The 55799-nt window shown below is 63.0% G+C and carries 54 protein-coding genes (1 of these 54 only partly in view); 34 read left to right on the forward strand and 20 right to left on the reverse strand.

All coding sequences use genetic code 11. The features are described 5' to 3' along the window. A protein-coding gene (gene groL / locus J2J99_RS04370) for a chaperonin GroEL (protein ID WP_016734675.1) crosses the window boundary here: on the reverse strand, positions 1-1547 show its 5' portion. The gene continues 91 nt to the left of window position 1, outside the view; only the first 1547 of its 1638 coding nucleotides appear in the window; its start codon is at positions 1545-1547; its stop codon lies off the left edge, out of view. A 70-nt stretch (positions 1548-1617) separates the two neighbouring features. Continuing rightward, on the reverse strand, positions 1618-1914 hold the full coding sequence (gene groES, locus J2J99_RS04375) for a co-chaperone GroES (protein ID WP_004675403.1): 297 nt from the start codon (positions 1912-1914) through the stop codon (positions 1618-1620). Positions 1915-2248: 334 nt separating this feature from the next. Between groES and J2J99_RS04380 the strand changes: the two genes are divergently transcribed. The 4 genes from J2J99_RS04380 to J2J99_RS04395 all read left to right on the forward strand — a co-directional run bounded on the left by J2J99_RS04380 (position 2249) and on the right by J2J99_RS04395 (position 8073). Continuing rightward, complete coding sequence (locus J2J99_RS04380; protein ID WP_168297663.1) at positions 2249-3097, forward strand: TIGR01459 family HAD-type hydrolase; 849 nt, start codon at positions 2249-2251, stop codon at positions 3095-3097. A gap of 14 nt (positions 3098-3111) precedes the next feature. After that, positions 3112-4095, forward strand: coding sequence for a bifunctional riboflavin kinase/FAD synthetase (locus J2J99_RS04385; protein ID WP_168297719.1), 984 nt, complete (start codon positions 3112-3114; stop codon positions 4093-4095). A 289-nt stretch (positions 4096-4384) separates the two neighbouring features. Next, on the forward strand, positions 4385-7312 hold the full coding sequence (gene ileS, locus J2J99_RS04390) for an isoleucine--tRNA ligase (RefSeq protein WP_168297718.1): 2928 nt from the start codon (positions 4385-4387) through the stop codon (positions 7310-7312). Between the two features lie 131 nt (positions 7313-7443). Further along, a complete protein-coding gene (locus J2J99_RS04395) occupies positions 7444-8073 on the forward strand; it encodes a hypothetical protein (RefSeq protein ID WP_004675395.1) in 630 nt (209 codons plus the stop codon). Positions 8074-8333: 260 nt separating this feature from the next. On the opposite strand, the gene J2J99_RS04400 is transcribed toward J2J99_RS04395, so the two are convergent. Beyond that, positions 8334-8771, reverse strand: a complete 438-nt coding sequence (locus J2J99_RS04400; RefSeq protein ID WP_168297717.1) for a nucleoside deaminase — start codon at positions 8769-8771, stop codon at positions 8334-8336. Between the two features lie 90 nt (positions 8772-8861). On the opposite strand from J2J99_RS04400, the gene J2J99_RS04405 reads away from it, so the two are divergent. The 3 genes from J2J99_RS04405 to J2J99_RS04415 are packed head-to-tail and all read left to right on the forward strand — an operon-like array spanning position 8862 to position 12232. After that, complete coding sequence (locus J2J99_RS04405; RefSeq protein ID WP_168297662.1) at positions 8862-10796, forward strand: pseudouridine synthase; 1935 nt, start codon at positions 8862-8864, stop codon at positions 10794-10796. After that, positions 10777-11337: a 16S rRNA (guanine(966)-N(2))-methyltransferase RsmD gene (gene rsmD, locus J2J99_RS04410; protein ID WP_168297661.1), complete on the forward strand. Its 561-nt coding sequence runs from the start codon at positions 10777-10779 to the stop codon at positions 11335-11337. Before J2J99_RS04405 ends, rsmD begins: the two co-directional genes overlap by 20 nt. Before the next feature lie 13 nt (positions 11338-11350). After that, on the forward strand, positions 11351-12232 hold the full coding sequence (locus J2J99_RS04415) for a patatin-like phospholipase family protein (RefSeq protein WP_168297660.1): 882 nt from the start codon (positions 11351-11353) through the stop codon (positions 12230-12232). A 171-nt stretch (positions 12233-12403) separates the two neighbouring features. Here J2J99_RS04415 and J2J99_RS04420 read toward each other — a convergent pair whose 3' ends face one another. The 3 genes from J2J99_RS04420 to J2J99_RS04430 form a co-directional block, all read right to left on the reverse strand. Beyond that, the gene (locus tag J2J99_RS04420) at positions 12404-12910 is read right to left on the reverse strand and encodes an EVE domain-containing protein (protein WP_168297659.1); all 507 of its coding nucleotides are present in this window, start codon (positions 12908-12910) and stop codon (positions 12404-12406) included. 3 nt (positions 12911-12913) lie between these two features. Next, positions 12914-13285 carry a VOC family protein gene (locus J2J99_RS04425; protein WP_168297658.1) on the reverse strand — a complete coding sequence of 124 codons (372 nt, stop codon included), beginning with the start codon at positions 13283-13285 and terminating at the stop codon, positions 12914-12916. 87 nt (positions 13286-13372) lie between these two features. Continuing rightward, positions 13373-15187 (reverse strand): monovalent cation:proton antiporter-2 (CPA2) family protein, encoded by a 1815-nt coding sequence (locus J2J99_RS04430; protein WP_168297657.1) that lies wholly within the window; start codon positions 15185-15187, stop codon positions 13373-13375. A 119-nt stretch (positions 15188-15306) separates the two neighbouring features. On the opposite strand from J2J99_RS04430, the gene J2J99_RS04435 reads away from it, so the two are divergent. The 6 genes from J2J99_RS04435 to lpxK all read left to right on the forward strand — a co-directional run bounded on the left by J2J99_RS04435 (position 15307) and on the right by lpxK (position 21224). Further along, positions 15307-16653: a TldD/PmbA family protein gene (locus J2J99_RS04435; protein ID WP_168297656.1), complete on the forward strand. Its 1347-nt coding sequence runs from the start codon at positions 15307-15309 to the stop codon at positions 16651-16653. A 29-nt stretch (positions 16654-16682) separates the two neighbouring features. Continuing rightward, positions 16683-17492 carry a 3'(2'),5'-bisphosphate nucleotidase CysQ gene (locus J2J99_RS04440; RefSeq protein ID WP_168297655.1) on the forward strand — a complete coding sequence of 270 codons (810 nt, stop codon included), beginning with the start codon at positions 16683-16685 and terminating at the stop codon, positions 17490-17492. A 63-nt stretch (positions 17493-17555) separates the two neighbouring features. Continuing rightward, positions 17556-17804: a DUF4170 domain-containing protein gene (locus J2J99_RS04445; RefSeq protein ID WP_168297654.1), complete on the forward strand. Its 249-nt coding sequence runs from the start codon at positions 17556-17558 to the stop codon at positions 17802-17804. 181 nt (positions 17805-17985) lie between these two features. Beyond that, positions 17986-19305, forward strand: coding sequence for a lipid IV(A) 3-deoxy-D-manno-octulosonic acid transferase (waaA, locus tag J2J99_RS04450; RefSeq protein ID WP_168297653.1), 1320 nt, complete (start codon positions 17986-17988; stop codon positions 19303-19305). A gap of 9 nt (positions 19306-19314) precedes the next feature. Then, positions 19315-20037 carry an HAD family hydrolase gene (locus J2J99_RS04455; protein ID WP_168297652.1) on the forward strand — a complete coding sequence of 241 codons (723 nt, stop codon included), beginning with the start codon at positions 19315-19317 and terminating at the stop codon, positions 20035-20037. 113 nt (positions 20038-20150) lie between these two features. Beyond that, positions 20151-21224, forward strand: a complete 1074-nt coding sequence (lpxK, locus tag J2J99_RS04460; protein ID WP_168297651.1) for a tetraacyldisaccharide 4'-kinase — start codon at positions 20151-20153, stop codon at positions 21222-21224. 49 nt (positions 21225-21273) lie between these two features. Here lpxK and J2J99_RS04465 read toward each other — a convergent pair whose 3' ends face one another. Beyond that, positions 21274-22158, reverse strand: a complete 885-nt coding sequence (locus tag J2J99_RS04465; RefSeq protein WP_168297650.1) for a GntR family transcriptional regulator — start codon at positions 22156-22158, stop codon at positions 21274-21276. Positions 22159-22257: 99 nt separating this feature from the next. On the opposite strand from J2J99_RS04465, the gene J2J99_RS04470 reads away from it, so the two are divergent. The 3 genes from J2J99_RS04470 (at position 22258) to J2J99_RS04480 (ending at position 25073) form a co-directional block, all read left to right on the forward strand. Further along, on the forward strand, positions 22258-23316 hold the full coding sequence (locus J2J99_RS04470) for an ABC transporter permease (protein ID WP_205918931.1): 1059 nt from the start codon (positions 22258-22260) through the stop codon (positions 23314-23316). Continuing rightward, positions 23313-24077: an ATP-binding cassette domain-containing protein gene (locus J2J99_RS04475; protein WP_168297648.1), complete on the forward strand. Its 765-nt coding sequence runs from the start codon at positions 23313-23315 to the stop codon at positions 24075-24077. The genes J2J99_RS04470 and J2J99_RS04475 overlap by 4 nt, the downstream gene beginning before the upstream one ends. Positions 24078-24155: 78 nt before the next feature. After that, positions 24156-25073, forward strand: coding sequence for a sugar ABC transporter substrate-binding protein (locus tag J2J99_RS04480; RefSeq protein ID WP_168297647.1), 918 nt, complete (start codon positions 24156-24158; stop codon positions 25071-25073). Between the two features lie 336 nt (positions 25074-25409). Here the strand turns inward: J2J99_RS04480 and J2J99_RS04485 are convergent, their stop codons facing one another. Both J2J99_RS04485 and mutL read right to left on the reverse strand, forming a co-directional pair. Then, complete coding sequence (locus tag J2J99_RS04485; protein ID WP_168297646.1) at positions 25410-25640, reverse strand: DUF2093 domain-containing protein; 231 nt, start codon at positions 25638-25640, stop codon at positions 25410-25412. Between the two features lie 67 nt (positions 25641-25707). Further along, positions 25708-27525 (reverse strand): DNA mismatch repair endonuclease MutL, encoded by a 1818-nt coding sequence (gene mutL / locus J2J99_RS04490; protein WP_168297645.1) that lies wholly within the window; start codon positions 27523-27525, stop codon positions 25708-25710. A 185-nt stretch (positions 27526-27710) separates the two neighbouring features. On the opposite strand from mutL, the gene J2J99_RS04495 reads away from it, so the two are divergent. Both J2J99_RS04495 and J2J99_RS04500 read left to right on the forward strand, forming a co-directional pair. Next, entirely contained in the window at positions 27711-29441 is a 1731-nt protein-coding gene (locus J2J99_RS04495; RefSeq protein WP_168297644.1) for a response regulator, read from the forward strand. A 164-nt stretch (positions 29442-29605) separates the two neighbouring features. Further along, a complete protein-coding gene (locus J2J99_RS04500) occupies positions 29606-30970 on the forward strand; it encodes a putative bifunctional diguanylate cyclase/phosphodiesterase (RefSeq protein WP_168297643.1) in 1365 nt (454 codons plus the stop codon). A 227-nt stretch (positions 30971-31197) separates the two neighbouring features. Here the strand turns inward: J2J99_RS04500 and J2J99_RS04505 are convergent, their stop codons facing one another. The 5 genes from J2J99_RS04505 to J2J99_RS04525 all read right to left on the reverse strand — a co-directional run bounded on the left by J2J99_RS04505 (position 31198) and on the right by J2J99_RS04525 (position 35242). Continuing rightward, a complete protein-coding gene (locus J2J99_RS04505) occupies positions 31198-31803 on the reverse strand; it encodes a PRC-barrel domain-containing protein (protein ID WP_168297642.1) in 606 nt (201 codons plus the stop codon). Positions 31804-32019: 216 nt separating this feature from the next. Continuing rightward, entirely contained in the window at positions 32020-32907 is an 888-nt protein-coding gene (locus J2J99_RS04510; RefSeq protein ID WP_168297641.1) for an SMP-30/gluconolactonase/LRE family protein, read from the reverse strand. A gap of 4 nt (positions 32908-32911) precedes the next feature. After that, on the reverse strand, positions 32912-33544 hold the full coding sequence (locus tag J2J99_RS04515; protein WP_168297640.1) for a 2-dehydro-3-deoxy-6-phosphogalactonate aldolase: 633 nt from the start codon (positions 33542-33544) through the stop codon (positions 32912-32914). A gap of 13 nt (positions 33545-33557) precedes the next feature. Next, a complete protein-coding gene (locus J2J99_RS04520) occupies positions 33558-34472 on the reverse strand; it encodes a 2-dehydro-3-deoxygalactonokinase (protein ID WP_168297639.1) in 915 nt (304 codons plus the stop codon). After that, positions 34472-35242, reverse strand: coding sequence for an SDR family NAD(P)-dependent oxidoreductase (locus tag J2J99_RS04525; RefSeq protein WP_168297638.1), 771 nt, complete (start codon positions 35240-35242; stop codon positions 34472-34474). Before J2J99_RS04525 ends, J2J99_RS04520 begins: the two co-directional genes overlap by 1 nt. A 93-nt stretch (positions 35243-35335) precedes the next feature. Between J2J99_RS04525 and J2J99_RS04530 the strand changes: the two genes are divergently transcribed. The 12 genes from J2J99_RS04530 (at position 35336) to J2J99_RS04585 (ending at position 46563) form a co-directional block, all read left to right on the forward strand. After that, a complete protein-coding gene (locus J2J99_RS04530) occupies positions 35336-36133 on the forward strand; it encodes an IclR family transcriptional regulator (protein ID WP_168297637.1) in 798 nt (265 codons plus the stop codon). A gap of 234 nt (positions 36134-36367) precedes the next feature. Next, on the forward strand, positions 36368-37105 hold the full coding sequence (locus J2J99_RS04535) for a helix-turn-helix transcriptional regulator (protein WP_168297636.1): 738 nt from the start codon (positions 36368-36370) through the stop codon (positions 37103-37105). A 237-nt stretch (positions 37106-37342) separates the two neighbouring features. Then, on the forward strand, positions 37343-37609 hold the full coding sequence (locus tag J2J99_RS04540; protein ID WP_168297635.1) for a hypothetical protein: 267 nt from the start codon (positions 37343-37345) through the stop codon (positions 37607-37609). A gap of 25 nt (positions 37610-37634) precedes the next feature. Then, positions 37635-38819 (forward strand): Mrp/NBP35 family ATP-binding protein, encoded by a 1185-nt coding sequence (locus tag J2J99_RS04545; RefSeq protein WP_168297634.1) that lies wholly within the window; start codon positions 37635-37637, stop codon positions 38817-38819. Positions 38820-39254: 435 nt separating this feature from the next. Further along, positions 39255-40232 carry a magnesium transporter CorA family protein gene (locus J2J99_RS04550; RefSeq protein WP_168297633.1) on the forward strand — a complete coding sequence of 326 codons (978 nt, stop codon included), beginning with the start codon at positions 39255-39257 and terminating at the stop codon, positions 40230-40232. 18 nt (positions 40233-40250) lie between these two features. Continuing rightward, entirely contained in the window at positions 40251-42149 is a 1899-nt protein-coding gene (locus tag J2J99_RS04555) for a potassium transporter Kup (RefSeq protein ID WP_168297632.1), read from the forward strand. A gap of 285 nt (positions 42150-42434) precedes the next feature. Next, entirely contained in the window at positions 42435-43646 is a 1212-nt protein-coding gene (locus J2J99_RS04560) for a cell wall hydrolase (RefSeq protein ID WP_168297631.1), read from the forward strand. A 272-nt stretch (positions 43647-43918) separates the two neighbouring features. Further along, the gene (locus J2J99_RS04565; protein ID WP_168297630.1) at positions 43919-44257 is read left to right on the forward strand and encodes an AtpZ/AtpI family protein; all 339 of its coding nucleotides are present in this window, start codon (positions 43919-43921) and stop codon (positions 44255-44257) included. A gap of 62 nt (positions 44258-44319) precedes the next feature. Next, entirely contained in the window at positions 44320-45072 is a 753-nt protein-coding gene (locus tag J2J99_RS04570) for a F0F1 ATP synthase subunit A (protein ID WP_168297629.1), read from the forward strand. Positions 45073-45139: 67 nt separating this feature from the next. Next, positions 45140-45367 carry a F0F1 ATP synthase subunit C gene (locus J2J99_RS04575; RefSeq protein WP_003588243.1) on the forward strand — a complete coding sequence of 76 codons (228 nt, stop codon included), beginning with the start codon at positions 45140-45142 and terminating at the stop codon, positions 45365-45367. A 77-nt stretch (positions 45368-45444) separates the two neighbouring features. Next, positions 45445-46068 carry a F0F1 ATP synthase subunit B gene (locus J2J99_RS04580; RefSeq protein ID WP_168297628.1) on the forward strand — a complete coding sequence of 208 codons (624 nt, stop codon included), beginning with the start codon at positions 45445-45447 and terminating at the stop codon, positions 46066-46068. A 3-nt stretch (positions 46069-46071) separates the two neighbouring features. Further along, on the forward strand, positions 46072-46563 hold the full coding sequence (locus tag J2J99_RS04585) for a F0F1 ATP synthase subunit B (RefSeq protein ID WP_168297627.1): 492 nt from the start codon (positions 46072-46074) through the stop codon (positions 46561-46563). A gap of 178 nt (positions 46564-46741) precedes the next feature. Here the strand turns inward: J2J99_RS04585 and J2J99_RS04590 are convergent, their stop codons facing one another. Then, complete coding sequence (locus tag J2J99_RS04590) at positions 46742-47431, reverse strand: ribonuclease HII (protein WP_168297626.1); 690 nt, start codon at positions 47429-47431, stop codon at positions 46742-46744. 166 nt (positions 47432-47597) lie between these two features. Further along, positions 47598-48755: a PA0069 family radical SAM protein gene (locus tag J2J99_RS04595; protein WP_168297625.1), complete on the reverse strand. Its 1158-nt coding sequence runs from the start codon at positions 48753-48755 to the stop codon at positions 47598-47600. Between the two features lie 139 nt (positions 48756-48894). Here J2J99_RS04595 and J2J99_RS04600 point away from each other — a divergent pair, with 139 nt between their 5' ends. Together J2J99_RS04600 and J2J99_RS04605 are read left to right on the forward strand one after the other, a co-directional pair. After that, positions 48895-49413 carry a glycosyltransferase family protein gene (locus tag J2J99_RS04600; protein WP_168297624.1) on the forward strand — a complete coding sequence of 173 codons (519 nt, stop codon included), beginning with the start codon at positions 48895-48897 and terminating at the stop codon, positions 49411-49413. Positions 49414-49734: 321 nt separating this feature from the next. Beyond that, a complete protein-coding gene (locus tag J2J99_RS04605; RefSeq protein WP_168297623.1) occupies positions 49735-50049 on the forward strand; it encodes a hypothetical protein in 315 nt (104 codons plus the stop codon). 111 nt (positions 50050-50160) lie between these two features. Here J2J99_RS04605 and moaB read toward each other — a convergent pair whose 3' ends face one another. The 4 genes from moaB to J2J99_RS04625 all read right to left on the reverse strand — a co-directional run bounded on the left by moaB (position 50161) and on the right by J2J99_RS04625 (position 54601). After that, positions 50161-50712 (reverse strand): molybdenum cofactor biosynthesis protein B, encoded by a 552-nt coding sequence (gene moaB, locus J2J99_RS04610; RefSeq protein WP_168297622.1) that lies wholly within the window; start codon positions 50710-50712, stop codon positions 50161-50163. Beyond that, a complete protein-coding gene (locus J2J99_RS04615) occupies positions 50712-51605 on the reverse strand; it encodes a 4-(cytidine 5'-diphospho)-2-C-methyl-D-erythritol kinase (protein ID WP_168297621.1) in 894 nt (297 codons plus the stop codon). Before J2J99_RS04615 ends, moaB begins: the two co-directional genes overlap by 1 nt. 12 nt (positions 51606-51617) lie before the next feature. After that, positions 51618-53453 carry a tetratricopeptide repeat protein gene (locus tag J2J99_RS04620; RefSeq protein ID WP_168297620.1) on the reverse strand — a complete coding sequence of 612 codons (1836 nt, stop codon included), beginning with the start codon at positions 53451-53453 and terminating at the stop codon, positions 51618-51620. Between the two features lie 131 nt (positions 53454-53584). After that, the gene (locus J2J99_RS04625; RefSeq protein ID WP_168297619.1) at positions 53585-54601 is read right to left on the reverse strand and encodes a polyprenyl synthetase family protein; all 1017 of its coding nucleotides are present in this window, start codon (positions 54599-54601) and stop codon (positions 53585-53587) included. A gap of 108 nt (positions 54602-54709) precedes the next feature. Here J2J99_RS04625 and J2J99_RS04630 point away from each other — a divergent pair, with 108 nt between their 5' ends. Next, positions 54710-54937, forward strand: coding sequence for a putative signal transducing protein (locus J2J99_RS04630; protein ID WP_096477252.1), 228 nt, complete (start codon positions 54710-54712; stop codon positions 54935-54937). 6 nt (positions 54938-54943) lie between these two features. After that, positions 54944-55723 (forward strand): tRNA1(Val) (adenine(37)-N6)-methyltransferase, encoded by a 780-nt coding sequence (locus J2J99_RS04635; protein WP_168297618.1) that lies wholly within the window; start codon positions 54944-54946, stop codon positions 55721-55723. Positions 55724-55799: the final 76 nt, after the last annotated feature.

The raw sequence follows: 55799 nt of genomic DNA on the forward strand, positions 1-55799 counted from the left end.
GTGATCAGCAGCGATGCGACGGAAGCGGCATCCTGCAGGGCGGTGCGAACGACCTTGACCGGGTCGATGATGCCCATGCCGATCATGTCGCCATATTCGCCGGTCTGGGCGTTGTAGCCGTAGTTGTCCTGATCCTTGTCGAGGATCTTGCCGACAACGATCGAGGCTTCGTCACCAGCGTTCTCAGCGATCTGGCGGGCCGGAGCCTGCAGAGCGCGGCGAACGATGTTGATGCCGGCTTCCTGGTCGTCGTTGACACCCTTGGAGGTGATCTTGACGGAAGAACGCAGCAGGGCAACGCCGCCGCCCGGTACGATGCCTTCCTGAACGGCAGCGCGCGTCGCGTTGAGGGCGTCGTCGATGCGGTCCTTCTTTTCCTTCACTTCGACTTCCGTCGAGCCGCCGACACGGATGACGGCAACGCCGCCAGCGAGCTTGGCAAGGCGCTCCTGCAGCTTCTCGCGGTCGTAGTCGGAGGTGGTTTCTTCGATCTGAGCCTTGATCTGGGCAACACGGCCTTCGATGTCGGACTTGGCGCCCGAACCATCGACGATCGTGGTGTTTTCCTTGGAGATCGAAACCTTCTTGGCACGGCCGAGCATGTCGAGCGTGACGCTCTCGAGCTTGATGCCAAGATCTTCGGAGATGACGGTGCCGCCGGTCAGGATGGCGATGTCTTCGAGCATGGCCTTGCGGCGGTCGCCGAAGCCAGGCGCCTTGACGGCAGCGATCTTCAGGCCGCCGCGCAGCTTGTTGACGACGAGCGTTGCAAGCGCTTCGCCTTCGACGTCTTCAGCGATGATGAGGAGCGGCTTGCCGGTCTGGACGACGGCTTCGAGAACCGGGAGCATCGACTGCAGGTTCGACAGCTTCTTCTCGTGAAGGAGAATGAAGACGTCTTCGAGGTCGGCGACCATCTTTTCCGGATTGGTGACGAAGTAGGGGCTGAGGTAGCCGCGGTCGAACTGCATGCCTTCGACGACTTCGAGCTCGGTTTCGGCGGTCTTGGCTTCTTCAACCGTGATGACGCCTTCGTTGCCGACCTTCTGCATGGCTTCAGCAATGTCGAGGCCAACCTGGCGCTCGCCGTTTGCCGAGATCGTGCCGACCTGGGCGACTTCTTCCGAGGTGTTGATCTTCTTGGCCTTGGCCTGGAGATCCTTGACGACTTCGGCGACGGCGAGATCGATGCCGCGCTTCAGGTCCATCGGGTTCATGCCGGCAGCAACGGCCTTGGCGCCTTCGCGAACGATCGCCTGGGCAAGAACGGTTGCGGTCGTGGTGCCGTCACCGGCGATGTCGTTGGTCTTCGAAGCAACTTCGCGGACCATCTGGGCGCCCATGTTTTCGAACTTGTCTTCGAGTTCGATTTCCTTGGCGACCGAAACCCCGTCCTTGGTGATGCGCGGGGCGCCGAAGGACTTGTCGATGATGACGTTACGACCCTTCGGGCCGAGCGTTACCTTGACTGCATCGGCGAGAATGTCGACGCCGCGCAGCATCTTTTCGCGCGCGGTGCGGCCAAACTTGATTTCTTTAGCTGCCATGTTTGTGACTCCTGAATTCGATTTGTTCGGGCAAAAGCCCGTCAGTCATTTCGGGAAAGCGGATCGGCAATCAGCCGATGATGCCCATGATGTCGGCTTCCTTCATGATCAGAAGGTCTTCGCCGTTGATCTTGACTTCGGTGCCGGACCACTTGCCGAACAGCACGCGATCGCCAGCCTTGACGTCGAGTGCGACGACCTTGCCGGACTCGTCACGAGCGCCGGAACCGACGGCGACGATTTCGCCTTCCTGCGGCTTTTCCTTTGCGGTGTCGGGAATGATGATCCCGCCCTTGGTCTTCTCTTCGGACTCGACGCGACGAACGACGACGCGGTCGTGAAGCGGACGGAAATTGGTGCTTGCCATTGTCTAATCCCTCGATCGAATGACATTCGCAGGCCGGAGCGGCCCACATGGATAGGTGTTAGCACTCCCTTTCGGTGAGTGCTAGCGACGTGCATTTAGGGATGGCTCCGAAAGGAGTCAATGAGAGCAATCACGAATTTTTGTGCCGGAATTGTGAAGAGACCGGAGAAATGCCGGAGATTCGGCCGAACCCGCTGTCGCGGCCCAGCCTTGCCGATCACGCGCCGGATTGTCGCGAGGGGGCTTTGCCGCGGACGCTGGCAAAGAAAATGCCTTGCCATCGTCCTGCGCCTTTGCAATGTCACCGGTGACTGCAGCAACTCGGGACATTGGAATGGCCAAGCGGATAGAAACCTTCTCTGAGATCACCGATCGCTATGACGTGGTGCTCTGTGATGTCTGGGGCGTCGTTCACAACGGCGTCGATCCGTTTCCGAAGGCGGCTGCCGCCCTCCAGGCGGCGCGCGAAAACGGCCTCGCCGTCGTCCTTATCACCAACTCGCCGCGCCTTTCCTGGCAGGTCGTCGAGCAATTGCGTCATATCGGCGTGCCCGACGGCGCCTATGACAGGATCGTCACCTCGGGCGACGTCACCCGCGGGCTGATTGCCGAGGGGCCGAAGACGGTCTTCCTGCTCGGCCCCGAGCGCGACAAGGCGCTTCTCGAAGGCATCGGCGTCGAGCGAGTGCCGGCCGGCGAAGCGCGATCGCTCGTCTGCACCGGCTTCTTCGACGACGAGACCGAGAAGCCGGAAGATTACACCGACATGCTTCTGGATTTTCAAGCGCGCGAGGTGCCGATGATCTGCGCCAATCCCGACCTCGTCGTCGAGCGCGGCCACCGCATCATTCCCTGCGCCGGCGCCATGGCCGCCTATTACGAGCAGCTCGGCGGCAAAACCCGCATCGCCGGCAAGCCGCACCGGCCGATTTACGAGGCGACGCTGGCCGCTGCCCGCGAACTTCGCGGCGATGTGCCGGCCGAGCGCGTCTTGGCGATCGGCGACGGCATGCCGACCGATGTCCGCGGCGCCTTGAATTTTGGCCTCGACCTTCTCTACATCAGCGGCGGGATCCACGCCAAGGAATACACCTTGAACGGCGAAACCGACGAGGCGATCCTCAACGCCTACCTCGAACGGGAAAACGCCGCGCCGAAGTGGTGGATGCCGCGCCTTGCATGAAGAGAAGCCAGCCGATGACCGTCTTCCACCGCAATGAAACCCGGGATCCCTTGCCCGCCCATCTCAAAGGCGGGGTGGTCGCCATCGGCAATTTCGACGGCGTGCATCGCGGCCATCAATCGGTGCTGAACCGCGCGCTCGAGATCGCCAAGACGCGCGGCATCCCCGCTCTGGTGCTGACCTTTGAGCCGCATCCGCGCACGGTCTTCCGGCCGCAGACGCCGGTGTTCCGCCTGACACCCGCGCCGCTGAAAGCCCGCATTCTGGAAACGCTGGGGTTCAACGCCGTCATCGAATATCCCTTCGACTACGAATTTTCACAGCGCTCGGCCGATGACTTCATCCATTCGATCCTGAAGGATTGGCTCGGCGCCTCCGAAGTCGTCACCGGCTTCGATTTCCACTTCGGCCGCAGCCGCGAAGGCGGTCCCGCCTTCCTGATGAATGCCGGCCAGACCTACGGCTTCGGCGTCACCCTGATCGATGCCTTCCGCGACGAAAACGCCGACGTCGTCTCGTCGAGCCATATCCGCGCGTTGCTGAAGGAGGGCGAGGTCAGCGAAGTCGCCGGCATGCTCGGTTACCGCTATACGGTGGAAGCCGAGGTGATCGACGGCGAAAAACTTGGCCGGCAGCTTGGCTTTCCTACCGCCAACATGCGCCTGCCGCCGGAGGCCGAGCTCGCCGCCGGCATCTACGCCGTCCGCTTCCGCCGCCAGGATGGAACGCTCCACGATGCGGTCGCAAGCTACGGCCGCCGCCCGACGGTGATGGAGAACGGTGCCCCGCTGCTCGAAACCTTTCTTTTCGATTTCAGCGGCGATCTCTACGGTCAGCTCTGCGCTGTCTCCTTCTTCGGCTATCTCCGCCCGGAACTGAAGTTCGACGGCCTCGATCCGCTCGTCGCCCAGATCAAGCGTGACGAAGCGGAGGCGAGGGCGCTGCTGGCGGGGGTCAAACCGCTGAGTGCGCTCGATGGGAAGCTCTGCTTTTCCTGAGACCCGCGCCGAGGACAGAGTTTTTCTGCACGCAACGGAAATTTCGCTAACGCCCGGCGATATCATGCGGTGAATTCTTCTCTTCCTTTTCCTCGTGAAAACGCCTATGAACCGGCGCGATGAGAAAATTTCGGCTGGCGATCACGATACGAATTATCGGCCCGGCCTTCCGCGCGCGCTAAGCGGCCGGGAGGTCCGGGTTTTCGGCGCTTGGATACAAGCGCTTCCGTCACCAGCTTTTTCACGCCGTTGCGCCCCTTTCTGGGCCGCCAGATACGATTGTCCCGATATGACCGACACAGCCGAAAAGATCGATTACTCGAAGACCCTCTATTTGCCCGAAACCGATTTCCCGATGCGCGCCGGCCTGCCGCAGAAGGAGCCGGAGCTCGTCAAGCGCTGGCAGGAGATGGATCTCTACAAGAAACTGCGCGCCTCTGCCGCCGGCCGCGAAAAATTCGTCCTGCATGACGGCCCGCCCTATGCCAACGGCAACATCCATATCGGCCACGCGCTGAACAAGATCCTCAAGGACGTCATCAACCGCTCGTTCCAGATGCGCGGTTATGACGCCAACTACGTGCCCGGCTGGGATTGCCACGGCCTGCCGATCGAATGGAAGATCGAGGAGGAGAACTATCGCGCCAGGGGCAAGGCCAAGCCCGATCTCAAGGAGCCGGCGGCGATGATCGAATTCCGCCGCGAGTGCCGCGCCTATGCCGAAAAATGGATCAAGGTCCAGGGCGACGAGTTCCAGCGTCTCGGCATCGTCGGCGATTTCGACAACCCGTATCTGACGATGAACTTCCATGCGGAGAGCCGCATCGCCGGCGAACTGTTGAAGATCGCCGCAAGCGGCCAGCTCTATCGCGGCTCCAAGCCGATCATGTGGTCGGTGGTCGAGCGCACGGCGCTGGCGGAAGCCGAAGTCGAGTACCACGATTATGAGAGTGACACGATCTGGGTGAAGTTCCCGGTGAAATTTGTCGTGCGTGACGGCGCGGAAGCAAAGTTTCATCTGCTGGATGCTTCAGTCGTCATCTGGACGACCACGCCCTGGACCATCCCCGGCAACCGGGCGATCGCCTATTCCTCGCGTGTTGCCTACGGCCTTTACGAGGTCACGGCTGCCGAAAATGATTTTGGCCCGCGCCCGGGCGAGAAGCTGATCTTTGCCGATCAGTTGGCTGAAGAATCCTTTGCCAAGGCGAAGCTACAGTACAAGCGTCTTGCCGATGTTACGGCTGCCGATCTTGCCGCCATCACCTGTGCGCATCCGCTCAAGGGTCTGGGAGATGGCTATGAATTTGCCGTGCCGTTGCTCGAAGGCGACCATGTCACCGACGACGCCGGTACGGGCTTCGTGCATACGGCGCCGAGCCACGGCCGCGAAGACTTTGACGTCTGGATGGCGCATGCCCGCGAGATCGAGGCGCGCGGCATCGAGACGAAGATCCCGTTCCCGGTCGACGACGGCGGTTTCTACACGGCTGACGCCCCCGGTCTCGAAGGCGCTCGCGTCATCGACGACAACGGCAAGAAGGGCGATGCCAACGACCGCGTCATCAAGGCGCTGATCGAGCGCAACGCGCTCTTTGCCCGCGGCCGCCTGAAGCACCAGTATCCGCATTCCTGGCGCTCGAAGAAGCCGGTCATCTTCCGTAATACGCCGCAGTGGTTCGTCTATATGGACAAGACGCTGGCGGATGGAACGACGCTGCGCACCCGTGCGCTCACCGCGATCGACGACACCCGCTTCGTGCCGGCTGCCGGCCAGAACCGCCTGCGCGCGATGATCGAGCAACGCCCGGACTGGGTGCTTTCCCGTCAGCGCGCCTGGGGCGTGCCGATCTGCGTCTTCGTCGATGAGCATGGCGCCGTGCTGCAGGATGAGGCCGTCAACCGGCGCATCCTCGAGGCTTTCGATGCCGAAGGCGCCGACGCCTGGTTTGCCGAAGGCGCCAAGGAGCGCTTCCTCGGCAACGAGCATGATCCGGCCAAGTGGTCGCAGGTCATGGATATCCTCGACGTCTGGTTCGATTCGGGCTCGACGCACACCTTCACGCTGGAGGACCGCCCGGACCTGAAATGGCCGGCCGACCTCTACCTCGAAGGCTCCGACCAGCATCGCGGCTGGTTCCATTCCTCGCTGCTGGAATCGGCTGCGACCCGCGGTCGCGCGCCTTATAACGCCGTCCTCACCCATGGCTTCACCATGGACGAGAAGGGCGAGAAGATGTCGAAGTCGAAGGGCAACGTCACCGCTCCGCAGGAGGTGATGAAGGACGCCGGCGCCGATATCCTGCGCCTCTGGGTGATGACCTCGGACTATGCGGACGACCTGCGCGTCGGCAAGACGATCATCCAGACCAATGTCGACGCCTATCGCAAGCTGCGCAATACCATCCGCTGGATGCTCGGCACGCTTGCCCATGACAAGGGCGAGGAGATCGCGCTTGCCGATCTGCCGGAGCTGGAGCAGCTGATGCTGCATCGGCTTGCCGAGCTCGATCAGCTGGTGCGCGAAAACTACGATGCGTTCGACTTCAAGAAGATCGCCCGCGCACTGATCGATTTCGCCAATGTCGAGCTTTCGGCCTTCTATTTCGATGTCCGCAAGGATGCGCTCTATTGCGACGCGCCGTCGAGCCTGCGCCGGCGCGCCAGCCTGCACGTCATCCGCCAGATCTTCGATTGCATGGTGACCTGGCTTGCCCCGATGCTGCCCTTCACCACCGAGGAGGCCTGGCTGTCACGCAATCCGTCTGCCGTTTCCGTGCATCTGGAGCAGTTTGCCACCGTTCCCAAGGAATGGCGCAACGATGCCCTGGCCGAGAAGTGGAAGAAGATCCGCGCCGTGCGTTCGGTTGTAACAGGCGCGCTGGAAATCGAGCGCAAGGACAAGCGCATCGGCTCCTCGCTGGAAGCGGCGCCCGTCGTCCATATCGCCGATGCCGAGCTTCGCAAGGCGCTCGAGGGACAGGATTTCAGCGAAGTCTGCATCACCTCGGGCATCACCATCAAGGCGGACGCCGGTCCGGCGGAAGCCTTCCGCCTGGCTGAAGTGCCTGACGTCGCCGTCGTTCCGAAGCTCGCCGAGGGTGTCAAATGCGCGCGTTCCTGGCGCATCACCACCGATGTCGGTTCCGATCCCGACTATCCCGACGTCTCGGCGCGTGATGCTGCGGCCTTGCGTGAGCTCGGCATCCGCGCCTGAAGATATTTGCCGGGTGAATTGCCTTTGTGGCGTTCATCCGGTAAAAGCTGCCTGAAAATGGCCGGATTTTTGCGTCAGGGGGACGGTTGTCCGGTTGGGCAACGATTGCACCGGTGGCTGGAAGGGTTTTCATGTTCGCAACGCATTGGTTCCGTATGGGCGCCTGCCTGTCTGTCGTCGTGGCGGGATGCTCGTTGGTGTCCAGTTGCGCCAGCAGCCCGACCTACGGCACCGACAAGACAGCCATGGAGCAGTTGACCGACGATCTCGGCCAGTCCGTGTCGCTGACCGGGCCGGATCCGAAGAACAAGGGCGTCAAGTATTCGCCGCGTCCCACACTGGTGTTACCGGCCGAGGGGCAGAGGGAGACCCTTGTTCAGCCGCAGCAGACCGTGGCCACCAAGGACAATCCGCAATGGCTTGAATCACCGGAGGAGACTCGCGCCCGCCTCGTTTCGGAGGCCGACGCGAATTCCGACAATCCGAACTACCGCTCGCCGCTCGCCAGCTCGGCGATCGAAGGCGGCCGGCGCACGACGGAAGCCCAGACACAGGCCTATCGCGAAGCCCGCGCCCTGCAGAAGGGCTCCTACGTCGATCAGCGCCGCTACATTTCCGACCCGCCGCCCGGTTACCGCACCGTCGACGACCCGGCAAAGCTCGACGATGTCGGCGAGCCCGAGCTCAAGAAGCAGAAGAAGCGCAAGAAGGACGCGGCGATCGCCAACAGCGGCAAGCAGTGGTGGAACTTCCTGCAATAGCGGCATGTGCTAGCGCTTAGGCGCGGCCTCAGGAGATTGACGAGGGCAGCCCCTCATCCGGCTGCCGCCACCTTCTCCTCGTAACCAGGGCAAAGGGACCATGCCGCAACCTCTCCGTACCCCACAATCTCTCGCAGGGCACGTCCCTTCACCCATTTACGGGCCGCAGAACGGGTTGAGACCAGTGGCTCGACCCCGGCAAGATTAGGGTGAGGGGCAGCCATCGGCGCAATCCGATAGCATTGGCGTGAGGTTCAGAATTAAAGCGCCTCTCTCTTTTGCGAAAAGAAGGTCCGCAAAATCTCGGCCGACTGAACCTCGTTGAAGCCGGAATAAACCTCCGGCGCGTGGTGGCAGGTCGGCTGCGCATAGAATCGCACGCCGCTGTCGACGGCGCCGCCCTTCGGGTCCTCGGCGCCGTAATAGAGCCTGCGGATGCGTGCAAACGAAATGGCTGCGGCGCACATGGTGCAAGGCTCCAGCGTCACATAGAGATCGGCGCCGGCAAGCCGTTCCTGTCCAAGCGCTTCGCAGGCGAGCCGGATTGCGGCGATTTCGGCATGGGCGGTGACGTCATTGAGCTCGCGCGTGCGGTTTCCCGAGCGGGAAACGGCGATATCGTCGACGACGACGACGGCGCCGATCGGTACCTCGTCGCGTTCGCCGGCGGCGCGCGCCTCTTCGAGCGCCATCTCCATGAAACGATTTGTCTTCACGATCGTACGAATTTCCACTTAACCGCAGATGCGTGACCTGATAGACAGGCCCAAAAGGCAGGCAAACAACAAATGACATCCAAAGACAAGCCAAAACGCCCGGGCGCAAAGCCCTTTTCACGCGACGCCGGGGCCAAGGCCGGTCCGAAAGCGGGCGGCGCGAAGCCGGCAAAGGCTGCAGCTGCGCGCCCGGCCGCGGCCGAAACCGAGAGCGAGGCCAAGGCCGAACGCATTTCCAAGGTGATGGCACGCGCTGGCGTCGCCTCCCGCCGCGATATCGAGCGCATGATCATGGAAGGCCGGGTGACGCTGAACGGCAGCGTTCTCGACACCCCCGTCGTCAACGTCACGCTTGCCGACCGGATCGAGGTCGACGGCATGCCGATCCGCGGCATCGAGCGCACCAGGCTGTGGCTCTATCACAAGCCGGCCGGCCTCGTGACCACCAATGCCGATCCGGAAGGCCGCCCGACGGTCTTCGACAACCTGCCGGAAGAATTGCCGCGCGTCATGTCGATCGGCCGTCTCGACATCAACACTGAGGGCCTGCTGCTGCTGACCAATGACGGCGGTCTGGCCCGGGCGCTGGAACTGCCGGCGACCGGCTGGCTGAGGCGCTATCGCGTGCGCGCCCATGGCGAGATCGATCAGGAGGCGCTCGACAAGCTGAAGGACGGCATCGCCGTCGACGGCGTGCTCTATGGTTCCATCGAGGCGACGCTCGATCGCACGCAAGGCTCGAACGTCTGGATCACCATGGGCCTTCGCGAAGGCAAGAACCGCGAGATCAAGAATGTGCTCGGCGCCCTCGGCCTCGACGTCAACCGGCTGATCCGCATTTCCTACGGCCCGTTCCAGCTCGGTGATCTGCCGGAAGGCCACGTCATTGAAGTGCGCGGACGCACGCTCCGCGACCAGCTCGGCCCGCGCCTCATCGAGGAAGCCAAGGCCAATTTCGACGCGCCGATCTATAACGCCCCGGCGGTCGCCGCCGAGGACGAGGTTGAGGTCGCGGCGCCGGAGAAGCGTGAGCGGCCGCGCCGTGACGAGGACAAACGCGAAAGGGCGCTGAGCCGTCTCGACACCAGGCGGGACGACCGCCGCAGCGCGGGGCGCAGAGATGACGATCGCCGCGACGGCGGCCGCCGGGATGGCGAGAAGCCGAAGCGCTCCGAGCCGCTCGGCCAGCGCCGCAGCGCCAATGTCTGGATGGCGCCGGGCGCCCGGCCGCTCGGCGAAAAGGCGGCGGCCAAAGCTGCCAAGAACGCCCAGACTGCGCGCCGGCGCGGCGAACAGGCGCCGGCAAAGAACGCCTTCGATCGCATCGAGGATCGCCCGCACACACCGATCAACCGTGTGCGCGAAGAGGACGGCGAATGGATCCGCTCGAGCGAGCAGCCTCGCCGAAAGGATGAGGGCGAGGGCTTCGGCCGCAAGCGCTCCTTCGGCGATCGTCCCGCCCGCGAAGACCGCGGTTTCGGCGATCGTCCTTCACGCGGCGACCGGCCCTACGGCGATAAGCCGCGCGTCGATCGCAGGCCATATGCCGATGGCGACGAGCGTCCGCGTGCCGCCAGAGCCTCTGCCGGCGAAGGCCGCTCGGAGCGTCCGCGTGGCGACCGTCCGTTCGGCGATCGTCCATCGCGCGGAGATCGCCCTTTCGGCGACAAGCCGCGCGGCAATCGCAGACCGCGCGAAGAAGGTGACGAACGCCCGCGGGCAGCCAGAAGCTTTGCCGGCGAGGGGCGCTCCGAGCGTCCGCGCGGCGAAAGGTCTTTCGGCGACAAGGCTCCCGGCGGCAAGGCTCCCGGTGGCAAGTTTGGGGGCGACAAGCCGCGCGGCAAGGGCTTCGGCACCAAGCCCGGCGGGTCGAAGAATTTTTCCGGCAAGCCGAAGGGCGCCAAGCCGGGTGGTGACAGACCGGGCGGTGACAGGCCTGCGGGCGGCCCGTCCAGAGGCGGTGCGAGAGGAAAAGGAATGACGCGCGGTGCGGATCGTCGGCGGTGAGTTTCGCGGCCGGCCTCTCGCCGTGCCAAAATCCAACGATATCCGGCCGACTGCCGACCGGACGCGCGAGAGCCTGTTCAATATATTGAGCCACGCGTATCCGGAATGCGTCGACGGCACCCGGATCCTTGATCTTTTTGCCGGCACCGGCGCCGTCGGCATTGAAGCCGTGTCGCGCGGCTGTCGCCATGCGCTCTTCGTCGAAAACAGCGTCGAGGGCAGGGCGCTGCTCTGGGAAAATATCGACGCGCTCGGCCTGCACGGCCGCACGCGCATCCTGCGCCGCGATGCGACCGATCTCGGCAGCGTCGGCAATCTCGAAGTTTTCGACGTGCTGTTTGCCGACCCGCCCTATGGCAAAGGCCTCGGTGAAAAGGCGATGGCGGCGGCCGCCCAGGGCGGCTGGCTCAGGCCGGGCGCGATCGCGGTGCTCGAAGAACGCGCCGATGTTGTCGTTTCCGTGCATCCTTCCTATGTTTTCCTCGAAAGCCGCACCTTTGGCGATACGAGGGTGCATTTCTTCCGGTATCAGCCGCAATAAGCGGGAGCGGGGCGTGCAGCAGGCAGAATTCATCAGCCCGAAACTGCCTGCGATCAGCGACCTTCCGACGGTGGCGGTCGCTTTCGGCGGCGGCGGCGCGCGCGGACTTGCCCACATCCATATCATCGAGACGCTCGACGAACTCGGCATCCGCCCGGTGGCGATATCGGGCTCGTCGATGGGCGCGATCATGGGCGCCGGCATGGCCGCCGGCATGTCGGGGGCCGAAATCCGCGAACATGCGCTGACGACCGTCGGCAACAAGACGGCGGTCGTCGCCCGCATCTGGGGTCTCAGGCCGGCAACGGTGCGCGATGCGGTGGCCAAGGGCATCCGCATTGGCCAGTTCAACCTGGAGCGGATCCTCAAAGCCTTTCTGCCGGCCGAGTTGCCGGCCCGCTTCGAGGATCTGCTGGTGCCGATGAAGGTCATCACCACGGATTATTACGGGCAGAATCAAGTCATCATCGAAGAGGGCGAGCTGTTTCCCGCACTCGCCGCTTCTTCCGCCATTCCTGCCGTCTTCATGCCGGTGCGCCTGCGCGGCCGGGTGATGATCGACGGCGGCATCAGCAATCCGGTGCCCTATGAACCGCTGATGGATCTTGCCGACATCGTCATCGGCATCGATGTCGTCGGCGCGCCGGAAGGCGACGGCACCCATATTCCGAACCGCATGGAAAGCATCTTCGGCTCCGGCCAGCTGATGATGCAGACGGCGATCACGCTGAAGCTGAAGCTCTGCCAGCCGCACATCTTTCTGCGCCCCGCTGTCGGCCGCACCGGCGTCATGGATTTCCTCAAGGCCCGCGACGTGCTGGCCATGTCGGTCGGCGTCAAGGACGAACTGAAATTCGCCCTCGACCGGGAAATCGAAGCGCGGCTGAAGCGCTGAAGCACTATTGGGCGTGGCCCTCATGGCCGTCGCGGGGGCCCTGGTGCGCGAACCCGATGAGAGGATGCGCAGTGCCCACTGCTCGATCTGTTTCGCCCGCCTGATCAAATTTCCCTCTCGCATCGCACCGATCGCGCGTTCAATAATGCCGCTCTCCCCAGATTCAATGCGTCAATTTCGCAAATGCTCTCTGCGTGGTCGAGGAAGCAGCGGCTCTCCTGAGGCTGGATGCAGGTCGAGCATCTGAAACTCCTCCGGCATTGCATCGAGCATCGCTTCGGCTATCAGTTCGGCATCGTTATTGCCGATTTCGAACAGCCCAAAGCGGAGTTGATAACCCCAGCCTGGCCGGCCACTTGTGAAGGACAGTCGGTCGAGCAGTGGCCGGATAGGTGTTTCCATCGCCGGCCACCACGCGACATCCCGCCTCCAGGGGCGAAAGTCGGCGCTGACTTCTACCTGATAGGCATCGGCTGCCTTGACGATGCCAATTGCCGTGAACGCTTGGAGGCGATCCGTGCCGCCGAACGTTTCGGTCGGCGAGTAATAGATGATGCGGTCTCCGGGCGCGCTCCGCCTGAGCGGGGCCGCCTTTCCGTGACAGACCTGCATGAACCCTGCTTCGCGCCCGGTGCGGACGTGATTTGCCGAGGCAACTGCGATCCAGCTCCGGGACATGGCTCAGTTCTCCGCCACGTTATAGACGCGCAGGCGATGGCCATCGGGATCCGCGGCGACGAAGCTACGGCCGAAATCGAGATCGGTCGGCGGAAACAGGATGGTCGTTCCCTTGCCTTGCCATTCGGCATGAAGCGTATCGACGATGTCGGCGGTCGCCACCTTGAAGCCGAGATCACAGCCGCCGCCTGCAGCAGTCGGCGCCGGCTCAACGCCCGCTTTTCCCCAGAGGCCAAGTGCCAGACCGGAAGGCAGCATCAACATGGCGAAGGTTGGGCTGTATTCGATGGGCTCCAGTCCGAGCAGTTGCGCATAGAAGCTGGCGCTCTTGGGCGCGTCGGTTACGAAGAGAAGAATGCTGTTGCTGTCGATCACGGTAGGCTCCTGTTTGTGGGGCAGGAGGATTTCTACAGATGCCTGCTGACAGAATCTGGCAGTAGCAATCGTCTGAGCGATGTCGTTCTACGCGTCCGCTGTCGCATCCGCGGTTCCCGCCAACGGGTCGTCCTCGAAGGGATCGGCGGCCCGCTTCGGCTTGACCAGCGGTTCGGGGCGCACCGGGTGGGAAAACAGCATGTCGCGCCCGGCCTGCAGCCCCTCGGAGACCTGCAGGGCGAGCCGCGCCTCGTCGCGCTTGCGGATGTCCTCGCCGATTTCATAGGCGTCGGTCTCGGAGACCCCCAGTGCCTCCAGCGTCCGCCGTCCGAACAGCAGGCCGGATTCCAGCGTTTCACGCAGCTCGTAGTCGACGCCCTTGTTGCGCAGCTCGATCGAGTGGATGCGGTCGTAGGAACGCACATAGAGCCTGGTGTGCGGATAGTCCGCCTGCACCAGCTCCACCACCTTGTCGGTGATCTCCTTCTTCTGCGTGCAGACGAGCACGATCTTCGCCCGGTCGATCCCGGCCGAGCGCAGCACGTCCTTGCGCGTCCCGTCGCCGAAATAAATGCGGAAGCCGAAGGTGGAGGCCTGGCGGATGCGGTCGGCCGAAAAATCGATGACGGTGACGCTGCGCCCGCCGGCAAGCAGGATCTGGGCGGCGATCTGGCCGAAACGCGAGAAGCCGACCATCAGCACGTCGGCGCCGGCCCCTTCGAAATCCTCGTCCAGTTCTTCCTGCGCATCGCCGTTGAGCAGCCGCTTCGACAGCGCTGCTCCGATAGGCGTCAGCGCCATGGAGAGGGTCACGATCGCCACCAGCAGCGAGGCCGTGCTCGTCGACATCAGTCCGGTGACGCCCGCCGCAGTAAACAGCACGAAGCCGAATTCGCCGCCCTGCGGCAGCAGGAAAGCGATGCGGATCGCATCGTCATGCGGCGAGCCGGAGATCCGGCAGAGTCCATAGATGATGATCGCCTTGACGGCCATGACGATCGGCACGGCGACGATGACGAAGAGCGCGTTGTCGGCGAGAACGTCGAGCTGCAGCGACAGGCCGACGGCGATGAAGAAGATGGCGAGCAGCACGCCGCGGAAGGGCTCGATGTCGGCCTCCAGCTCATGCCGGTAGGAGGATTCGGCCAGCATCACGCCGGAGAGAAAGGCGCCCATCGCCATCGAAAGGCCGGCGAGCTGCATCAGGCTCGCCGATCCCATGACGACGAAGAGGGCGGCGGCGATCATTGCCTCGCGGGCGCCGGTCCGCGCGATGACCTGGAAGAGCGGCGTCAGCAGGTAGCGTCCGGCAACGACCATCGCCGCCACCGCGCCGACGGCGACGGCAAAATCGGTGAGCGGCGCATTGCTGCCCTTGTCGCCGCCGTCGAGCACGGAGATCAGCGCCAGCAGCGGCACGATCGCCAGATCCTGGAACAGGAGCATCGAGAAGGAACGCTGCCCGTATCTGGTATTGACATCGCCGTCGCCCTCGAGGATCTGCATGGCGAAGGCGGTCGAAGACAGCGCCAGGCCGAAGCCGGCGACGATGCTGCCGCGCCAGTCGAGAACGCCAGAGGCCCAGGCGAGCGCGGTCAGCGCCAGTCCCGTCACCACCACCTGCGCCGTCCCGAGGCCGAAAATGTCGCGCCGCATCTGCCACAGGCGGCTGGGCTTCAATTCCAGCCCGATGATGAACAGCAGGAAGACGACACCGAGCTCGGCGACGCCGAGGATCTGTTCGCCATCGGTAATGCCGTGGAAGACCGGACCGATGACGATGCCGGCGGCGAGATAGCCGAGGACGGTGCCGAGCCCCAGCTTCTTGAAGATCGGAGCGGCGACCACCGCGCCGCCGAGCAGCAGGATCGTTTCGGAAAAAAGGGCGTTGGGCGCTGACATGCTGACAATTTCTTTCCGTGGCGGGGGCATGCAGGCAGTCCCGATAAAGAATCGGCGGCGGCGGCACTTGATGCTTGGGAGAGTGCACAATAAATGGAACGCGAAGGAAAGGCCAAATCATGTCCTCTGAAATCGATTCCTCGACACTTCTTTCCCGCGCAAGTCAATTGATCGATCTGGCGAGGAAGGCAGGGGCCGACGCCGCCGATGCCGTCGTCGTTCGCTCGCGTTCGCAATCGGTCAGCGTCCGTCTTGGCAAGGTCGAGGGAACGGAATCCTCCGAAAGCGACGATTTCTCGCTGCGGGTCTTCATCGGCAAACGCGTCGCCAGCGTTTCTGCCAATCCGGGCTTCGATCTGCAGTCGCTTGCCGAACGCGCCGTCGCCATGGCCAAAGTCTCGCCGGAAGATCCCTTCGCCTGCCTCGCCGATGAGGCGAGGCTTGCGAAATCCTATCCCGATCTGCAATTGTTCGATGCCACCGAGGTCTCCTCCGAGATGCTGCGCGAGGCGGCTCTTGCCGCCGAGACGGCGGCCCTCGCAGTCAAGGGCGTGACAAATTCCTCCGGCGCCGGCGCATCCGCCGGCATGGGCGGCCTTGTTCTCGCCACCTCGCACGGTTTTGCGGGCAGCTACATGGGGTCCCGTTTCGGAAACTCCGTCAGCGTCATCGCTGGCGAAGGCACCGGCATGGAACGCGACTATGATTTCGACAGCCGCCTCTATTACGCCGAGCTCGACGACCCCGCCGAAATCGGCCGCCGTGCCGGCGAACGCGTGGTCAAGCGTGTCAATCCGCGCCAGGTGCCGACCGGCAAGAACGTCACCGTCATCTTCGACCCGCGTGTCGCCCGTGGCTTCGTCGGCCATATCGCCGGCGCGATCAACGGTGCCGCCGTCGCCCGCAAGACCAGCTTCCTGCGCGACAGGATGGGTCAGCAGGTGTTGAAGTCAGGCCTGTCGATCACCGACGATCCGCTGATCGTACGCGGCCCCTCCTCGCGGCCCTTCGACGGCGAGGGCGTGTCCGGCGAGCGGCTGGTGATGATCGAGGACGGTGTCCTGAAGCACTGGTTCCTTTCGACCTCGACCGGCCGCGAGCTCGGCCTTCCAACCAACGGCCGCGGCGTGCGCGGCGGCACCGCGGTTTCGCCGGCCTCCACCAACCTCGCCCTCGAACCCGGCGACATCTCGCCGGAGGAACTGATCCGCAGCGTCGGCAGCGGATTTTACGTCACCGAACTGATCGGCCACGGCGTCAACATGATCACCGGCGAATACAGCCGCGGTGCCACCGGCTTCTGGATCGAGAACGGCGAACTCACTTTCCCGGTGTCGGAAGTGACGATCGCCTCGAACCTCAAGGACATGTTCATGCGCCTGACGCCGGCAAACGACATCGACCGCAAGTTCGGCGTCGCCGCACCCACCTTCGCCATTGAAGGCATGACGCTCGCGGGACAGTGAGGAGCGGCGAGAAGGAAGTGATTGACGCGATGAGCGATAGCGAAAGGCTCCGCTGGCAGGGCGATCTCGCCTTGATCGCCGAGGCTGCGAGGGAGGCCGGCGCGGTCGCCTTCGGCTTCTTCAACCAGTCCCCCGAGGTCTGGTGGAAGAACGGGGATCGCTCTCCCGTCAGCGCCGCCGATTTCGCCGCCAACAAGACGCTCGAGTCGATCTTGCGCAAGGCCCGGCCGGAATATGGCTGGCTGTCGGAGGAAACGGAGGACGATGCCGAGCGCCTCTCGCGGGAGACGATGTTCATTATCGATCCGATCGACGGTACGCGCGCTTTTCTCGCCGGGCAGAAGGTCTGGTGCGTCAGCGTCGCCGTCGTCCATCGCGGCCGGCCGGTCGCCGGCGTGCTCTATGCCCCGGCGCTCGAAGAGCTTTATGAGGCCGTCGAGGGCGGCGCGGCGCTGAAGAACGGCGAGCCCTTCATCGTTTCCGCCGCCGGGCCGGAGGAGACGAGCCGTCTGGCAATCGGCGAAGATGTGCTGAAGACCCTTCCCGCGACGTTCCGCGAGCGGGTCAGGCGCGAAAAACATGTCCCGTCGCTTGCCTATCGCATCGCCATGGTGGCGGACGGCCGCCTCGAAGCCACCTTCGTCAAGGGCAATTCGCACGATTGGGACCTTGCCGCCGCCGATCTGATCCTGGCCAGTGCCGGCGGCCGCCTCGTCGACCTCGACGGAAATCGGGTCGTCTATAATCGCGCCGAAGTCACCCACAAGGTGCTGTGCGCGGCGCCTGCGCCTCGCATCGATGAGTTTCTCACGGCCTTTGCCGGGCGACGAGACAGTTGACGTTTCCGTCAAAATCCCGCAGATGGGGTGGCGGAGGAGAATGGGCAGAAAGAGAACAAGAAAATGACTGAGTCCGGTGACAAGAAGCAGCTTTTGCATCTCGTATTTGGCGGCGAACTGGAAAGCCTCGATGACGTCCAGTTCCGTGACCTGAAAGGTCTCGATATCGTCGGCATCTTTCCCGATTATGCCACGGCGCTGACAGCCTGGAAGGCGAAGGCGCAGCAGACGGTCGACAATGCGCATATGCGCTATTTCATCGTCCACATGCATCGTTTGCTCGATCCGCAGGAAAGGGCGGGCGGCCACTGACCTCGGCCATCGATTTCGTGCCAAGTGCCGGCGGCGCCATCGGTCGCGCCGGGCTTGCCGCATCGGCGCCGTCGAACCGGATCGTTTGACGCATTCTGAACAAATTAATCGGCCATTTCGGCCGCAACGATAATCAGGGAATGGGTTTGATGTCGATCGTCTTGGATCGGAGGCTGGCGCAATGAGCTCCCGGATGGCGCGGTTCGGTCTGAGCGCATATCGTCTGGCGGGAACCGTAGCCTCTCCGGTCGTCGGCCTCTATATCACCTACCGCACGGCCAAGGGCAAGGAAGACCGCGCGCGCCGCCTGGAACGCTTCGGCTATCCGAGCGCCAACCGGCCACAGGGTCCGCTCGTCTGGTTTCATGCCGCAAGTGTCGGCGAAACCAATGCCGTCATTCCGCTGATCCGCGAAATCCGCCGCCGCGATATCCACGTCATCCTGACGACCGGCACCATCACGTCGGCCAGGCTTGCCGCCGAGCGCCTCGGCGATGAAGCGATCCATCAATATGTGCCGCTCGACCTGAAGCCGTCTGTCAGCCGCTTTCTCGATTATTGGCAGCCCGATTGCGCCATCATCGCCGAATCCGAGATCTGGCCGGCAACCGTGCTGGAACTCGGCCGCCGCCGTATCCCGCAGATCCTGATCAATGCCCGCATGTCGGACCGCTCCTTTGCCCGCTGGCGCCGCCGCCCGTCGATCGCCGAAGCCCTGTTCGAAAATCTCGCCCTCGTCATTTCCCAGTCGGATGTCGATGCCGAGCGTTTCCGCGATCTCGGCGCCGTTCCGGTCATCACCTCGGGCAACCTCAAGGTCGATACCGACGCTCCGCCCTATGACAGCGCTGTCCTCGCCCGCTACAAGAAGCAGATCGGCGATCGCAAGACCTGGGCGGCGATCTCGACCTTCGACGGCGAGGAGAATGCCGCCGGCATCGTCCATCGCGCCCTGAAGGAACGCGATCGCCAGTTGACGATCATCGTGCCGCGCCATCCCGAGCGCAGCGACGAGATCGAGGCGGCTCTGGTCAAGCAGGGCCTCAAGGTCGCCCGCCGCACCCGCGACGACATCCTGTCCGCCGACATCGATGTTTTCCTCGGCGACACGATCGGCGAAATGGGTCTTTATCTGCGCCTGACGGAGATTGCCTTCGTCGGCCGGTCGCTGTTTGCCGAAGGCGGCCAGAACCCGCTCGAGCCGGCCATGCTTGGCTGCGCCATCCTCTCCGGCGGCAATGTGCAGAATTTCCGCGAGGCCTATCAGAAGCTTGCCCGCAGCGGCAGCGCCCGCATGGTGCGCGATACCGAAATGCTGGCCAAGGGCGTGCACTACCTTTTGACCAACGACGAAGCCCGCCGCACCATGATCGAAGCCGGCATCGCCACCGTGCACGAGATGCGCGGCGCTCTCACGGCGACGGTCAAGGGGCTGGAACCCTATATCAATCCGCTGACGGTCAAGGCGCGCCTGTTGCCCAGGGCCGTCGCCCAGTTCTGAGGAGGCGTAATGTCCGGCTCGGCGCGTATCAAAGGCATCCTCTTCGACAAGGACGGCACGCTGCTCGATTATGACGAGAGCTGGTTGCCGGTCAATCGCGAGCTTGCCCGCATTGCCGCCGAGGGCGATCCGCTTCTCGCGGACCGTTTGCTCTTAGCCTGCGGCATGGATCCGGTAACCGGCCATATCGTTCCCGACAGCCTGCTCGCCGCCGGCAATACCCGTCAGATCGCCGAGGGGCTCGTCGCCGCCGGCTCGATGGTTGCTGTCGGCGAACTGACGATCCGTCTCGACGATCTCTTTTCCGGCGCCGCCGAATTTTCCGTGCCGGTGACCGATCTTGCCTGCTTCTTCGCAAGGCTGCATCGGCGCGGCTTCAAGCTCGGCGTCGCCTCCAGCGACAATGAGCGGTCGATCCGCCAGACGGCCGAACGTTTCGGTTTTGCCGGCTATGTCGATTACATCGCCGGCTATGACAGCGGCTTCGGCGTCAAGCCGCAACCGGGCATGGTGCTCGGCTTCTGCGCCGCGACCGGTCTTTTGCCGGAAGAGGTCGCGATGGTCGGCGACAATAATCATGATCTGCATATGGGCCTGAATGCGGGAACGGGGCTCAGGATCGCCGTGCTGACCGGCACCGGCTCGCGCGATTCGCTTGCCGCCGCTGCCGATCATGTGCTCGACGATATCACCGCCATCGAGACATTGCTGCCCGACCTGCAACTGGCCTGAACGACGCGCGATCTTTGCAAGGGCTTGCATTTTCACCGGTTTTGGCCTCTCAATCCGCCGGTCGAATAGCAAGGGGCCGGTTCTGAAGCCGGGCAGGGGAGCAGGACGGCACGATGATATCCGAAGCGCCGCCGTTCTGGTGGAGGAAAGCCGATTGGCGGGCCTGGGTGCTGGCGCCGCTTTCCTTTCTCTACGGCCGTGTCGCCGGCCACCGCATGGCCCATGCGCGCCGCGCCTCCGTATCCATTCCCGTCATCTGCGTCGGCAATTTCACCGTGGGCGGCGCCGGCAAGACGCCGACGGCGCTGACGATCGCCCGCGCCGCCAAGGCGAAAGGCTTGAAACCCGGCTTTCTCAGCCGCGGTTACGGCGGTTCGCTCGACGTGACGACGGTGGTCGATCCTCATCATCACCGGGCCGTCGCCGTCGGCGATGAGCCGCTGCTGCTTGCCCAGGAGGCGCTGACGGTGATTTCCCGCCGGCGTGTCGAGGGTGCCGCGCGGCTGGTGGCGGAAGGCGCCGACCTCATCATCATGGACGACGGTTTCCAGAGCGCCCGGCTGGCGATCGACTATGCCCTGCTCGTCATCGACGCGACGCGCGGCCTCGGCAATGGCCATATCGTGCCGGCCGGCCCGGTCCGCGCGCCGATCGCCCAGCAATTGCGGTCGGCGACGGCCCTGCTGAAGGTCGGTGGCGGCCATGCCGCCGACAGGATCGTCCGCATGGCGGCGCGTGCGGCAAAGCCCTATTTCACTGCATCGCTCAAGGTGCGTGGCGACGATCGGCTCGCCGGCATCAGGGTGCTGGCCTTTGCCGGCATTGCCGATCCCGCCAAATTCTTCCGCACCGTCGAATCGCGCGGCGCCGAGATCGCCGTCGCCAAGACCTTCGGCGACCACGAGCACCTGACTGAGGAAGAGATCGGCGATATCCTGACGACCGCCGAGCGCCAGGATCTTCTGATCGTGACCACCTCGAAGGATTTCGTCCGCCTGTCCGGCCATCACGGCAAGGCGCAAGAGCTGGCGCAAAAGTGCCGGGTGATCGAGGTCGACATGGTCTTCGACGATCACCTCGCTCCGGGCTTGATCATCGACCGGGCGATCGTCGCCTGCCGCGAGCGCCGTCTGCGGGAGATGAAGGCGGGGGATAAAGCCATTCCACGCAAGGCTGAACCGCTGTAACGCGTGCTGACGTGGCAAAGTTTCCACCAGCCTCGGAGCGGCGGCGGCGTCACGCGATCGAGCGAAGTAAGGTTTCGCGGGCGGAGGTCAGATGCGAGCGGCAAGCCCGATCGATCGAGGCGATATTGCGGCTTTCAAGGGCGTCGATCAGTGCGAGATGCTCCCTGATGGCGACTTCATTGCGCGTCCGCTCATCGCGCTTGTTCCACTGATAGTGATAGTGGAAGACGATGGCGATCACGTCCTGGAAGCTTTCGATAAAGCGGTTCGGCGCGACCGCCGCAATGAGCCGATGGAATCGGCTGTCGAGCTCCGAGAAATCCTGAAACCGGACGTCGATACCCGCCAGCAGCTCCAAATGTGCCGCCCGCATAGCACGGACCTGCTTCCAGATGGGCGAGCCGTCGGGCAGGGTGGCGAACAATCGCGCGGAGCGCATTTCGAACATCTCCCTGATCTCGAACAGTTCGAGTGCGAAATTCGCGGTGAAACCTTTGAAAACCCAGCCGGCATTCTGACGTTTCTCGATCAGCCCATATTTCTGAAATCGATTGAGAAACTCACGCACGATCGTTGTCGCGACCCCGAATTTCCTCGCGAGTTCCGCCTCGTTGATCTCCGTGCCCGGACAGGCATTGTCGCGCAGCATCCACTCCATGAAGCTCGTCTCGACCTGTTCCGAGATGGCTAGGGTCTGCTCCTTCGGATAGCGCTCTGTCTGCTGCGGGTGCTCACGTATGATCCGTCTGTGCGCTTCGGATGCGATGACCCCGCGGGCGGACATGCCCGCCAGCACCTTCCGCACCGTCGTTCTGCTGACGCCAAGCTGGGCGCGCAGCGCGTTTTCGGACGGCAATTCCGTTCCAGGATCGAGCGTCCGAAGAAGATCGATCATGTCGTTGAAGGCCCGCTTGAAGGTCGTATCCATTCTCATGAGGCAACCTCTGGTATGATTATCTATCTATAAAAAACAAGTTGACGTACGTGTATCATATGTTTCTTATGTATAAAGAACGGGGGAGGCTAGGGGAATTTGGAAGACTCCGGGATTCTGCCTCAGAATTCGTCCCGGCCTGGGGGTTCGCAGGATGCGACCTTCCATCCGAGACAATCTGGCATCTCATGGGGGCTGAAGCTATTGAGCCTGGGCCCACTGTTGATCCTCGTTCTGCTGATCGCCGTCGTCAGTTTGATCACGCCGGCCTTTCTAAAGCCCGTCAACCTGGGCAACATCCTGGCGCAAACCGCAGTGATTGCTGTTGTGGCGATGGGACAGCAGCTCGTTATCCTGACCCGTGGGATCGACCTGTCTGTCGGCTCGAACCTGGCGCTAGCCACGGTCATCGGCGGACTCGCCTACCAGCAGGTTGATTCCTCGATCGTCGTCATCGTGGCCATGCTGCTTGCAGGTGCGGTTGTCGGGGCGATAAACGGCGCGGTCTTTGTCTATGGCCGGCTGCCGCACCCCTTCATTATAACAGTTGCGACCTTGAGTATTTGCCGCGGCCTGGCCCTTTCATTGGCTCCCGGCCACACCACCATGCGCGGGATGCCTGATGCGATTGCCGTGATCGGCGGCGGTACGACGCTTGGCGTGCCCAACTCTTTCTTTGTCGTCACCATATTCGCGTTTCTTTTTCTGATCCTGACGAAATCGATGGTCTTTGGCCGATGGATCTATGCGGTCGGCGGCTCGCCGAATGCCGCCAGAAGCATGGGTATACCGGTAAAGGGCGTTCTGCTCGCAACCTACATCATCTGCGGCTTTTGTGCAGGTGTCGGCGCGGTGCTGCTTGCAGGACGGACCGCCGCCGCCTCGCCAATCTACGGCAATCTCCTGGAGCTCGACACCATTGCTGCGGTGATCATCGGTGGCGCCAGCTTCCTTGGCGGCCGGGGCCATCTCGGCCACGCACTGATCGGCGCCGTTCTGATCGGCGTTATCCGCAACGCCCTTAACTTACTCGGCGTCGACGTGTTCTTTCAAATGATCGCGATTGGGCTCGTCATCGTCATTGCCGTAGAGGCCGATGTGCTTCGCAACCATCTCGAGGCGCGCGCGCGTGTGCTTCAAACGGCGAGAATACAATGAGCCCTGCATCGACGACACCGGCACTTTCGGTACGAAACGCGCAGAAGCGCTTCGGGGCGATTCATGCCCTGAAAAACATAAGCTTCGATGCATATGCAGGTGAGGTAACCGCTCTTTTGGGCGACAACGGCGCCGGCAAGTCAACGCTCGTCAAATGCATCAGCGGGCTTCACAGTCTCGACGAAGGAGAAATTCTTGTCGACGGCGCTCCCGTATGGCTCAATTCAACGGCGGCGGCCCGCCGCGCCGGTATTGAAACCGTCTATCAGGACCTGGCGCTTTTCGACAACCTGACTCCGGTACAGAATTTCTATTGCGGCCGGGAGATCGCCTTTCCCTCCTGGCTGCCGCGTCCGCTCCGCTTCCTCAACTCGGGCATGATGCGGCGGGAGGCAGCAAGCGTCATCGATCGCCTGAAGGTCAAGCTGCCGAGATTCGACGCGCCGGTCGCACTGATGTCCGGGGGGCAGCGACAGGCGATCGCGGTCGCGCGCGCCATCGTCTTTGCGCGCAAGCTCGTGCTCCTCGACGAACCAACGGCGGCCCTCGGCCTTCGCGAGGCCCGCCAGGTTCTTGATCTGATCAATCAGCTTAAAGCCGCCGGCAATGCGGTGATCTTGATCACGCACAATATGGAACACGTCGTCGAGATCGCCGATCGGGCGGTCGTGCTGCGCCAAGGTCGCAAGGTCGGTGAACTGAAGCCAACGGAAGCGAATAAGCAGGACCTTGTCGCGATGATTGTCGGCGCCGGGGCTTGAGGGAGATCGCTGCTTCGTTTGGGGCAGCGAACAACGAGATCGCTCTAGAGGAGAGCGGTCGAACATGGGAGGTGTATCATGAAACGGCATTTCCTGCTGGGGACCCTGGGGATCCTGGCCGTCGCTGCAGTACCATCCTTGGCGCAGGAGCCGATCAAGCTCGGCTTCATAACCAAATTCCCCGTACCGTTCTTTGCAACAATGGAGAACGCCGCGAAGGACTATGCGAAGAGAAATCCCGGCGTCGAGATCATTTACGGGCAGGGTACGTCGGCAACTGACATCGAGGGCCAGATTGCGCAGATCGAGTCCATGGTGACGCGAGGCGTGCAGGGCATTGCCATTACCCCGGTCGATCCCACCGTATCCACTGCTCTGGATAAGGCGGTTGCCGCCGGCGTCAAGGTCGTGCTGATGGATAATAATATCCCGGATTGGAACGGCAGGACGGCGCTTGCCACGACCAACAATTTCGCCGCGGGCAAAATCGCGGGCGAATACCTCAAAACTGTTCTTAAAGCCGGAGACACGCTTGGGATTCTCGAGGGCGTGCCCGGCGTGCCGGCGCTTGATGACCGTGTGAAGGGGATGCTGGAAGGCCTGAACGGCCTTGACGTCAAGATCGTCGGAAAAGGCGCGACAAACTGCACCGAGGAACTCGGTATCAGCGTCGCCGAGGATCTGCTCACGAAGAACCCGGACCTCAAGGCGATCTATGCCGCCTGCGGTCCGCCCGCTGCTGGCGCAGCGCGGGCGATCAAGAATGCCGGCATTGCCAATGACAAGATTGTACTGGTCGGTTTCGACTTCTGCTGTGGCGAGGAGGAAGCGCTGAAGAGTGGAGTCGAGGACGCGTCGGTAGCGCAGTTCCCCACCAAAATGGCTGAGCTCGGCGTGGATGCCCTGGTGAAATCGATACGCGGAGAAAAGGTTGAGTCTTTGATCGACTCCGGCGCCGCCCTCGTAACGCCCGACAATATGGCATCCTTCAAGTGAACCGTTGCTCCTGTGGGTCGCCAAAGCCGCGAAGCAAGTCTCACCTCGTTATCGGATTGATATCGTGGAACTCTGTGGCCCGGAGCTTTATTGGCCAGTCGATGCGGAAGGCGCCGTGGACGAGCCGGTGCCTTCCGGTCGCCGGGCGACCTGAGCGGATTTTCTAGCGGCAACAACTCGGCGCCGCAGACGAGAAGACCATCCGCATCGGCCAACCCCCGAAGGCCCTCGTAGGCGTCTCCGCCGCAGCGCTTGCGATGTCTCTGCCGTCCCCAAAGCTGCGCGCTTTGAAGGGGATAGAGCGTCTCGAGCGCGCCGGTTAAACGCGGCCCCGCCCTACCGCCGCTGGTTCGGCAGCACGCCGGCGCGTTTGTCGGCTTCGATCGCCGAGATCACGTCGGCATAGGGCTCCTGGCGGGCGACGCTCCAGTAGCGCAGTTCGTCGAGCGGAATATGTTTTCCCGTGATCGCGCAGACGACGTAGGAGCCGGGCGAGACAATCTGGAAATCACCGTCGAGATAGCGGATCTTCGCCTCGCGGTTTCCGTGCCCTTCGAACAAATTCATGCGCTCCGTTCCCTGCTGCCTGTCATGCGTCTGCCATACTCCCGCAACAGCGGCATTGCCAGCTTTTTTAGCTTCTGCCGAAAAGCCGTTCGATATCGCTGAGCTTCAATTCGATATAGGTCGGCCGACCGTGATTGCATTGTCCGGAGCCGGGCGTCACTTCCATTTCTCTCAGCAGCGCATTCATTTCCTCCGGCCGCAGCCGCCGTCCGGAACGAATCGATCCGTAGCAGGCCATGGTCGCCGCCACATATTCGAGCTTGGCCGAGAGGCCGGACGCCGTGTCCCATTCGGCGATCTCGTCGGCAAGCTGGCGGATGAGGCCATGGGCGTCGACCTCGCCGAGCATGGCCGGCGTCTCGCGCACGGCAATCGCCCCGGGGCCGAAACGCTCGATCGCCAGACCCAGTTCCGAAAGCTCGGCCGCATGCTGCATCAGCCGGTCGCAATCCTCCTCGGGAAGGTCGATGATCTCAGGAATGAGCAGCACCTGCGAGGCCAGCCGCTTCGAATGCAGCGCCTTGCGCATCGCCTCGAAGACCAGCCGCTCATGCGCGGCATGCTGGTCGACGATGACGAGCCCGTCCTCGGTCTGGGCGACGATATAGTTGGCGTGGATCTGCGCCCGCGCCGCGCCGAGCGGATAGCGCCCGGATGTTTCGGCGGCGGCCGGTTCGGGTGCGGTCGGCCGCAGCGAAGGCTGCGGCTCGGCCCGTGCCGTCGGCATCGACAGCCCGTCGAAGGACGCCTGCGGCCGATCACTGAGACCGGTTGCCGGCTGGTAGGGCCGAAAGGGTGAGGTCTCGGCCGACCATCCGCCCTGCGGCCGCTGGGCATAGGGCTGGAAGCCGGGGCGGAAGGCGCGCAGCATGTCGCTCGCCCCTGTTGTCGCCGCCCGGCTGCCGTCGCGCGCCAGGGCCTCGCGGATGGCGCCGACGATCAGGCCGCGCACCAGGCCCGGGTCGCGGAAGCGCACGTCGGATTTTGCCGGATGCACGTTGACGTCGACGAGCGCGGGATCGAGCCTGATCGACAGCACCGCCACCGGATAGCGTCCTGAAGGAATCGTCTCGGCATAGGCGCCGCGGATCGCCGAGAGGATCAGCTTGTCCTGCACCGGCCGGCCGTTGACGAAGGCATATTGATGAGCGGAGTTGCCGCGGTTGAAGGTCGGCACGCCGGCAAAGCCGGTGAGCGAGATGTCCTCGCGCACGGCATCGAGCGCGATGGCGTTGTCGCGGAATTCCTTGCCGAGCACCTGCGCCATGCGCGCCAGATGGTCGTCGCCGGTCGCCGGAAATTCCAGCGTCGTACGGTCCGAGCCCGACAATACGAAGCGCACGGCGGGAAAAGCGATCGCCATACGCTTGACGATCTCGGTAATGGCGCCGGCCTCGGCCTTTTCGCTCTTCAGGAATTTGAGCCGCGCCGGCGTGGCGAAGAACAGGTCGCGCACTTCGACGATCGTGCCGGGATTGGCGGCGGCCGGCCTGATATGCACGATCTTGCCGCCGGCAACGGCAATCTCGTGGCCGCCGGCGCTGTCGCGCCTGCGGCTGGCGATGCTGAGCCTGGCGACGGAACCGATCGACGGCAGCGCCTCGCCGCGGAAGCCGAGTGTGCGGATGTCCTCGAGCGTCTCGGAGATCTTCGAGGTGCAGTGGCGCCGGACCGCCAGCTCGAGATCGGCCGCCTCCATGCCGGAGCCGTTGTCGCTGACCCGCAGCAGCGCCTTGCCGCCGCCTGCCGTGGCGATCTCGATGCGCGTCGCCCCGGCATCGAGCGCATTTTCGATCAGTTCCTTGGCGGCACTCGCCGGTCGTTCGATGACCTCGCCGGCGGCGATCTGGTTGATGAGCGTTTCGGAAAGCTGTCTGATGGTCATGGGCTATTTTCGAGGATTCGCGGGCAGGAGGGAAGGGGATTCCATAGGCTTTACAAAAGCCCGATCTGCGACTCCCCAGTTTTCGGCGGTCGGTAGTGTTAAGTCGGTTTTAATAGAAAAATGGCATTTTTATTCATATACCTCCGGAAGCTGTGAAAAATCGAACAGATGTGGGACGCAACAGTATGAGTGCCGGCTTCGAAACGGCGGACACGTCATCGCAAATCGACGCGACGCCCGCCGAGGCCGATCTGCAGACGGCGCTTTTCGATGTCGTGTGCGACAGCCTTTCGGCTGCGTTCATCATCTACGACAAGAACGATCATCTGATCTTCGCAAGCCGCCAGATCCTCGAATTCTTCCCGCTGCGGGCGGAGATGCTGAAGCCGGGCACGCGGCTGCGCGATTTCCTGGGTGCGATCTACGATACCGGCGTTCGCCAGCAATATGATGTCAAGCAGGGCGGCTCACTCAGCCGCGAGGACTGGCTGTCGCAGAAGATCGCCTCGCATTGGCGCGAGCGCTTCGATGCCGTTGAGCGCCATGGCGCCGACAGCTGGGTCCGCTTCGTCAAGCGCAGGCTGCCGGGCGGTTATGGCGTCACGATCATCTCCGACATTTCTGAGGACAAGAAGCGCGAGGAGCAGTGGCGCTCGGATCTGGAGCGGGTGCAACTCACCGAGGACATTCTCGACAATCTGCCGTTTCCGCTTTTCGTCAAGGACCGCAATCTTACCTACGTCGCGGTCAATCTCGCCTTCTGTGAGAAATACCAGACCACCGCCGACGAGGTGCTCGGGCGCAAGAGCGGCGATCTCTTTTCGCCTGAGATCGCCAAGCGCTTCGAAGAGAGCGACCGCCACGTGCTGGAGTCGGGGGAAATGTCGGTTTCCCGCCAGCGACAGATCTCCCGCGATGGCATCGAGCGCGACATCGTCACCCGCAAGCATCGTATCGGCAAGCCCGGCCGCTATTTCCTGGTGTCGACGATGCAGGACCTGCCGCGCGACGGTGCCGATCTCGACGAGTTCCAACGCGCCTCGGCGGTCACCACCTCTGCCAACCAGAGCTATCGCCGCGCCTATGTACCGGTGCAGAGCGCGGTGGAGCGCCGCGAACCGGCGGCGATGGAAGCGATCGTTCCGGAGAATTTCTCCGGCCGCAAGATCCTCGTCGTCACCGCCGACCTCGCCGCCGAGGCCGCGGCTTTGCGGACGCTGTCGAAATACGGCTTCGAATCCTGTTCGGTGCGCGGTGAGGACGAGGAGGAGCGCTTCCTGGAAATCGCCACCTCCTCCGGCCTCTCGCTCGATCTCTTGATCATCGACAATCAGATGGGCATGCGCTGCCTCGAGCTTGCCGAGCAATACGGCATACCGGCGCTCGTCGTGGACGGCTTCCAGATCGCCAACGAGCTCACCTTTCAGATCGCCCGCCATTTCAACCGCAACAGCCGCAACAACGGCGCCGGCACGGATGGGGATTGGGACATCAGCATCTCGGACGACACGGTCGGCCTGCAGGTCCTCGTCGCCGAAGACAATGATATCAACCAGATCGTCTTCACACAGATCCTCGAGGGTCTCGGTTATCGCCATATGATCGCTGCGACCGGCGACGAGGTCGTGCGCCTCTGGGCCGAACACAGGCCGCAGGTGGTGCTGATGGACATTTCTCTGCCGGGCTTCAACGGCTTCGAGGCCGCGCGCCTGATCCGGCAGATGGAGGAAGGCGGGGCCGCAGCCCGCACCCCGATCATCGGCGTGCTCACCCAGGCCTTCGAGCGCGATCGAGCCGAATGCGTCAAATCGGGCATGGACGACGTCATCATGAAGCCCGTCAGCCCCGACATGCTCGAGGCGGTATTTCAGAAATATTTGGTGGAAGAGGGCGTTCGGGTTCGAACGCGCGCGTGACACTGAAACTGCGGCCGACTTCTCGTAACGGCATCCTGCTCTCGCTGACAGCGTCACCCCCGATATTGGGGCGGATCGAGCCGTCAGGGCGGCTGGTTCACTAGCGAATTGTTAAGAAATGCCGGTCATTCTCTGCTCGACTGCGGAGGAAAGCTCGGATTTGGATGATGAAATCGGCGGAAACGGCTTCCCTGGCCGTCAGTCACAGTGAGCTCCAGGCGATGGCCTATACCGATCCGCTGACCGGGTTGGGAAACCGCAATCGCATGCGCGAGAAGGTTCTGCAGATTTCCGCCGAGCGCGCCAGCGATCCGGCGCCTTTCACGATCGGCATTGCCAACCTCGACAGCTTCAAACCGATCAACGATCTTTTTGGCTCTTCGGCCGGCGATGAGATCCTCTGCCAGGTCGCTCACCGCCTCAAGGCCTGCATTCCGGACGGGGCGCTGGTCACCCGGCACGACGGCGACGAATTCGCCTTCGTGCTGCCGTTGATCTTCGAGCGGGCGAGTGCGGAGAAATTCGGCCAGATGATCCGCGAGGTGCTGTCGGCGCCCTATGATCTCGGCGACCGCAACGTCCGTCTCTCCGCCGCCTTCGGCTTTGCCATCTACCCCTTTGCCGGAGAGGACTGCGAGGAACTGCTGAAGAGCGCCGAAACCGCGCTCTATCGCTCCAAGCGCCGCGGCCGCGGCCAGATCACTGTCTATTCGCGTGAGATCGCCCAGGAGATGAAGCGCGCCACGCAGTTGGAGCAGGCGCTGAGAAACGCCATCATCTCAGACGCGATCGACGTGCATTTCCAGCCGATCGTCTCGTTATCAAACAATCAGGTCGTCGGCTTCGAGGCGCTGGCGCGCTGGAACGATCCCGATCTCGGCTTCGTTTCGCCCGGCGTCTTCGTGCCGCTTGCCGAAGAGCGCGGTTTCATTGACGCCTTGTCGGAAACGCTGCTGCGCAAGGCCGCCGAAGCAGCGCTTTCCTGGCCGCGCGACCTTTTTCTGTCGTTCAATCTTTCTTCGGCGCAACTGATGGACCCGGGCACGAGCGGCAGCATCCTGTCGATCCTGGGCCGGGTCGGCCTGGATCCGCATCGTCTGGAGCTGGAGATCACCGAGACGGCGGTGATGGGATCGGCCGACACCGCCCACCGCATCATCGCCGATCTGCGCGCCGCCGGCGTGCGCATTTCGCTCGACGATTTCGGCACCGGCCAGTCGAGCCTCGGACGCCTGCGCGACTTCATCTTCGACAAGATCAAGATCGACCGTGCCTTCGTTTCGCGCATCAATTCCGACCGCGCCTCCGAACACATCATCAAGGCGATCCTTGCCATGTGCGACGGCCTGGAACTGGAAGTGGTGGCCGAGGGAATAGAAGATTACGCCGAGGCGGTGAAACTGCGCACGCTCGGCTGCGGCATGGGCCAGGGCTATCATTTCGGCCGCCCGGCCGACGGCATTGCCACGTTGCGCTTCCTGCACGAGAACTACTACGACACGGCAATCACCGAGCGCGTCAGCGCATAAGCAATTCCAGCAAAAGTGCGCAGCGGTTTTGCGTCCGGAACTGCGCAGAGCAGGCAAACCAAATTCCAGCAAAAGTGCGCAGCGGTTTTGCGTCCGCAATTGCGCAGAGCAGGCAAACCAAATTCCAGCAAAAGTGTGCCGCGGTCTTGCCCTCGCAATCAGGTGAAGTAGAAAAGCGATGGCGCCCCTAGGAGCGCCATCGCCTACGCTATACTACCGCGCGCGGTTTACTTAGGCGTGGTCGAGCCGGTTGCCGTCGTATCGGTACCCGTTGCGGCCGGGGCCTTTTCGGCGGCCTGCATTGCCAGCGTCTTGAACTCAGGCGCGGCCTTCAGCGACTCAGCGGTTTCGCTGGTCGTCAGCTTGAGGCTGCCGTCCTGGGTGTTCTGGGCAACGGTGATCTTTTCCATCGGAACTGCGACATCCTTTTCGCCGATGCCGAGGAAGCCGCCGACGCCGACGATTGCGGCGACGATGCCGCCGTCCTTCTTCAGAATCAGGTCGTTGATGCTGCCGATGCTTTCGTTGTTGCCGTTATAGACCGACTGGCCGATATAGGAGTTGGCGCTGATCTGATCCGGAGCCTGCTCCGTCAGATAGGTGGCCTGAGCCATATCCGTGCTCGGTTTTGCGGCCGGAGCCTGCGCAGCATCGCCTGCGGGCTTGGTCACGTCAGGGGTGACCGGCTTCGGTGCAGCCGGATCGGCCGGCGCTGCCTGATTGGTCGCGGCGGGATCCGCAGGCTGCGGCGCGGTCTGCGAGAATGCCGCCGGTGCGAAAGCCGTGGCAAACAGGGCGCCAGCGGCAACGGTCGTCAAAAACTTGCGTGTCATGTCGAACCTACTTTCATTTCCCTAGTGTGAGCGCTGACCCGGCAATGATCCTTGCCGTGCCGGTTCGTAGGGAAAATGAGCGGTGCGCTGATTGGTTCCGATTGAAAACACGGAAAATTTCTCGATTTTCACGGAACTTTTATCGATGAATGGTGGCCGAAACGAAAAGGCGCCCCCGCTCGGGAGCGCCTTGAATGGTGGTCGCCAGAGGCCGTCTCAGATCACATAGGGGGGATCGAACACGCCCTTGACCTCGATGCCGAGTTCGAGCAGCGCGCCGGCCGAGGGCTGGGCCGAACGGGCATCCTCGTCGAGCCCTTCCCAGGCTGTCGTCACCGCGAGCCGGTCGGCATTGACGCCGATGAAGGCCGGGCAGGATGGCTGGACCGCGGGAACCTTGTAGCGCGAGATGCGCAGCCCATCGGGGTTGTAACGATCGACGACGCCGGCACCCCAGCGGGCATTCCAGATATAGCCGTCGGCATCGACCACCGAGCCATCGATGTCGCCGGGCTCGTTCATGCTGTCGACGAGCACGATCGGCTCGCCCGCCGGCAGGCCGGTCTGCGGATCGACCATAACGCGCATAAGCCGGTTGATGCGGGAGTCCGTATAATAGCCGATCGAACCGTCGGGCGAGAAGCAGATCGAATTCGGGATGCTGATGCCGTTGAAGATCTTCGTCACCTTGCCGGCCGCGACATGATAGATGGCGCCGGCCTGGCTTTCCGCCCGCTTGCTCATCGTGCCGATCCAGAGCGCGCCGGAGGGATGGGTGCGGCCGTCATTGGAGCGGTTTTCCGGCCTGTCATTTTCGAGCGCGGCGTAGAAGGTGAGGTTGCCGCTTGCCACGTCGCGGACGAAAAGCCCTTCCTCCGTCGCGATTAGCTGCCGTCCGGCATCGATGCGGGCCAACACGCTTGCCATGACAGGCAGCGGATGCACCTTTTTCTCCCCCGTCGCCAGCCTGAGTTCGTGCAACTCCTTGCCGAGGATGTTGAACCACCAGACCGTATTGCTGTCCGGATCATAAGTCGGCCCTTCGCCGAGGACGGAATTGGTGTTGCAAAGGGTCTTGCCTTCGAACTCGTAAATGTCGGTCATACGCTCACGCTCCCATGGCTGCATCATAGGCGTAAATGGTCGTCTTGGCACGCTCGGCAACCTCTGCCGCGGTCATTCCCGGCTTGTAGAGGCTGGTTCCGAGGCCGAAGGCGAAGATGCCGGCCTTGGTGTAATCGGCGAAATTCTTATCCGATACGCCGCCGACGGCGGCAATCGTCAGTTCCGGCGGCAGGATCGCCCGGATCGCCGTGATCCCGGAAGGACCCAGCACACTCGCCGGGAAGAATTTAAGCCCGGTGGCGCCGGCCCGCGCTGCGGCCAGTGCCTCGGTCGGCGTGAAGACGCCGGGCATCGTCACCATGCCGTATTGGCGCGCCCGGATGATTACCTCGGGTTCGACATTCGGCGTCACCAGCAGTTTGCCGCCGGCCGCATTCAGGCTGTCGACGGCCTCGACCGTCAGCACCGTGCCGGCGCCGATCAGCACCTCGGCGGGCGCCATCTTGGCGGCGATCTCGATCGATTTGAACGGCTCCGGCGAGTTGAGCGGAATTTCGATTGCCGTCAGGCCGTTGTCGATCAGCGCGCCGACGACGCTCTCGGTCTCGTCCGGCCGGATGCCGCGCAGGATGGCGATCAACGGGTGCTTCATGTCGGGGAAGGGGATACGGTTCATCGTGTCAGCTTTCTCAATTCGGCCAGATGGCTTCGGCGGCGGCCGATAGCCCGCGGCGCACGGCGGCGTCCGCATCGATGGCGGTGAAGGCAAGGGAGAGGGTTTTGAAGGCCTGTTCGTAGAGCGCCTGCAGGCGCCCGGAAGCGACGAGGGTGATGCCAGAGTTGGCGGCATCCTGCAGTGCGCCGGCGATCTCGAGGCCGATCAGCGTGCCGGAGAGCCGCGCTTGCGCGGCCGCGGCGGAAATTCCGTGCAGGAGCTGCCCGGAGCGAGCGGTAAAGAGCAGGTTGGAGGCAAGGGCCGGGCGGGCGAAAGCGGCCGAGACCGCTGCCCCGAAGGCTGCCGCATCGGCCGGCTGCTCCTCGGCCCCGGCAACGGCATGCGACAGGATCGTGTGTTTGCTGATCGCGTCGAAGAGTTCGCCGGTCATGAAGGTGGAAAAGCCGGTCACCTCGCCATCCGTCACATGCACCCACTTCGAGTGCGTGCCGGGCATGCAGACCGCCTGAGCGCCGACGCTTGTGCCGCCGAGGGCGCCGAGAAGCTGGGTTTCCTCGCCGCGCATGACGTCGGGTGCCGCGGCATCCCGCTGGGCAAGGCCCGGCAGAATGCGGATGTCGCGGCTTTCGCCCGGCACGCGGACGGCGGCAGTCAGGATCGAGCCGAGCGGGGCGGGCACGTCGATATAACCGGCCTCAACCCAGCCCTGCCTTGCGCCGGCCATGCCGCAGACGATCACCGGCAGGCTTTCCGGCGCCGCGATGGCGGCGAGATGGCCTGATAGCACGGCGGAAAAGCCGGTCTTTGCCGCGCTGGTCATGCCTTCGCCGCTGCGGCGTTCGGCAAGCACGCTGCCGTCCTGGGCCATCAGCCAGAGCCGGAAACTGCTGGTGCCCCAGTCCACCGCGACATAAGCCGGATTAGCCATTACAAAACGCCTCCATCGACAATCAGGGACTGGGCGGTCATTCCGGCCGCGCAGTCGGATGCAAGAAACAGGCAGGGGCCGACGATCGCATCGGCTTTGAGCGGGACTTTCAGGCATTGCCGCTCGACCGAGCGGGTGATGCTCTCTTCGGTCAGCCACAACTGCATCTGCCGTTCGGTGACGACCATGCCGGGCAGGATGCAGTTGACCCGGATATTCTCCGGGCCCAGCCTGCCTGCCATGCTCTTCGTCAGGCCGACGACCGCCGCCTTTGCTGCCGCATAGGCGGGAAACCCGCCCATGTTCAGCTTGAAGGCGATCGATGACATATTGACGATCGCACCGCCGCCGGCCGCCCGCATCGATGGCGCGACCGCCTGCGAGGTGAAGAATACATGCCGCAGGTTGACCGCCTGGTTGTTGTCCCAATAGGCCTCGGTGACCGCGTCGAATTCGTGGCGGTCGTCCCAGGCGGCATTGTTGACGAGCACCCGGATCGGCCCGGAAGCGGCAACGACCCGATCGACGGTGCGCCGAATCGCCTCGATGTCGCGCAGATCCGCATGATAGAAGGAAACCGGATGGGCGGTCTGGCCCGACAGAGTTTCGGCAAGCGCGTTGCCGGCGGCCTCGGCAATGTCGATGAAGGACACCTTGGCGCCCTGGCGCGCGAAGCCTTCGACGATCGCGGCACCGATGCCTGATCCGCCGCCGGTGACGAGTACGGTTCGGTCTCTGAACTCCGGAAACTGGGCTGACGTCACGGTCATCGTCTCCTCCCGATGTTCCATTATTTGGAACTTAATTTGACTATATGGAATTATCGAATTATGCTGCCCTTTCTGTCAAGGGCGGATGAGACGATGAATGCAAGCGGCGACGGCATGGCACAGGCACGCGAGACCGGCACGCTCGGCAAGCTGATGGTGCTGCTCGATCTCGTCACCCATGCGGACGCGCCGCTGCGGTTCACCGATATCCTGTCGCTCGCCGGCCAGCCGCGCGGCACCCTGCATCGCCAGCTCAGCCACCTCGTCGAGGAAGGACTGCTCGAGCTCGACGGCGACGGCCGCTATTCGCCGGGCCTGCGCCTGCTCGATTTCGCCGCCCGCAGCTGGGCGCGCAATGAATTCCGCCTCATTGCCGAACCGCACCTTGCCGATCTGCAGCAGGCGACCGGAGAGACCGTGCATCTCGGTGTTCTCAGGGGGCAGTCGATCATCTATCTCGACAAGGTCGAAGGCCGCCAGCCGGTGCGGATGTATTCGCAGATCGGCAATGCTTCGCCCTGTTACTGCACCGGCGTCGGCAAGGCCGCCCTTTCGTTGCTTCCGGCCGAGAGCCTGGCCGATCTCCTCGCCGGCGTGAATTTCACTCGCTTTACCGCCGCCACCCATGCTTCTCCCTCAAGTCTACTCGCCGAAATCCGCGAGATCGCCAATCAGGGCTATGCTTTCGATCGTGAGGAGCATGAGGCCGGCATCCGCTGCGTCGCCGCACCCATCTGGTCGGAGGATCGGACTTTTCTCGGCGGCGTCTCGATCACCGGCCCGGCCTATCGCCTGTCGATGGAACTTCTCGCCCAATGGACCGTTCCGGTTCGACGGACGGCCGAAAGGATCATGGAAGGCATGCGCATCCGTCTCGGCCCGCGTCGCTAAAGACCGATACGGAAGAAATTTGCTCTCCGCCCTTGCCGAACGCGATTGGAGAGCATGCTTATGATGAGGGCGTTATTGAGATTTGCCGGCGAATCACGACAACTGGAAATAGTCAGCGAAATCGACAACACCTGTCGGCCGAACAATTAATGCTACGGCCGATTGCATTTGATCCGCAATCGCCATTTCCTAGTGCAAGCGAATCGGCCGCGGCGCCGAAGACGAAGAAACGTGATGGAACACTTGTCGAAAACATCCACGGAACAAGAAGACGATTACATCAGGGAAATTGCGGGCCTGAAGACCCAGTTCGACATTTTCCGGTTCATGAAACGCGTGACCGAAGCCTATCGCTCCCGCGCCTTCATGGTTCTCAATCTGCCGCCGATCACATCCCTCGATCTTCAGGGCAACACCGTCATCACCAGCTGGCCGGCCGAGCTTCTGGCGCTTTACGACCAGGAGGGATTGATGGTGAACAGCCCGGTTCTGCGGCGGCTGAGAACATCGGCGCGGCCCTTCTTTTACGACATGTCGCGACAGACCTGGTCGCGCGACGACGGCAAGTCCGCCCTGGTCGTCGGGCTGTTCGAACGTTTCAGGATGATGCGTTGCGCCTATTTCCCGACGCATGAGCCCTCCGGCCTGCGCGGCGCCGTCTCCTTCGCCGGCGATCGCGAACCCTTCAGCCCGGGCGAGATGCGCGAGCTTTGTTATATCGCCATCCATGTCTTCGACCGGCTTGCCGAGATACGCAACCTCGATACCCGCGTCACCGATGCGCTGACCGACCGCGAGATCGATTGCCTCAACTGGACGGCGGCCGGCAAGACCAGCGCCGAGATCGCCGAAATCCTGGTGCTGTCCGAGCATACGGTCAATCATTACCTCAACCGCGCCACCAAGAAGCTTGACACCGTCAACCGCACCCAGGCCGTCGCCAAGGCGCTGCGGATCGGCTTGATCAAATAAGTTGCAAAGACGGCAATCGGCTCCGGCCGACCGCTTAGCGCGTAGGCAGATCGGAGCGCCTTCCCGGCGCTTGCGCGCGGTTTTCCAGCTTTTTCCATCTGGCACGCTTTCTGCATCTCTTCTGCCAGAGGTCCAGAGGGGACTTTGCTGACCAGCGCCAGGAAATGGCGCGGCCGACACACCGCCGTCCGACGCCGATGCCGCTTCTCTCCTGGGCTTCGGCATCGGCGGCGGTTGTTGCCTTTCGGCACCGTTTCTTGCGCAGCTGTTCTCGATTTCCTCTTGCCGGTCACTTTTTTCTGGCCTTTTTTTTGGCTTGCGCTAGTTCGCCCTGCATTGCGCCGGTTCTCGGGGAGAGACCGTTGCGGCCATCAGGGCGAAAGCCCGGCGGACTTGATGGCCGCAACGGATTTCGAATTCCGGCCGGCGTTTTTCAAAGCCGGCAAATCGATTTTCCGCTCGATGATTTTGTTTGGCGAAGACGTGCGCCTCCACTATCTGTGATCCAAGAAGAAGCAGTGAGGGTGGAATGACCGACGTCACCAAGGAACAGGTTCTCGAAACGCTGAAGACCGTGCGCGGACCGGATCTCGAGCATGATATCGTCGCGCTCGGCATGGTTTCCGATGTGTTCATCTCCGACGGCAAGGTCTATTTCTCCATCACCGTCCCGGCCGAGCGCGCCAGGGAGCTGGAGCCGATGCGGCTCGCCGCCGAGCGCGTCATCAAGGAAATGCCTGGTGTCAAAGGTGCGCTCGTCACGCTGACCGCCGACAGGAAGGCGGCGGCCGCAACGCCCGCTGCCCGCCCGGCGCCGAACCCGCCGCATGGCCATGCCGGTCATGATCATGGCGGCCACGATCATCCGCATCACGCCCATGCGCCCCAGCAGCAGCCGCCGCGGGCCGGCAAGATCGGCGTTCCCGGCATCGGCGCCATCATCGCCGTCGCCTCTGGCAAGGGCGGGGTCGGCAAGTCCACTACCGCTGTCAACCTGGCACTCGGCCTGCTCGCCAACGGCCTTCGCGTCGGCATTCTCGATGCTGATATCTACGGCCCTTCGATGCCGCGACTGCTGAAGATATCCGGCCGCCCGACGCAGATCGACGGCCGCATCATCAATCCGATGGAGAACTACGGCCTCAAGGTGATGTCGATGGGCTTCCTCGTCGATGAGGAGACGGCGATGATCTGGCGCGGGCCGATGGTTCAGTCGGCGCTGTTGCAGATGCTGCGCGAAGTCGCCTGGGGCGAGCTCGACGTCCTCGTCGTCGACATGCCGCCCGGCACCGGCGATGCGCAATTGACCATGGCCCAGCAGGTGCCGCTTGCCGGCGCCGTCATCGTCTCGACGCCGCAGGATCTCGCTTTGATCGATGCCCGCAAGGGCCTCAACATGTTCCGCAAGGTCGAGGTGCCGGTACTCGGCATCGTCGAGAACATGAGCTATTTCATCGCCCCCGACACCGGCACCCGTTACGACATCTTCGGCCATGGCGGCGCCCGCAAGGAGGCCGAGCGCATCGGCGTGCCCTTCCTCGGCGAAGTGCCGCTGACGATGAATATCCGTGAAACCTCCGACGCCGGCACCCCGCTCGTTGCCTCCGACCCGAACGGCATCGTCGCCGGCATCTATCGCGGCATCGCCGCCAAGGTCTGGGAGCAGCTTGGCGGCCAGTCCCGGCGCCCGCCTCCGGCGATCGTCTTCGAATAGCGCGGGCTGACGGAGCCGGCATGACGGCACACAGCAAGGCCAGGCGCCGAATCATCGCTGCAATCACCCCAATTGTGGGGGAAACGTGGTGAAAAGCCGCGCTTCACGGAAGATGTCTTGATTATTTCACGGCTTTGCTTCATATGCCGCGGCGCCATGATGGCGTTGCTGCGGATGCTCAATGATGGCCGCCTCCGTTTCGAAGGTTTTGGCCCGCCTGCAAGATCGAAGGATTGGTAACTGCGATGCGGTGGAGCACAATGCGCATGCTGGCCTTTAAGGCCGGATGCAGCCGGAGTTTTATGAACTTTCTAGATCCGCTTCCGTTTGGACCTGGGACGAGCCACCCTCGCATTGCCGCGATGGCGGCCGCACGGAAAGGCTTTCGATGATGGCGATGACCACGAACTGTCGTGAGCATCGGGGATGTTGCCGGTGATCACCGCTTACAGTTCCAGTTGCAAGTCGGTCGATATCCGCGACCTGTCGCAGCCGGCATCCTTTCCCCGGGATGTCGTGTGGATCGACATGATCGAGCCGACCCGCGAAGAGGAGCTTTATGTCGAGAAGGTTCTCGGCATCGAGGTTCCAACCCGCGACGATCTCAAGGATATCGAGCCTTCCGCCCGTCTTTACGTCGAAAACGACGCCGTCTTCATGACCGCTTCGCTCGTCTGGAAAGCTGATACCGACGCGCCGACGCTGACCGATGTCGCTTTCATCCTGGCCGGAAACTGCCTGGTCACTATCCGTTACGCCCATCCCAAATCCTTCGCGCTGTTCATCGCCGCCCTTCACCGGCTGCCGGAAAACTGGCGCAGCGGCGCGGCCCTTCTTGCCAAGCTGCTGGAGACGATCGTCGACCGGACCGCCGAAATCCTCGAAATCTCCGTCTCGCGTATCGACATCCTCTCCACCCATGTCTTCGGCGACCGCGCGAAAAAGGTGCGCAAGCCGTCGAACTACCTTGAGGAAAAACTGCGGGATATTGCCGGTCATCACCGCATGATCAGCAAGCTGCGCGACAGTATCGGTTCGCTGTCCCGGCTGCTCACCTTCTTTCACACGATCCCGGCGATCCAGCAGGACCGCGAGGCCAAGGAGCTCTGCCGCACAATTTCGCGCGATATCCAGTCGCTGTCGGAGCACGCCGCCTTCATCGCCGCCAACATCACCTTCCTGCTCGACGCCTCGCTCGGCCTGATCAACATTGAGCAGAACTCGATCATCAAGATATTCTCGATCGCCTCGGTCGTGTTCCTGCCGCCGACCTTGGTCGCCTCGATCTACGGCATGAACTTTCAGGTCATGCCGGAACTGGCCTGGACGGCCGGCTACCCCTATTCGCTGGCTTTGATGGTGATATCAGCCGTCATCCCCTTTTTCTTTTTTCGCTGGAAAGGCTGGCTCTGAGGAGCCTGTTGTAATTTCATGTCCGAAGAGAGCCACCCGCACGATCGCCATATGACGCCGCGCAAGCTGTTCTATCTGGCGCTCGGTTCCGTCGGCGTCGTCTACGGCGACATCGGCACCAGCCCGCTCTATGCTTTTCGCGAGGCGCTGAAGCCGGTTGCCCATGACGGCGTCACCCGTTTCGAGGTCATCAGCCTGATTTCACTGATGATCTGGGCGCTGACCATCATTGTCACCATCAAATATGTGCTGTTCCTGCTGCGCGCCGATAACGACGGCGAGGGCGGCACGCTGTCGCTGCTCGCCCTTCTGATGAAGACCGCCAACGGTCATACCGCCCTGCTGATGCTGCTTGGGCTGATGGGCGCTGCGCTGTTTCTCGGCGATGCGATGATCACCCCGGCGCTTTCGGTGCTGTCGGCCGTCGAGGGCCTGAAGCTCGTGACGCCCAGCCTGTCGGAATATATCGTGCCGATCTCGGTGGTGATCCTGGCGCTGCTCTTTGTGGTGCAGTCACGCGGCACCGGCGCGGTGGCAAAATTCTTCGGCCCGATCACCGCCATCTGGTTCGTCGTCATGGCCGCCGCCGGCATTTCTCACATCTCCGACGACTTCGGCATTCTTGCCGCCTTCAATCCCTATTATGCCGTCAGCTTCCTGCTGCATGAGGGCTTCTACGGCGTCGTCGTGCTTGGCGCCGTCTTCCTGACGGTGACCGGCGCAGAGGCGCTTTATGCCGATCTCGGCCATTTCGGCCGCCGCCCCATTCAATGGGCCTGGTTCGCACTGGTGTTTCCGGCGCTGACGCTGAACTATCTCGGGCAGGGCGCTCTCGTGCTCGGCAGGCCGGAGACGATGTCCGATCCCTTCTATCTGATGTATCCGCAATGGGCGCTGCTGCCGGTCGTCATCCTTGCGACCGCCGCGACGATCATCGCCAGCCAGGCCGTCATCACGGGGGCCTTTTCGCTGGTGCGCCAGGGCATCAACCTCGGCTTCCTGCCGCGCATGGAAATTCTCTTCACCTCGGAAACCAATACCGGGCAGATCTTCCTGCCGTCGGTCAATGCCGTGCTGTTCTTCGGCGTCATCTTCCTGGTATTGGGCTTCAAGACCTCGGACGCGCTGGCGACCGCCTACGGCATTTCCGTCACTGGCGCCATGGTCGTCACCTCGATCATGGCCTTCGAATTCGTCCGCGCCCGCTGGAACTGGTCGCTGCCGGTTGCCGTAATGGCGCTTGCGCCGCTGGTCGTCCTCGAAATGATCTTCCTCGGCGCCAACCTGTTGAAGATTCACGACGGCGGTTATATCCCGATCCTGATCGCCAGCGCCTTTACCGTCGTCATGTGGACCTGGCGCCGCGGCACGGCGATCCTGATGGAAAAGACCCGCCACACCGATATTCCGCTCGCCTCCTTCGTCAGTTCCATCGAGCGCAAGAGCGAACATTCGCCGGCCCAGGTTCCCGGCACGGCGATCTTCCTGACCAGCGATCCGGAATCGGCACCCGCCGCCCTCCTGCACAATCTCAAACACAACCACGTGCTGCACGACCGTAACGTCATCCTGACGATCCGCACGGTCAACAAGCCGCGTGTGCCGAGCCACGACCGTTATAAGGTCGAGCAGATCTCCGAGCGCTTCTCGCGTGTCGAACTGCTGTTCGGCTTCATGGAATCGCAGAACGTCTCGCAGGCCCTGGCGACGCTGCGCAAGACCGGGTTGAAGTTCGACATCATGTCGACCTCCTTCTATCTCGGCCGCCGCAAGCTGGTGCCGGACGCCAAGTCAGGCATGCCCTACTGGCAGGACCGGCTCTACATCGCGCTCGCCAACGCCGCCGCCAATCCCTCGGACTACTTCCGCCTGCCGGCCAACCGCGTGGTGGAACTGGGGTCTCATGTGATTATTTGACGGGTGAAGGGGCGAGGACGACAATACTGACGCGGGTGTCCGCGCTTTGACTTCTTCCGCCACCTCTCCTCCGTCATGCTCGGCCTTGAGCCGAGCATCAACGCCGGGTCCACCAGCAGCTGTGGCATGGATCCTTGGCTCAAGGCCGAGATGACGGAGACCGGTGATGCGTTTCCGTCAAATCGCCTTCGAAATTTGCAGCCGCATTCGAACATCCAGAACTTCGCATAGCCACATTCCGGCACGCCCCGTTAACCGGGCGTCAAGGTTAATGAGAGATTTTCGATGGAATGTTCCCGCGTTCCATGCCCGGAGTTCGTGTTGCGTCGAAAGAGCCCTTCCCGTAGCAAGCTGCGTCTTCTTCCCGAGAACTGGGTGTCGCCTGTCGTCTTCGGGCTCGCCTGCTGGCTGATCTTCCCGAGCGTCGCCTCCCACGCCGATCTCGCCACCCTGCTCGCCGGTCTCGATCGTGAGGGCGATAGCTGGCGTATGGTGCTGACCAATTCTCCCGCAGGCTCCATTCATCAGGCCGAACTCGCCTTTGCCGATCCAGAAGTGACGGGTTCGATCTCGTCGGGCGCCGGCATGGAGCTGCCCGATGGCCGCAAGGTTGCCTTCACGTCCAAGGAGAAGGGCCACGAGGACACCCCGGACGAGGATCGCGTCAACCGCGGCATGAAGAAAGGCCGTATCGTCGCCGTCGAAAAGATGCAGCCGCCGAAGGATTTTTCCGCCGGCTCCATCCTCGAGCGCACCAGGATGCTGTTCACCCCGAGCTTCGATCTCAAAGAGCGCTCGGCCTTCGTCAAGCCGAAGATCCAGGGCAAGGAAATCGAGATCGCCACTTCTTTCTATAGGAAGCAGCCGGTGATTAAGGATCATGGCGTGCCGGCGATGCTCGCAAGCCTGGTCACCAGCAACAAGGCCGATGTGCTGGCCACCGCTTACGCGCCGGCCGCACCCGACTATGCCCGCCAGTCACCGTTCGATTCGATCCTGACCGACCAGGACAGCGGCCGCTTCGTCCCCGAGATCGGCCCGCGTGATCACGCCTGGGCCGCAAGCGTGCTGCCGGCAAGCGTCTTTTCCGCCCGCGAGCAGCAATGTCTTGCCTCCGGCATCTATTTCGAGGCGCGCGGAGAATCGGTAAAGGGCCAGGCGGCCGTTGCCCAGGTCATCCTGAACCGCGTCCGCAACCCCGCCTATCCGAAAAGCATCTGCGGCGTCGTCTATCAGAACGAGGATTGGCGCAACCGCTGCCAGTTTTCCTTCGCCTGCGACGCCATCAAGGACAGGGTGAATTCGGAATATCACTGGCGGGTCGCCCGCGACGTGGCGATGGCGGTGACATCGGGCAAGATCTGGCTGCCGCAGGTGGGCTCGGCGACCCACTACCACGCCGTCTACGTTCGCCCGAAATGGGCAAAGACCATGGAAAAAGTCGGCCGCATCGGTCTCCATGTCTTCTACCGCACCTATGGCGGCGGCTGGAGCTGAGATAAATCGTCCGGGTCCGGCCGATTTCCGGCCCCGAAAAGCGGATTCTTTCCGTCGAATTTGCGCGATCGGCCTGTGATCGCTTTATCCCTTTGATTCGACGAGGTTATTTTCTCGCTGGACAGAAGCTGTCTACGCCTTGACTATACCAATCCCTAAAACTATGTTGCGCGCGACTTCAGAACGGGCCGGAAGGGTCTCAACCTTCGCGTCGGGGGTCCGAATGACCGGGGTAGCGGGAGTGCGGGCGACGGGCAGGCGAGGAGAGATCCATGGCGGACGACCGCGAGGAAAGTCTTGATAAGCGCCGTGCGCAGCTGGGAGCGGAACTCGCGACCAAGCGCGTCGAGGCGAAGGTGGACGAGGCAAACGAAGCCCGCGCCGAGGTAAGCCGCAAAGGTTATGCCCAGGCGATGAAGCTTTCGAGCGAGTTCATTGCCGCCATCATCGTCGGTGCTGTCCTTGGCTATCTCCTCGACCGTTTTGTTGGCACGGCGCCTTGGGGGTTGATTGTTCTTCTGCTTCTCGGATTCTGTGCCGGCGTTCTGAACGTGTTGCGTTCTGCGGGGGTGGTGGCCCATCCCCTGGACGACAAGGACGACAAGAAATAAGGACCGGTCCCGGTCCAGTGCAATGACCCCGCGTCCTGCGGGCCAACGAGAGAGAACAAGCGGTGTCTAACGATCCGACTCATCAGTTCCTGATCCAGAAGATTGTCCCGATCGAAATCGGCGGAATTGATTTTTCGTTCACCAACGCCTCGCTGTTCATGGTCGTTTCGGCCGCCGCCGCTGCGGGCTTCCTCTATTTCGCGACCTCGAACCGCGCCATCGTGCCGGGCCGTTCGCAGTCTATCGCGGAAATGTCCTATGAATTCATCGCCAATATGCTGAAGGAAGGCGCGGGCAAGCAGGGAATGAAGTTCTTCCCGCTGGTCTTCTCGCTCTTCATGTTCGTCCTGACGGCGAACCTGCTCGGCATGTTCCCCTATTTCTTCACGGTGACCAGCCAGATCATCGTCACCTTCGCGCTGGCTATCCTCGTCATCGGCACGGTGCTCGTCTACGGCTTCTATAAGCACGGCTTCCACTTCCTGAACGTTTTCGTGCCCTCGGGCGTGCCGGGCATTCTGTTGCCGCTGGTCGTCACAATCGAAATCATTTCCTTCCTATCCCGTCCGATTTCGCTCTCCGTTCGTCTTTTCGCAAACATGCTCGCCGGTCACATCACGCTGAAGGTGTTCGCAGGCTTCGTCGCCTCGCTTGGAGCCCTCGGTGCAGTCGGTGTCGGCGGAGCCGTTCTTCCCCTGATCATGACCGTCGCCCTGACCGGTCTCGAGTTCCTCGTCGCCTTCCTCCAGGCTTACGTCTTTGCGGTGCTGACTTGCATGTACCTCAACGACGCGATCCATCCGGGCGGGCACTAAGGATAACGACATCGACGTCAAAGGGCGTCAGTCATTCGCCGCAACAACCATTTCAAAGGAGTTCAACATGGAAGCGGAAGCAGCAAAGTTCATCGGTGCAGGTCTGGCTTGCTTTGGTATGGCCGGTACGGCTCTCGGCCTCGGCAATATCTTCGGCAGCTACCTCTCCGGCGCTCTGCGCAATCCGTCTGCCGCTGACAGCCAGTTCGGCCGTCTGGTATTCGGCTTCGCCGTTACGGAAGCTCTGGGCATCTTCTCGCTGCTCGTCGCTCTCCTCCTGCTCTTCGCCGTCTGATATCGGCGGATAGATGGATCACGGCCTGCGACCGCAAGCCGTGATCCTTTGCATTTGCAGTCCACCTGGAGGTGAGCATGTTTTTTGTGACCCCGGCTTACGCTGAAGAAGCACCGGCGGCAGCGACTGGCACGGATGCGCATGCCGCTCCTGCCGCAGGCGAGGTCCACACCGAGACCGGCGTTGCCGAAGGCGAACACGCCCGTGGCCCGTTCCCGCCTTTCGATTCGACGACCTACGCATCCCAGCTGCTCTGGCTGGTGATTACGTTCAGCGTCTTCTACCTCCTTATGCAGAAGGTCATCGCGCCGCGCATCGGGGCCATCCTCGATCAGCGCCACACGCGCATCTCCCAGGACCTGGATGAAGCAGGCCGCCTGAAGGCGGAAGCCGACGCCGCCGTCCGGACCTATGAAGGCGAACTGGCCGCTGCCCGCGCCAAGTCGAATGCGATCGCCTCCGCCGCCCGCGACGCCGCCAAGGCCAGGGCCGAAGAGGATCGCCGCGCTGTCGAGGCGAGCCTGTCGGAAAAGATCAAGGCTGCCGAAGTCCGCATCGCCGACATCAAGGCGAAGGCTTTCGCCGATGTCGGCACCATTGCCGAGGAAACGGCGGCTGCCGTCGTCGAACAGCTGATCGGCGGCACGGCTGCCCAGGCTGATGTCGCCGCCGCCGTCGCGGCCGCCAAGAAGGAGGCTTGATCGATGGAGTTTCACTTTGACGCGACTTTCTTCGCCTTTGTCGGCCTCGTCCTGTTCCTGGCGCTGGTTGTCTATCTGAAGGCTCCCGCCATGATGGCACGGTCGCTCGACGACCGCGCCGACCAGATCCGCAACGAGCTGGCCGAAGCCAAGCGCCTGCGCGAGGAAGCCCAGCATCTGCTTGCCGAATACCAGCGTAAGCGCAAGGAAGCGGAAGCCGAGGCGGCTCACATCGTTGCCGCCGCCGAGCGCGAAGCCCAGATGCTGACTGCCGAAGCGAAGAAGAAGACGGAAGAGTTCGTCGCCAATCGCACGGCGCTCTCCGAACAGAAGATCCAGCAGGCCGAGGCCGAAGCGATGAAGGCCGTTCGTTCCGCCGCCGTCGATCTGGCGATCGCGGCCGCCGAAACGGTGCTCGCCAAGCAGGCCGACGCCAAGGTCCAGTCCGAACTGTTCGGCAACGCCGTCAGCCAGGTCAAGACACGGCTCAACTGAGCGGTATCGAATGGAATGAAGAAAGGCCGGGCATGTCCCGGCCTTTTTTGTTGTTGAGTGACTTCAGCCGATGATCTGTTGCAGATCCTTGGGAAAACCACCGGTCGACGGGTCTCGCCTACTCTTCGGACCCCAGCTGCGGGGCGACGAGAAGGGCCGCTCCTTATCTGTGGGCGCCCTATTCCGCAAGCAGCTCATCCGTCTCGGGTCCGTCCTCGCCTTTGCGCAACGGCCGGAAGCTCATACGGTGCAGGGAGCAGGGGCCATGCCTCTCGATGCCGGCGCGGTGCTGCGCTGTGCCGTAGCCGGCATGCGCGGCAAAGCCGTAATCCGGAAAGACATTGTGGGCGCGCGCCATCATCCGATCGCGCGTCACCTTGGCGACGATCGAGGCGGCGGCGATGGAGACCGAGCGCGCGTCGCCCTTGACCACGGCCTGCCCGGGGCAATCGAGGCCGGGCGGCACGTCGAGCCCGTCGGTCAGGACGTAGCTTGCCGGAACGGCAAGACTGCAGATGGCGCGGCGCATCGCGTCGAGGCTTGCCTTGCGGATATCGGTCTCGTCGATGCGTGTAGAACTGGAAGAGGCGATCGAAACGGTCGCGGTTGCGAGAATCTGCACGAACAATTCCTCGCGCCGCTGCGCCGAAAGCTGCTTGGAATCGTTGAGGCCCTCGGGGATTCGCTTCGGATCGAGGATGACGGCGGCGGCGACGACCGGCCCGGCGAGCGGCCCGCGGCCGGCCTCGTCGGCACCGGCGACGGGCCAGTGGCCGGCCTTGCGGGCTTTGAGCTCCAGACGGAAATCCGGCACAAGCGGAGCCGTGTCGAAAAGCAGGGGAGAATCGGGTGGCGTGCGAGGTCTCATGCGGCTGAACCTCGCACGCCAACCCGATTTCCCGCAAGTCCCCGGATCAGGGCGGCGGCCGGGGACGGTCCGGCGGATGGTGGCGGTCAGGGCCATCCGCGGGAATTGCGCTCGGGGCTCGAAAACAGGGCGGTTCTTCGATGGGCCGAGGCGCAAATTCTGTAAATCAGAGCAGCGACAGCTGAACGCCGCTGCCATCAGGCGGCACGAACAGATCGTCGCGCAGAGGCAGACCGCGTCGCGTCAGGCCGAAACGCCTCGCCGCCATTTCGAAGCGCCGGGCGATCTGCCAGGCATAGGGACCGGCGCCCTTCATGCGCTTGCCGAATTCGGCATCGTAATCCTTGCCGCCGCGCATCGAGCGCACCAGCGACATCACATGCCGGTAGCGATCGGGATAATGCTGCAACAGCCAGTCGCGGAAGAGCGGGCTGACCTCGAGCGGCAGCCTCAGGATGACATAGCTCGCCTCGACGGCGCCGGCCGCCTTGGCCGACTCGAGGATGCGCTCCAGCTCGTGATCGTTCAGCGCCGGGATCAGCGGGGCGGCCATTACCGCCGTCTGGATCCCTGCTTCCGACAGCGTGTGGATGGTCTCCAGCCGACGCGGCGGCGTGGCGGCGCGGGGCTCCATCGTCCGGGCAAGCTTGCGGTCGAGCGTGGTCACCGAGATGCCGACGCGCACCAGGTTCTTCGCCGCCATCTCCTGCAGAATGTCAAGATCCCGCAGGATCATCGCCGATTTGGTGACGATGGAGACCGGATGGTTCGCCTTGTTCAAAACCTCGAGAATGCCGCGCATGATGCGCCATTCCTTCTCGACCGGCTGATAGGGGTCGGTATTGGTGCCGATTGCGATCGCCCGCACCTTGTAACCCGGCTTGGCGAGCTCCCGCTCCAGCAGCTTTGCAGCATCAGGCTTGGCGAACAGCTTCGTCTCGAAATCGAGCCCCGCCGAAAGCCCCATATAGGCGTGGGTCGGCCGGGCGAAGCAATAGATGCAGCCGTGCTCGCAGCCGCGATAGGGATTGATCGAGCGGTCGAAGGCGACGTCGGGTGACTCGTTGCGGGTGATGGCCGTGCGCGGCTTTTCGATCTGCACTTCGGTTTTGAACGGCGGCAGCTCTTCCAGCGTCTGCCATCCATCGTCAAAGGTCTCCCGCTGCAGCGCCTCGAAGCGGCCGGTTGGGTTCAGTCCGGCGCCGCGCCCGCGCCGCCGGTCGACCTCGACCCTCAGCCCGGAGGAGACGATCATCGCATCGGCAATATCTGCCGTATTGGCAGGCGCGAATGCGGCCTGCCCTGCCAGGGACTGCTCTCTCATCGGATTCTCCCGCAGCGGCAAGCAATCGCTTCCGCCCGTTTTGATGATTAAATTCCTATCGGCAAATTGAGAACAATGCAAGAACAAAATACGGAAAACGCCGCTGGCAAAAATTTGTGCTGCGCATTATGAGTAGGCGATGTTGACGGTTATTCTCGAATGTCAGGATCAGGAATCCGAGCTGGCCCAGACCTTGTCGGTCTTGGTGGCAGGCGCGGTGGAGGGGCTTGTCGGCGATGTGGTCGTGCTCGATCACGGCTCACGTGACGGCACCTCGCGGGTCGCCGACGCGGCCGGGTGCCGGTTTCATTCGCAATGGGATATCAAGGACATCGTCGGCTCCGCCCGCGGCGACTGGCTGCTTTTCGTCGAACCGGGCGCACGCCCGCAGGCGGGCTGGATCGACGAGATTGCCGAATATATCGCGCTCAACAAGCTGCCGGCGCGCTTCACCGCCTCGCGCGGCTACCGGCGCCCGTTTTTCGAGCGCATCGGCCGCGCCGCGCCGCCGCTGGAACTTGGTCTGCTGATGCCGAAGAACCAGGCGCTGGCCGCAGCCAGAAGCGGCATGCGCCTTGCCGAATTCGCCAAGGGCCAGAGGCCGCGCAAACTCGCCAGCGAATTGGTTCCGTCCTGGGTGGCGCGCGCTGCGCGGTAAGTCTGTGTCATCGCCGGCGCTTGAACGCGCCGCCAGATTGGCGCCGAAAGCGCCCCTCACTTGATCCTTGCCGGCATCGACAACCGCGGCTCACCCCCCGGGTCGGAGCCGGCAGGCGGATAAGCGGCTGCTCTTGCCCGCATCACAATCATCCCGAGATCGCGCAAAGATGGCGCCCGATCAGATTCCGCGCTATAATTTGCCATGGCGCCGCCGAAGCGCCGCGCTTCGCAACGGATGGCCATGGAATGCCGGTGGACGGCAGAAAAGGTCGGCGAAAATCTCCTCTTCTGCCGGGTTCCCGGCGAAAGGAGGTGCGTGATGATCCGCCCTATGCTTTACGGTCTCGTGGCCGTCATATCGGCGACGTTGATGATCGCGCATCCGCATTCGGCAGCATCGCAGGCGACGCTCAGTTGCGCAGGTCGATCCGACGTCGTCAAATTTCTGGACGAAAATTTCGCTGAAAAGCTGATGGCGGTCGGGCTGGTCAGCCAGAACTCCGTCCTCGAGGTCTATGCCGGCGAAAGCGGCACCTGGACGCTCGTCGTCACGGATGTTCACGGCATAAGCTGCATCCTGTTGTCGGGTGACAGCTGGGAAACGATCCCGTCTCTGCCGGGCTTTGCCACCTGAAGTGCGTCGCGATCGCTCGGATTGGCTTGTTTGTCGCAAAACCGCTGCACACTTTTGCGAGACATGCTTTAAGGCGCGTCGTGATCGTTCGGATTGGTTTCTCGCGAAATTCTATTTTTTCGCGCCGCGTTTCAGATGCTCGTCGAGACGCGGCATGATCTCGACGAAGTTGCACGGCGTGCTGCGGTAGTCGAGCTGCGCTTTCAGGATGCCGTCCCAGGCATCCCGGCAGGCGCCGGGAGAGCCCGGCAGGGCGAAGATGAAGGTGGCATTGGCGACCCCTGCCGTTGCGCGCGACTGGATCGTCGCCGTGCCGATCTTGTCGTAGGAAATGCGGTGAAAGACGGCGGAAAAGCCGTCCATGCGCTTTTCGAACAAGGGCTCCAGCGCTTCGGGCGTCACATCGCGGCCGGTAAAGCCGGTGCCGCCTGAGGTGATGACGACATCGATGTCATCCCGTTCGGTCCAGGCCTTGACCTGCGCGGCGATTTTGTCCCGGTCGTCAGGGACGATGGCCCGCGCGACCAGCCGATGACCTGCCTCGGTGATCCGTGCCGCCAGTGTGTCGCCGGATTTGTCGGTTTCCGGCGTGCGGGTATCCGAGACGGTGAGAACCGCGATGCCGACGGCGATAAACGGCCGCTTTTCGTCCGGACCTGCCATTACATGCCTCCCGAAACCGTTTCCGTCGCCTGGACATACCAGTCGGGCCGCTCGCCGTGAAGAGCTGCGGCCGCCTCTTGCGCAGCCGCCATGCCGGTAAAAATGCCGAAGCAGGTGGCGCCGGAGCCGGACATCCGGGTGAAGAGCGCGCCATGGGCCTGCAGCATCTGCGAGATCACCGTAATCTCAGGCACCAGTTCGCGCGCCGGCGGCTCCAAATCGTTGCGGGCCGAGCCGATCGCCGTGAGCCAGCGGCCGGTCTCGGACAGACCGCGAGCGAGATCGAGCGCCGGATTGTTCTTTGCCGCCAGCCGGCGGAAGACCTCGGGCGTTGAAACACCCTGCAGCGGGTTGACGAGCACCATGGCAAAGGCGGGCAGATCCGGCACGGCTTCGATCCTTTCGCCGATGCCGCGGGCGATTAGCGGCCGGCTCTCAAGGCACATCGGCACATCGGCGCCGAGCTTCAGCGCGAGGCTGGCAAGCGCTCCCACCGGCAAGCTCATGCCCCAGAGCCGCATCAGCCCCCGCAACGTCGCGGCCGCATCGGCCGAGCCGCCGCCGATGCCGGAGGCGATCGGCAGGTTCTTTTGCAGATGGATATGCACAGGGAAGGCGAGGGCGCCGACCGCCTCGCGCAGGAGATCGCGGGCCCGCAGCACCAGGTTGCTGCCGTCGCTGGCAAGCGTCTCGCCGAAGGGGCCCGACAGGGTGAATGTGTCGGCCTGTGCAGGCAAGAAACCGAGCCGATCGCCGCAATCGGCGAAGGTCACCAGCATATCGAGCAGATGGTAGCCATCCGGCCGCTGGCCGGTCACATGCAAAGCGAGGTTGATCTTCGCGCGCGCCTCTTCGGTGACACCGAACGCCTCGGCCAGGCCCTCTTCAGGCATGTTTGCCGCCCGTTAGGATTTCTTGTCGACCGGAGGCGGGGTGACGGGTGCCGGATCCGGCTGTTTCTTGTCGGCCGCCTTGGCATCGTCGCCGGCAGGAGGCAGGCCGTTGGCGACCTTGTCCTTGATCTTCGGAATTTCGGCGGCTTCCGGCTCGGAGGCCAGCGCCCGGTTCCACTGGTAGACGGCCTCAAGCTTGCGGCCGACGCGCCAGTAGGCGTCGCCGAGATGGTCGTTGATCGTCGCGTCGCCGGCCTTGATCTGCGCGGCCCGCTCCAGCTCGTCGACAGCGTCGTCGAAGCGGTTGAGGCGGAAATAGGCCCAGCCGAGGGAATCGATGATGTAGCCGTCGTCAGGGCGAATCTCGACGGCCTTCTTTATCATGCCGAGGCCTTCGTCGAGGTTCCGGTTCATGTCGATCCAGGAATAGCCGAGATAGTTCAGCACCTGCGGCTGGTCGGGATTGAGCTCCAGGGCCTTGCGGAAATTCGGCTCGGCCTGGTCCCACTTCTTCAGCCGCTCATAGGCAATACCGCGCTGGAAGAAGACGCTCCAATTGGCGCGGCCGGGAAAGGGGCCGATCACTTCGACGGCCTTGTCGTAATTGGCGGCCATCGCCTCGTAGTCCTTGGCGTCGGAGAGCACGCTGCCATAGGCGAGGTAGCTGCGGATGTCCTTAGGGTCGGAGGCGATCAGCGCCTGCAGGTGCTTGCGCGCTTCGTCCACCTTGCCGCCCTGGGCAAGGGCAAGGCCGAGCTGCAGCTCGGAGATGCGGCGCATCGGCGAATTTTCCGGCACCTTCTGGTAGAGCGCGATGGCGCGGTCCATCTGGTTCTGCTTCTCGGCGATGCCGCCGAGCAGCACCAGCGTATCGGCGCTGTTCGGGTCGAGTGCATTGGCGGTCTGCAGGTAGAGCGAGACGATATCCTCCGCGCCGTCGCGGTTCAGCGCGCCGCCGACTGAAAACAGCACGCCGGCGGCCCCTTCCTTCGCGGTCTTGACCTGCTGCTCCTGCTTCTCGCCCTTTTCGATGCTGTCGCGCAGCGCATTCAGCGGCGCATAGTTCGGCAGCAGGTTGTCGCCAACCGAAACGGCATCGAGCGCCTTCTGCTTGTTGCCCTGTGTCGCTTCGAGGCGGGCAAGCGCCATGACCGCGCGCATGAAGGTGTCGGGCGCCGTAGCACCCCCTTCCTTGTCGAGCACGGCGTCGTTCAGATGCTGGCGGGCCGATTTCACGTCGCCGGTGACGACGGCGATCGCGCCGGCATTGTAATTCTGGAAGATGCGGACCCAATCCGGCCCCTTCATCTTCTCGACCATGGCGAGCGCTTCCTTGCCGCGGCCGGCGCCGACGCGGGCCCAGGCGAGCAGCAGGTCGTTCATCATCCGGTCGAGATCGTTCGGACCCTTGTATTTCAATATGGATTCGGCGGCCTTGTAATCGTCGCGGCGCACGGCATCCATGCCGCGCACGATCGTGGTGATGCGCTCGACCGAGGGATCGCCCTTCAGGTCGTTGGCATATTTGACGCCTTCCTTGATGTCGCCGTTGAGCAGCAGCGAGATCATCAGCCGCTGGCGAATCTCCGGATTGCCCGGCTCGATCTGCAGCGCCTTCTCGTAGAGTTCGATCGCCGTCTCGTAATCATGATCGACATCGGCTGTGCGCGCGGCGAGGAAGGCGCCGGAGAAGGTGGTGACGCTATCGGCATCGAAGGTCTCGGTTTTGCCCGTATCGCCCGCCGTCTTCGCCGCATCCTCGGCGTTCACGCCGGCGACGATGCCGAGCGAAAGAACAGCCGTCAATGCTGCGCTCGTAAGAAGACGGATGGCAATTCTCTGCCGCATGAGGAAACCTTTCTTCGAGAGCGTCCGGCCATGATGCCGGTCGCAAATCAGTTGTGATCACTGATTCATAACAGGATGGCTTTTTTGAAGCGGCGCTGCAAGAAAATCAGCCTGCAATCGAGAACGTCTCGTCAGTTGACGCGCTCGATGCAGAAGTCGATCACTTCCATCAGGGCGGATTTCCATACCGTATCGGGAAGCGGCGCCAGCGCGTCGCGGGCGATCGTGCCGTAATGGACCGCCCGGCCGATCGTGTCGCTGAGTGTGCCGTATTTGGTGATCAGCCCCAGCGCCTTTTCCAGATTGGCGTCGCTGCTGTTGCCGGCCTCGATCGCATCGCGCCAGAAGGCGCGCTCGTCCTCGGTGCCGCGGCGATAGGCGAGGATGACGGGCAGCGTGATCTTGCCTTCGCGGAAATCGTCGCCGACATTCTTGCCGAGATCGGCGGCCTTGCCGCCATAATCGAGCGCATCGTCGACGAGCTGGAAGGCGAGCCCCAGATTCATGCCGTAGGATTTCAGCGCGTTGCGGCCCGACCGGCCGGCTTCGGCGACGATCGGCCCGACTTCGGCCGCTGCCGCGAACAGAGCCGCCGTCTTGGCGCGGATGACGGAAAGGTAATCGTCCTCGGTCGTTTCCATGTTCTTGGCAACGGAAAGCTGCAGCACCTCACCCTCGGCGATCACGCAGGCGGCGGAAGAGAGCACGTCGAGCGCGTCGAGCGAGCCGACATCGACCATCATGCGGAAGGCCTGGCCGAGCAGGAAGTCGCCGACCAGCACGCTTGCCTGGTTGCCCCAGATCATCCGCGCCGTCGATTTGCCGCGGCGCAGGTCGCTTTCGTCGACGACGTCGTCATGCAGCAGTGTTGCCGTGTGCATGAATTCGACCGAGGTCGCGAGCTTGACGTGATTTTCGCCGCGGTAGTCGAACAGCGAGGCGGCCGCCAGCGTCAGCATCGGCCGCAGCCGCTTGCCGCCGGACGAGATCAGATGATTCGCCACTTCGGGGATCATCTGCACGTCGGAGCCGGCCTTGGACAGAATAAGCTGGTTCACCCGCTCCATATCGGCCCTGGTGAGATCGACCAACGGCTTTATGGATGCCAGTTTGTTTTTGCTTTCTTCAAGCGGTATGACCACGCCCAACGACCCGGACTCCTGTTCATTCATTGCAGCTGACAATAGAAAGGGGCGATGGACGCGGCAAGAGGTGAATTGTCGCGCATGGCGAAATTGGAAGGAAAATGACGGCAAATGCATGAACTTATCCGCGCCAACGACCCCGTCCTGCTCTCCTTTGCCGAGAGCCTGATGAAGGACGCCGGCATTCATTGTTTCATCGCCGATCAGGGCATGAGTGTGCTGGAAGGCTCGCTTGGGATGCTGCCGCGCCGCCTGCTGGTGGACGAGGAGATGGCCGATCAGGCCCGCCGCATCCTGATCGACGCCGGTCTCGGCGGCGAACTGCGCGACAGGAAGTGAGCGGGGATGACCAGCAGGCCTGCCCAGACAATCGACGCCTTCCATCGCGGCGCCTTCCACCTTGTGCAGCCGGAGGGCAGGGGCCATCGCGCCGGCATGGATGCGATGCTGCTGGCCGCACTCGTCGCCGATAACCGTCCCGTCCGGGTTGCCGATCTCGGCGCCGGCGCCGGTGCGGCCGGCCTTGCCGTCGCCTCGCGCCTTGCCGAGGCGCAAGTGGTGCTGTTCGAGCGTTCGGCCGAGATGGCCGATTATGCCCGCCGCAGCATACTCCTGCCCGAAAACGCCCATCTTGCCGCCCGCGTCAGCGTCGTCGAGGCGGATGTGACGCTGACCGCAAAGGCGCGCAACGATGCCGGCCTCACCGACGAGAGTTTCCACCACGTCATCATGAACCCGCCCTTCAACGATGCCGGCGACCGGCGCACGCCGGATGCGCTGAAGGCCGAAGCCCACGCGATGACCGACGGCCTGTTCGAAAGCTGGATCCGCACGGCAGGGGCCATCATGATCCCCGGCGGGCAATTGTCGCTGATCGCCAGGCCCGAATCGATCGCCGAGATCGTCATTGCCTGCGGCCGGCGCTTCGGCGGCATCGAAATGACAGCCATCCATCCGCGCGAGCGTGAAAACGCCGTGCGTATCCTGGTGACCGCAATCAAGGGATCGCGGGCGCGGCTGTCGCTGCGCGCCCCGCTCATCATGCACGAAGAGGGGAGTCACAAGTTCTCCTCTCTCGTCGACGATTTCAACAACGGCCGGGCGGCCTATGCCAGGCGTCATTGAGATGGCGGATTCTGTCGCTGGCCCACCATTCCAAAGATGGGTTTCATTCCGATTTTATTTCGCGTTTCCTCATCGC

The sequence above is a fragment of the Rhizobium binae genome (genome assembly GCF_017357225.1).
GTDB classification, from domain to species: Bacteria; Pseudomonadota; Alphaproteobacteria; order Rhizobiales; family Rhizobiaceae; genus Rhizobium; species Rhizobium binae.

Excerpts from the sequence above, each read along its gene's own strand:
- groES (WP_004675403.1), bottom strand. The coding sequence starts at position 1,914 with ATGGCAAGCACCAATTTCCGTCCGCTTCACGACCGCGTCGTCGTTCGT.
- J2J99_RS04380 (WP_168297663.1), top strand. The coding sequence starts at position 2,249 with ATGGCCAAGCGGATAGAAACCTTCTCTGAGATCACCGATCGCTATGAC.
- J2J99_RS04385 (WP_168297719.1), top strand. The coding sequence starts at position 3,112 with ATGACCGTCTTCCACCGCAATGAAACCCGGGATCCCTTGCCCGCCCAT.
- ileS (WP_168297718.1), top strand. The coding sequence starts at position 4,385 with ATGACCGACACAGCCGAAAAGATCGATTACTCGAAGACCCTCTATTTG.
- J2J99_RS04395 (WP_004675395.1), top strand. The coding sequence starts at position 7,444 with ATGTTCGCAACGCATTGGTTCCGTATGGGCGCCTGCCTGTCTGTCGTC.
- J2J99_RS04400 (WP_168297717.1), bottom strand. The coding sequence starts at position 8,771 with ATGGAGATGGCGCTCGAAGAGGCGCGCGCCGCCGGCGAACGCGACGAG.
- J2J99_RS04405 (WP_168297662.1), top strand. The coding sequence starts at position 8,862 with ATGACATCCAAAGACAAGCCAAAACGCCCGGGCGCAAAGCCCTTTTCA.
- J2J99_RS04420 (WP_168297659.1), bottom strand. The coding sequence starts at position 12,910 with ATGTCCCGGAGCTGGATCGCAGTTGCCTCGGCAAATCACGTCCGCACC.
- J2J99_RS04430 (WP_168297657.1), bottom strand. The coding sequence starts at position 15,187 with ATGTCAGCGCCCAACGCCCTTTTTTCCGAAACGATCCTGCTGCTCGGC.
- J2J99_RS04435 (WP_168297656.1), top strand. The coding sequence starts at position 15,307 with ATGTCCTCTGAAATCGATTCCTCGACACTTCTTTCCCGCGCAAGTCAA.
- J2J99_RS04440 (WP_168297655.1), top strand. The coding sequence starts at position 16,683 with ATGAGCGATAGCGAAAGGCTCCGCTGGCAGGGCGATCTCGCCTTGATC.
- J2J99_RS04445 (WP_168297654.1), top strand. The coding sequence starts at position 17,556 with ATGACTGAGTCCGGTGACAAGAAGCAGCTTTTGCATCTCGTATTTGGC.
- waaA (WP_168297653.1), top strand. The coding sequence starts at position 17,986 with ATGAGCTCCCGGATGGCGCGGTTCGGTCTGAGCGCATATCGTCTGGCG.
- J2J99_RS04455 (WP_168297652.1), top strand. The coding sequence starts at position 19,315 with ATGTCCGGCTCGGCGCGTATCAAAGGCATCCTCTTCGACAAGGACGGC.
- lpxK (WP_168297651.1), top strand. The coding sequence starts at position 20,151 with ATGATATCCGAAGCGCCGCCGTTCTGGTGGAGGAAAGCCGATTGGCGG.
- J2J99_RS04465 (WP_168297650.1), bottom strand. The coding sequence starts at position 22,158 with ATGAGAATGGATACGACCTTCAAGCGGGCCTTCAACGACATGATCGAT.
- J2J99_RS04475 (WP_168297648.1), top strand. The coding sequence starts at position 23,313 with ATGAGCCCTGCATCGACGACACCGGCACTTTCGGTACGAAACGCGCAG.
- J2J99_RS04480 (WP_168297647.1), top strand. The coding sequence starts at position 24,156 with ATGAAACGGCATTTCCTGCTGGGGACCCTGGGGATCCTGGCCGTCGCT.
- J2J99_RS04485 (WP_168297646.1), bottom strand. The coding sequence starts at position 25,640 with ATGAATTTGTTCGAAGGGCACGGAAACCGCGAGGCGAAGATCCGCTAT.
- mutL (WP_168297645.1), bottom strand. The coding sequence starts at position 27,525 with ATGACCATCAGACAGCTTTCCGAAACGCTCATCAACCAGATCGCCGCC.
- J2J99_RS04495 (WP_168297644.1), top strand. The coding sequence starts at position 27,711 with ATGAGTGCCGGCTTCGAAACGGCGGACACGTCATCGCAAATCGACGCG.
- J2J99_RS04500 (WP_168297643.1), top strand. The coding sequence starts at position 29,606 with ATGATGAAATCGGCGGAAACGGCTTCCCTGGCCGTCAGTCACAGTGAG.
- J2J99_RS04505 (WP_168297642.1), bottom strand. The coding sequence starts at position 31,803 with ATGACACGCAAGTTTTTGACGACCGTTGCCGCTGGCGCCCTGTTTGCC.
- J2J99_RS04510 (WP_168297641.1), bottom strand. The coding sequence starts at position 32,907 with ATGACCGACATTTACGAGTTCGAAGGCAAGACCCTTTGCAACACCAAT.
- J2J99_RS04515 (WP_168297640.1), bottom strand. The coding sequence starts at position 33,544 with ATGAACCGTATCCCCTTCCCCGACATGAAGCACCCGTTGATCGCCATC.
- J2J99_RS04520 (WP_168297639.1), bottom strand. The coding sequence starts at position 34,472 with ATGGCTAATCCGGCTTATGTCGCGGTGGACTGGGGCACCAGCAGTTTC.
- J2J99_RS04525 (WP_168297638.1), bottom strand. The coding sequence starts at position 35,242 with ATGACCGTGACGTCAGCCCAGTTTCCGGAGTTCAGAGACCGAACCGTA.
- J2J99_RS04530 (WP_168297637.1), top strand. The coding sequence starts at position 35,336 with ATGAATGCAAGCGGCGACGGCATGGCACAGGCACGCGAGACCGGCACG.
- J2J99_RS04535 (WP_168297636.1), top strand. The coding sequence starts at position 36,368 with ATGGAACACTTGTCGAAAACATCCACGGAACAAGAAGACGATTACATC.
- J2J99_RS04545 (WP_168297634.1), top strand. The coding sequence starts at position 37,635 with ATGACCGACGTCACCAAGGAACAGGTTCTCGAAACGCTGAAGACCGTG.
- J2J99_RS04555 (WP_168297632.1), top strand. The coding sequence starts at position 40,251 with ATGTCCGAAGAGAGCCACCCGCACGATCGCCATATGACGCCGCGCAAG.
- J2J99_RS04560 (WP_168297631.1), top strand. The coding sequence starts at position 42,435 with ATGGAATGTTCCCGCGTTCCATGCCCGGAGTTCGTGTTGCGTCGAAAG.
- J2J99_RS04565 (WP_168297630.1), top strand. The coding sequence starts at position 43,919 with ATGGCGGACGACCGCGAGGAAAGTCTTGATAAGCGCCGTGCGCAGCTG.
- J2J99_RS04575 (WP_003588243.1), top strand. The coding sequence starts at position 45,140 with ATGGAAGCGGAAGCAGCAAAGTTCATCGGTGCAGGTCTGGCTTGCTTT.
- J2J99_RS04580 (WP_168297628.1), top strand. The coding sequence starts at position 45,445 with ATGTTTTTTGTGACCCCGGCTTACGCTGAAGAAGCACCGGCGGCAGCG.
- J2J99_RS04585 (WP_168297627.1), top strand. The coding sequence starts at position 46,072 with ATGGAGTTTCACTTTGACGCGACTTTCTTCGCCTTTGTCGGCCTCGTC.
- J2J99_RS04590 (WP_168297626.1), bottom strand. The coding sequence starts at position 47,431 with ATGAGACCTCGCACGCCACCCGATTCTCCCCTGCTTTTCGACACGGCT.
- J2J99_RS04595 (WP_168297625.1), bottom strand. The coding sequence starts at position 48,755 with ATGAGAGAGCAGTCCCTGGCAGGGCAGGCCGCATTCGCGCCTGCCAAT.
- J2J99_RS04600 (WP_168297624.1), top strand. The coding sequence starts at position 48,895 with ATGTTGACGGTTATTCTCGAATGTCAGGATCAGGAATCCGAGCTGGCC.
- J2J99_RS04605 (WP_168297623.1), top strand. The coding sequence starts at position 49,735 with ATGATCCGCCCTATGCTTTACGGTCTCGTGGCCGTCATATCGGCGACG.
- moaB (WP_168297622.1), bottom strand. The coding sequence starts at position 50,712 with ATGGCAGGTCCGGACGAAAAGCGGCCGTTTATCGCCGTCGGCATCGCG.
- J2J99_RS04615 (WP_168297621.1), bottom strand. The coding sequence starts at position 51,605 with ATGCCTGAAGAGGGCCTGGCCGAGGCGTTCGGTGTCACCGAAGAGGCG.
- J2J99_RS04620 (WP_168297620.1), bottom strand. The coding sequence starts at position 53,453 with ATGCGGCAGAGAATTGCCATCCGTCTTCTTACGAGCGCAGCATTGACG.
- J2J99_RS04630 (WP_096477252.1), top strand. The coding sequence starts at position 54,710 with ATGCATGAACTTATCCGCGCCAACGACCCCGTCCTGCTCTCCTTTGCC.
- J2J99_RS04635 (WP_168297618.1), top strand. The coding sequence starts at position 54,944 with ATGACCAGCAGGCCTGCCCAGACAATCGACGCCTTCCATCGCGGCGCC.